The organism is Sinisalibacter aestuarii (assembly GCF_027923545.1).
Classification (GTDB): Bacteria; Pseudomonadota; Alphaproteobacteria; order Rhodobacterales; family Rhodobacteraceae; genus Sinisalibacter; species Sinisalibacter aestuarii.
Window position 1 is genome coordinate 222,742 of the sequence record NZ_BROH01000002.1, and the last position, 57,076, is coordinate 279,817.

Genomic DNA, 57,076 nt, shown 5'->3' on the forward strand with positions numbered 1-57,076 from the left:
TGTCGATCATCCGCGCGATCTCGCCCTCGGGCAGCAGCCCCTCGGCGGGGCGCATCCCGATCCCGTCATGCGAGGCGGTGAAGTTGAGATAGGCGCAGCCCAGCGGCGCGGGCGGCATGGCGCGCTGCCATTTCAGCAGATAGCTCGCCGAGCCCGACAGCATCGCATGCAGCACCAGCGGCGGCAGCGGGAAATTGTAGACCGAATGCGCCTCGTCGCGGTGACCGAAATAAGACAGGTTCTCAGCCTTGGGCACGTTCGTTTCCGTCAAGAGAACCACGCTTTCAGTGGCAAAATCGGCCAGCAGACGCAGCAATTTTACAATTGCGTGGGTTTCGGGCAGATGGATGCAGGAGGTGCCCACCCGCTTCCAGATGAAGGCCACCGCGTCGAGCCGGATGATCCGCACGCCCATGTCGATATGCAGCCGGATGATGCGCAGGATTTCCAGCAGCACCTCGGGATTGGCGAAGTTCAGATCCACCTGATCGTGGCTGAAGGTGCACCAGACATTGCGGACCCCATCGCTGGTTTCGACAGGTTGCAGCAGCGGCGTGGTGCGCGGGCGCACGACCTGCGAAAAATCCTCGTCCGGGTCGGCGGTGACGAAGAATTCGTCATAGGGCGGGTGGCCCTGGCGGAATTCGTTGAACCACGGGCTTTGCGACGAGACATGGTTGAGCACGAGATCCGACATCAGGTGAAATTCGCGCCCGATCCGCGCGACATCGCCCCAGCCGCCCAGCACCGGGTTCACCTTGCGGTAATCGGTGACGGCAAAGCCATCGTCGGAGGTGAACGGGAAGAAGGGCAGGATATGCACCCCGTTCACCACCCCGTCGAGATGGGTGACGAGAAAATCGTGCAGCAGTTCCAGCGGTTTGTTGACACCATCGGTGATCGTGTCGCCATAGGTGATGAGCACCGCATCGCGCTGCGACCACATGTTGTTGCCGGGCTTGCGCTGACGGGTGCGGCGATGGGTGCCCTCGGGCCAGAAGGCCTCGATCACCTTGGTGGCGAGAATGCCGGTATCGGGCTCGGGGTAGATCTGCGCCAGAAGCTGTTCCAGCCTCGCACCGAACGATGCCGCCTTGTTGTGAGTCATCACTCCCTCAATCGCCCCCGCCGGGCGGAAATCCTGCTGCAATATCCAGAGGATAGACCCAGGCGGCGGGAAGTCCAGCATCGCGGGCCGATTTTCGCGCGCAGCGGGTGTCAGCGCCGCCGCGAGGCCGGTTCTGCACAGAAATGAGGCTAGTTCCCGGCCAGCGCGCGGGCCGCCGCCGCCGAGCCCGGCCCGATCATCCCGTCAAGCGCGCCGGTATAAAGCCCGCGCTCCTGCAAAACCTTCTGAAAGGCCACCGCCGTATCGAAATCCCAGCGCGCCGGCGCACCCTTGCGCAGCGCCTCGAAACTGACCTCGCCGCTTTCGAGCGCACGGATATAGAGCAGCGCGGCCACGCCCGGATCCTTCTCCACGCCCTGCCCGGTTTCGTAGAGCACCGCCATTGCCGCCGTCGCTTCCGCCAGCCCGGCCCGCGAGGCCATGAGGGTGAGCCGCGCCCGTTCGCCGGGATTGTCGGGCAGGCCGGAGGCAGGATCGCCGTACAATGCGGCAAGCTCCAGCGCGGCGGTGATATTGCCCGCCTCGGCGGCGCGGGTATAGAGCGCGGCGGCGCGGGCCGGATCGGGGATGCCGAGCGCCGCATCGCGCCGCCCGGGAATGCCCTCGCCGGTCAGGTAGGTCTCGGCCAGCCGGTACTGGGCGAAGTGGTAGCCCGCCTCCGCCGCCCCTTCGAGCAGCGTCACCATGCGGGCCGGATCGCGCGGCACGCCCTTGCCGACCCGGTGCATCAGCGCCAGCGTGGTCATCCCCGGCGCATCGCCGAGCGCCACGGCGGCCTCGTAATGCGCGATGGCCTGCGGGGCATCCTCGCCGCCCGGGGCAAGGCCGAAGAGAAAGTAGTCGCCCAGCCGGGTCTCGGCCGGGCCGAAGCCATGGGCCGCCGCGCGCTCCAGCAGGGCAAAGGCGCCTGCCAGGTCGCGCCGCCCCTGGGCGATCTCGGCGGCGAGAAACAGCACATCGGCGGGCGCATCCTCGGCCCGGGCAGCGGCGGTGCAGGCTTGCGCCCCCGCGGCGAGCGCCGCGCGGCGGGACGCGGCCTGACTGGCGCCGGCGGGCACCCCCGCGCTTGCCGGCCCCGCCGTTGTCCGGCAGAGCTCGATATCGGGATCGGGGGCGGGCGCGGCCTCTGCTTCGGCCATCTCCGCCACCGGCGTGTCCGGCATGGCCTCTTCGCGCGCCGCCTCCGGCTCGGTGGCGATGGCATCGCCGTCCCCGCCATCGGCCGCGGGCCCGGGGCCGGACGCCTCGCCAGCCGTCGCCGCCAGCTCGCCCTCCTGCGAGGCGGCCTGATCCGGTTCGGTCAGTGACACATTGCCCTGGCTGGTCGCATCGCCGCTCACCGGCACCCCCGCCACGGCGGCAGGCGGCACCTCGGACGGGGCATCGTCTGCCGCCTGCCCCGATGCTGCCAAGGGCACAATCACAACCGCCGCAAAGGCGAGACCAAAGCCTTTCACCGCACACATCCCCTTTGTGTTAGCCATCCAATGGGTAGCCCGCATGGCCCACGCTGTCCATGTTAACAAGGAGATAGCGCGGCAAAACCATTGTCATCGCCGGTTTGGGAGGGCAACCTGCCCGAAAGGGGAAGAATCCCGACCGTCAGGGAGCGGACGTGACCGGCACTCCACCGAGCGATACAGCCGCGCCCTTCGTGGTCGAGCTGGATGCAGACCTGCTGCGGGGCAACCTGCGGGGCGAGCGATTCTGGTGCGCGCTGCGGAGCGACTGGCGCGCGATCCTACCCGGCAACCCGGCCCGCGAGGTGGCGGCCCGGGAGTTCGACATCGCTCACCTGCCCTATGACGACACGGTGCTGCACTCGGTGCGCGCGGCGCGGGCGGCGGGCCGGACCACGGTGCTGCGCGCGGCGGACCCGGCGCTGGCCGAAGCGGTGGCGGCGGAGCTTGGCTGCTTCGACACCACCGAGGCCGGCCCACCGATGCGCGCCACCCCGGCAAGCCGCACCCGGCCACGCCTGCCGGTCTTCGCCGAGGCGCTGCGCGCGATGCGCCCGCATCAATGGGTGAAGAACCTGCTCGTCTTCCTGCCGATGGTGGTGGGGCACCGGGTCGACCTTCCGTCGCTCGGGCAAAGCCTGCTCGCCTTTCTGAGCTTCTCGCTGATCGCCTCGGCGGTCTATCTGCTCAACGACCTGATGGACCTGCCCGCCGACCGCCGCCACAGGACCAAGCGTGAGCGCCCCTTCGCCTCTGGCCGCCTGCCGCTCAGCCTGGGCGGGCGGCTCGTGCCCGCGCTGCTCGCCGCCGGGTTCCTCATCGCGGCGCTGAACGGGCCGGCGCTGCTCGGCGTGATGGCCGTTTATGCGGTGACCACGACGGCATATTCCTTCCGGATCAAGGGCAGCCTCGGGGCCGATATCATCGTGCTCGCCACGCTTTATACGCTGCGGATCATCGCCGGATCGGCGGCCACCGCCACCGTACCCTCGATGTGGCTCCTGAGTTTCTCGATCTTCCTGTTCCTCTCGCTCGGCGCGGTGAAGCGCCTGGCCGAGCTGGTCGATCTCGAATCGCAGGATGTGCGCAAGAAGGCCGAGGGCCGCGCCTATCAGATCGAGGACCGGCCGGTGGTGGCGATGATCGCCACCTCGGCGGGGTTTCTCGCGGTGCTGGTTCTGGCGCTCTATATCGACACGAGCGAGGTGCAGTCGCAATACAATGCGCCGCAATTCCTCTGGGGGATCGGCCTTGTCCTGCTCTACTGGATCAGCCGCACGGTGCTGCTGGCCCATCGCGGACTGGTCAACCAGGACCCGGTGATCTTCGCCCTGACCGACCGGATCAGCCGGTGGACGGCGCTCGTCGCGATCGTGCTCTATATCGCGGCGGCGATGGGGTGATTCTCTCGGCCGATGCCGCGATGCGGCATTTCCGGCCCCGGGAGCCTGCGTCAGCCTGCCGCAGAATCCGCCCGAAAACAGTGAAAATCGCCCGGCTTTGGCGGATATTCGCCTAAAATTCGCCCGTTTTATCGTGGTTCGCCGGTGCCGTTATTGTGATCTTAAACTCGTCTCGTTACGAGCCGGCGGATGATGAAAAACACCACTCACATTCTCCGGGCCACGTTCGGCTCGCCCCGGCTCGCCCAACGTGCAGCCCTGTTCGCAGGCGGCGCCGCAATCGCGGCGGTCGTTTCCGTGAGCGCGAGTCACGCCGTTGTCAGCGCCCTGTTCCCGCGCCAGGCCATCTCCGCCACCCTCGCGGCCAATCAGCCGGCCACCGCCCGCGCGGTGCCGGATATCATCCTGTCATCCACGCCCGCCGATAGCGGGATCGAGGTTGCCCCGCTCGACGCCGTGCCCAGCCCCGCCGAGCCCGTGATGGCCGCGCGCGCGCCGGCGGCCTTGCCGGAGGCCGCACCGGCGGACCCGGAGGACGAGATCGTGATATCGACGAAATCCGTCACCGACATCGCCCTGCCGCAAGCGCCCGAGGCCAGTGGCGGCACGGCGCCTGACATGGCCATGGCCGAAATCGCGATGCCCGGCCGCGCCCTCGCCGCGCCGCCGATGCGCCCGGCGATGGACGAGGCGGCACAGCCGGAAGCCTATGCCGCCCTCGCCGCCGCCGATGCCGAGGCCCGCCATGGCGCCACCCTTGGCTTCACCACGCCCGAGGTGGCGCTGGACAGCATGACCACGGCCTATGCCGCGCCCGACATGCCCGCGACCCGGCCGCAACCGCGCCCCGAAATCGCTGCCCCGGTGCTGGCCGAAGCAGAGGCGAGCTTTGCCGAAACCATTCCCGGCATCCGGCCCCAACCGCGCCCGGAGGCCACCCGCGTGGCCGCCCTGCTCGCCCAGCCCAGCGCCCCCGCCGCCACGGTAGCGGAGCCGGTTCCGGCGCGGTCCGGCGGCCTCTTCTCGGGCGGTGGTTCGCGCAATTGCGGCACCACCCTCGCCCGCGCCATGCCGCGCCGCTCCGGTGGCGCCGCCGGCGGCGCAGCGTTCTTCGCCGCACTCGGCAACCTCTCGGGCACCGACCGCGACGCCCGGGTGATCCAGGAGCTGGCACGCGGCAACATGCCGAACTTCCTGCGCCGGCTGGAGCCGGTGACGTTCCGGGGCCAGGATGCGCGCGGAGCCGACGCCGAAATCGTGATCTGCGTCACCCCCGACTACCTCGCGCTCGGCTCGGACAGCGATTTCGTGCGCGTGCCGCTCGGCCTGCCCGCCGCCGCGCGTATCGCCGGGCAGTTCGACATGACGCTTCCCACGCCGCGCATGGTCGATGCGATTTACGCCCAGGCCGATGTGCACCTGTCGCCCGCACCGATGCAGGCGGGGCCGCAAATGTCGTCCACCGCCTACTTCCTGCGCCACAATGCCACGATCCAGGGCCAGCTTGGCGGGCGTGGCGGGCTGGTTGCCGGCCAGAAGAAAGACGTGGTGATGGCGAGCCGCATGGCCTCGGCCCCTGGCCGGGTGGCGATCTATGGCTGGCACCGCTCGGGCGGCAGCCCGATCCAGCCGGTGAGCACCGTGCACGGCGCGAATTACGCCGATTACAGCCACGGCATTCGGCTCGTCAGCAAGACGGCCTATCTCAATGGCCGCCCGGTGAGCCTTGACGAGCTGCTTGGCTCCAGCCGCTACGCCTCGCTGCTGAACAGCGAAGGCCCCCTGCCCGGCCCGGTCATCCGCACGGCGAGCCGCTAAGAAGGGTTCGGAAGAAAAAACCGCCGGGCGATCGCCCGGCGGTTTTCTTGTGTCAGGTGGGCACGCCTCTTCTAAACCGCGTGGCCCGCGCCGATCCGGCCGCCCCGGCCCTCAGCGCACATCCTTGAAGCAGCGAAAGCCGAGATGGTAATTGCGGTGCGACGAGGCCGAGAGCACGCGGCTGCCATGCCAGTACGGCGCACGCCAGCGAGCCCATTCCTCATGGGCGCGGATCTTGTCCCAGATGAACCACGATCCCTTCATCTCGGTCACACCCAGCGTGGTCGAGCCGCGCGAGGCCATCTGATCGGGGGCGAGCGGCAGGTTCATATGCTCAGCGGCATTGCCTTCGAGATCGTAGACGCCCAGCGCCGATTTGCAGTTCGGGAAGGCCCCCACCGGATAGGTGTTGGAGCCGCAGCCCGACCAGGAACCGCCGTTGCAGCCCGGTGACTTCGAGCTGTTCTGGGCGCAGATGCCACGCTGCCATTGCGGCCCGTAGGTCCAGTTTTTCGACGCGCCCCACTTGCCGTTATGCCAGGCGCGCATCGCCTGTTGCGAGCCGAGATCGAAGCGGTAATCGGGCTCAAGCAGCGCGCCCGCCGCCGCGCCTTCCCATTCATGGGCGTCGCCCATCCGCTTGCCCTCGGCGGCGCAGACCTGCGCGGCCTCGGAGGCGCGCACCCAGGTCACCGGGTAGGCCAGCGGCACGTTGGGGTATTCGAACATGTCGATGCAGACCTTCGCATCCTCCGGGCGCTGGGTGGCCGGATCGTAGAGCGGCGCCATGTAGCGCTCGCCGCAGATCCGCTCGAAGCGGGAATTGCGGTAGTAGGCATAGGCGTTCTGCGGCAGCCGGGCCTGCGCCTCGGCGGCTGTCATCGGGTGGCGGGTGATGGCCGGATTGCCCTGCCCCATCCAGCCCGACGCCTGAAAGATCTGGCGAATGCGCGAAATCTCGGCGGCGCTCACACCGCGCACCTGCTGCATCTGGGCGAACATCGCCTCGTTGTTCTCCGCCAGCGTCGCGGCGGTGGCGGGAAGCGCGGCCATGAGGCCGAGCGAGAGGGCGGCGGCCCTGACCAGCTTGCGCATGAATCACTCCTTCCTGAGCAGGTAGATGAAGTCGCGGTTATCCGAGAATGTCACGAAACGGGGCACCCGGCTACCGTCGAGCCACGGATCGCTCTCGGCCATCGGGCGCGACAGATGATCGGCGACCAGCCCGTCGCCGGCCTCGTTCTGGCGGTAGAGCGCCATATAGGTCAGCTCCGGCGAGTTCATGTCGAGCAACATGCCGTAATCGCACTCATAGGCCTGGAACACCCGCGCCATCGCCGAGGGCGTGACGGACGAGAAATAGGCGTAGATCAGGAATTTGCGCCCGCCGCTTTCGCGCAGGCAGGCGCCGGAGCGCAGCGTGCGCAGTTGCGCCTCCGCCGAGCCCGACCAGTTGCCGCCGCCCCAGCTTGTCACCCGCGGCCCCGGCACGCTGGCGCCTGTCCCGGGATCGCGCTCGACGACAGACACGCCGTTCTGCCGGGCATAGGCCAGGCGCGGGATCATCGCATTGTCGGCCTCCTGCCAGGTTTTCATGCCCACCTCGCCATCGACGGTCACGTAGAGCGTGGCGAGGTTTTCGATCATCCGCGAAAAGGTGACGCCGTTGGAGATGAAGCCGTAATGGTGGCCACGGTTGAACCCGGCATAATCGGAAAAGCGAAACGCCCCGTGATCGCGCTTGAAGCCGCCGGCAATGCCCGCGACCACGCGCGGGGTCAGCGCCGGAGAGAGCATTCCGTTGCGCACCAGCGGATCGGGGCGCGCAAAGCCGTCGGGGCCGGGAATGTTCCAGTCGATGCCGCTGCGCTGCGGGCGCGACGACCATTCGAGGCCCGGGTGATCGGTGCCAAGCTCGTAGCCCACATCGAACCGGCCGAGGTCGAAGGCGACGAGGTAGACATCGGCATTCTGCTCGACCCCGTCGAACCAGTTGGCTCCGTTGCGCGCCTTGAGGATCTCGGCCGAGATCAGGCCGGGCTGCATCACCGAGGCGAAAACGCCCTCCTGCCCGTCGGCCACGTACCAGCTGCCCGCTTCCATCCCGTCCGGCGCGCCCTCCACCGGCAGGCCCATCGCGGTGCGCATGAGCGGGCGGCGGTCGAGATCGGCCTGGCCCAGCGCCGCGACCACCGCGCCGGTATCGTCCTCCTCGCCGCCGAGCGCGGCGGATTCGAGGAACGCATCTTCAAAGAAGGTGCCCTTGATCAGATTGACCAGCTTGTCGCCGAAAACCACATTCTTGCGCAGAAAGTCCGACACCGCCTCGCGGTTGGTGCGCGAGCCTGAGACCTTGTTGCGCAGATAGAGCCGGCCGCCGCAGACCGGCGCATAGGGCAGCCCGCTGCCCGCCGCCGTGGCCAGATCGGAGGTTTCGCCGGCCCAGGGGCGGCATTCGCGCGCATCGCCCGCCCCCTCGATCAGCAGCGCCGGGTCGGCGCCGCCGGTCAGCGAGACAAACCATGTGGCGGCGTCGCCGTTCTCGAAATGCCAGCTTTCGGCGCGGCCCTGCCCCTCGGCGGGGCGGCGTTCGAGCAGATACCAGCGGTTGACGCCGGGATGCAGCGAGGTCAGCCGGAGCGTGCCGCCATCGGCCAGCGCCACCTCCTGGGTCGCGCGCATGGGCGAGAATTCGACAACCGAAGGCACGGTATCGCCGGCGTAAACCTGCCATTGCGCATCGAGCGTTGCCGCATCGGGCGCGGGAATGCCCTGCCCGAACACCGGCGCTGCCAGCGCCGCGGCAACCCCCACGGCGCCCACCGCCACACCCAGACGCCGGGCTAACTCAAACCCCATGACCCGCTCCAATCCTGTCTCAGCTCAAACCGCGCGGAACCGCCTCGCAATCCGGGAAAGCATCTGCTGCGCGCGGTGGCCGTAATCGCGGCCCCGCCTTGCGCAAAATCCATCCCCCGGAAACCTGTTGCCCGCCATGAATCGACTGTCTCAGCCCCCGATCATAAGGGCCCCGTCCGGCGAGCCAACCCCGCCCGGGATGAAATTTCCGTGGCTGGCCGTCAGAGCGGCGCGACGAAGAAGACCGGCGGCGTTTCGCCCAGTTCCTCGGCCCGCGCCCAGGCGCGGGCGGCGTCGAGCGCCTCGCGGATCGTCACGTCCATATCGAGATAGCGATAGGTGCCGAGACGGCCGACGAAGCTGACGCCGCGCTCGGTTTTCGCCCTGTCGACATAGGCGCTGAGCATCTCTTTTTCATCGACGAGGCGGATCGGGTAATAGGGAATGTCGTCCGGCCCGCATTCGCGCGAGAATTCACGGTAGAGCACAGAGCCTTCATGGCTTTCCCACGGGCTGAAATGCTTGTGCTCGGTGATGCGCGTATAGGGCACGCCGACCTCGCCGTAATTCATCACCGCCGTGCCCTGGTAATCGCCGTCATGGGTGAAGCGCTCAAAATCCAGCGTGCGGTAGCCGAGGCGGCCCAGCTCATAGTCGAACCAGCCATCGAGCGGGCCGGAATAGAAGACGTGATCGTAGGCGGCGGCTTCGGCGCGGGTGACCTTGCGGCCAAGCTCCACACGGATGCCCTCGTGATCGAGGATGCGCCCGATCATCGCCGTGTAGCCGTTTTCCGGCATCCCCTGAAAGCGATGAGCGAAGTAATTGTCGTCGTAATTGAAGCGCACCGGCAGGCGCTTGAGGATCGAGGCGGGCAACTCGGTGGGCGAGCAGCCCCATTGCTTCTGGGTGTAGCCCTTGAAGAACGCTTCGTAGAGATCGGGGCCGACGAAGCGCAGCGCCTGCTCCTCGAAGGTTTGCGGATCGTCTATCGAGGTATCGGCCTGCTCTTCGATGAAGGCCTTCGCCTCGTCCGGGCGCATGGCGCGGCCATAGAACTGGTTGATCGTGTGCAGGTTGATCGGCAGCGAGTAGACATGCCCGCCCACCGTGGTCTTGACCCGGTTCTTGTAGGGCATGAACCGCTCGAACCGGTTCACATATTCCCACACTTCCTCGTCGTCGGTGTGGAAGATATGGGGCCCATAGACATGCACCATCACGCCGGTATCGCCATCGCGCTCGGTGTGGCAATTGCCGCCGATATGATCGCGCGCGTCGATCACCGTGACCTTGTGGCCAAGCTCGGCCAGATGCCGCCCGATCACCGCGCCGGACAGCCCCGCGCCCACCATCAGAAGGTTCTTGCCACCCATCGCCCTGCTCCTGCCTGCCGTTCACACACGTCCCGCCCCGCCTATGCGTTCGCGCGGGGCGTGTCAAACCGCCTCGCCGGCTGCCGGGCGGTTCTGCGGGATCAGTCGCGGATCGTGTGGCCGGCGGCATCGAAGGCGTGCAGCTTGCCCGGCGCGAAGGCGAGGCCCAGCGTGGCGCCGGGCTTTACCTCGGTATCGCCCTCGACGCGCACGGTCACATGGCCCGCACCCGCGCAATCGACGATCAGATAGGTATCGGCGCCGAGATATTCGACCACGTCCACAACACCATCCATCATCCCCGCGCCGGGATCGACCGGCGTGATATGTTCGGGCCGCACGCCGATCTGCGCCGCGCCTTGCGGCAGGCCCGGCCCGGAGGCCGCATCGGCGGGAAAGACGTTCATCTTCGGGCTGCCGATGAACTGGGCGACGAACAGGTTGGCGGGGCGCTCGTACAGCTCGCGCGGGCTGCCGATCTGGGCGATCCTGCCCGCCTCAAGCACCACGATCCGGTCGGCCAGCGTCATCGCTTCCACCTGATCATGGGTGACATAGATCATCGTGGCCTGCAGCGAGCGGTGCAGCTTGGCGATCTCGTAGCGCATCTCGACGCGCAAGGCGGCATCGAGGTTCGACAGCGGCTCGTCGAACAGGAAGGCGGTGGGATCGCGCACGATCGAGCGGCCGATGGCGACGCGCTGGCGCTGGCCGCCGGACAGATCCTTGGGCCGCCGGTCGAGATAGTCGCCCAGCTTCAGCACGTCCGCAGCCCGGTCGACCTTTTCGACGATCTCGGATTTCGCCACCCCGGCTGCCTTGAGCGAGAAGCCCATATTCTCGCGCACCGACATATGCGGGTAAAGCGCGTAGGACTGAAACACCATGGTCAGCCCGCGCTGCGATGGCGCCTCGGCGGTGGCGTCGCGCCCGTCGATCAGAACCTGCCCGCGCGAGGTTTCCTCCAGCCCCGCGATCATCCGCAGAAGGGTGGACTTGCCGCAGCCAGAGGGGCCGACGAAGATGATGAACTCGCCCTCCTCGATGGCGAGATCGACGCCCTTGATCACCTGCACATCGCCGAACCATTTTTCGACCGCTCTCAGCTCGATGCTGGACATGAAATCCTCCCGCTTGTGGGTGACGCCCAGGCCAGCCAGACGGCGGCCGTCCATGTAAAATTGCGCCCGCCGGCGGGGGTGCCGTCGCGCGGGTCGAAATATTCGGCAAAGCCGCCGGTGGCGATCATCTCGCCGGTGTTCAATCGCAGCGCCTCGGCCAGATCGCCATGCCCGGCCTCGTCGAGCCCCATGGCGATAAGCCAGTTCATCATCGCCCAAACCGGCCCGCGCCAGTAGCGGCGCGGCTCATAGGCCGGGTGGCCCGGATCGGCGCTCGGCACGCCAAAGCGGGTGAGGCCACGGATACGCTCGAAATGGGCGAGCATCCGGTCATCGTGCAAGCCGCCATACCAGCTCAGGAAGGAGGCATTGGAGATCACGCCGGAATGCTGGCCGCTGCGGATATCGAGGCAGTCATAGGCTCCGATCTCCGGGTTCCACAGCCGCTCCGCCCCGGCCCCGATCGCGGCAATCCAGCCCTCGATCTCATCCGTCGGCGCGCCGAATTCCCGCGCCAAAGCCAGCAGGTCGCGATTGGCGCGCAGGAGGATGAAGGTCATCGTCGGATCGGCCACGCGGAAGGGCGAGTCCGCCTTGATATGCGCCTCGTCCCAGCCGCTCTCGCGCCCGAGCTTCACCAGGTAGAGGTAGCGGTCGTATTCATAGGAGCGCGGGCGCTCGTCCTCGACCACATGGGTGGTGTCGCGGCGGCGGTATTCTTCGACCCCCACGGGTTCGATGGCGGCAAAGGGCGCATCCCAGTCCGGGGCATTGTCACGGCCCGTCTCCCACGGGTGGCTGACGCAGATCGCCCCGCCCTCGCCGCGCCAGGTGATGAACCAGCGGTGCCAGTCGGTCAGGCGCGGGATGAGGGCACGCACATGCGCCGCGCCCAGCGCCTTGTCCTGCTCGTAGAGGCAGCGGATGAAGGTGGCGGCCACCGGCGGCTGGCTGATCCCCGACGAAGGCAACGGCCCCACCCCGCCCCAGATATCGGGACCGGGGAAGTAGGAGGGATCGACCTTATGAAACAGGATATGCGGCACCATGCCGTTGGGCCATTGGCCGGAAAACAGCGTCTCGATCTCGGCCCAGGCACGGGCCCGGTCATGCTCGGCGAAGCCCATCGCCGCGAAGATACTGTCCCAGTTCCACTGATAGGGATAGAGCCCCGCCGTGGGAACGGTGTAGCCGCCCCGGTCATTGCCCGCGAGGATCGCGCGGGCCTCATTGTCGAGTGCCAGGTTCATCCTTTGACCGACCCCGCGGTCAGGCCCTTGGTCATGAATTTCTCAAGCCCGAGGAACAGCGCCATGATCGGCACGGTGGCGATCACCGAACCCGCCATCAGGTGCTGGCGCGGGATCTCGGAGGAATTGAGCGAGGCGATGCCGCGGGTGAGGGTGAATTTCGACGGGTCGTCAAGCAGCATGAAGGCAAGCAGGAATTCGTTCCAGGCGATCATGAAGACGTAGAGCGAGACGGAGGCGAGCGCCGGCAGCGAGAGTGGCAGGGTGATTTTCCAGATCACCTGGAGGCGCGACAGCCCGTCCATCAGCCCGGCCTCTTCCACCTCGGCGGGAAGCCCCCGGAAATAGCCCTGCAGCATGTAGAGCGCCACGGGAATGGTGGTGACAGGATAGATCATCACGATCCCGGTGATGGAATTGCGCAGGCCCGTCATTGAAAAGGCGATGTAGATCGGCAGCGCCAGCACGATCATCGGCACCATGTAAATGAGCAGGATCGAGCGCGAAAAGGCCGCCTGCCCCCGAAAGCGCAGCCGCGCCACCGCATAGGCGCCGGGAATGGCGAAGGCGAGCGTGATCAGCACGGTCAGGACGGAAATGTAAAACGAGGTCCACATATATTCGCCGAAGCGGAAATCGCGGACCAACTCCACATAGGAGCGGAACAGGCCCCAGCCCTGCGACAGGTCGATGGAAAAATCGAGCGGGTTCTGGATCAGCTGAGCCTGGTTCTTCAGCGATGTCATCACCATCACGTAGAACGGGATGACCACGATGGCGGTGAAGAAGATATAGCCAAACCCCATCAGGAACCGGATCACCGCGCCTTCGAACTGGTGGCGGGTGAGCACGCCGACGGGCAGATCGCGCAAAAACAGCGCGAGCGGCCAGCCGGTGCCGATCCCGAGCGCCAGCGCCGTCAGCACGAAGGACAGCGCCGAAATGCCCGCGCCCGTCACCACCGGGCCGATGCCGACCGACATGAGCGCGCCCGCAAGGATCGCGCCAAGCGCCGACAGCGCCCAGGCCCGGGGCAGCCAGAAGGCGGCGAGCCCCAGCACCGCCCCCAGCCCGAGCGCGCCCGGCAGCCATGGCCGGAACGCCGCGCCGGTGGCGAAGGACATGGCGACCGAGACGGTCGCGGCGATCACGAACATCCACAGCGCCCCGAGCAGCGGCGCGGTGACATAGCCGAAACGCAGATATCTCACAGCCCTTCCTCCCTGCTGATGAACCTGAAGAAGAAGAAGGAAAACAGGATGAGACAGCCGAAGATCACCACCGCCACCGCCGCGCCGGCACCGATATTGGACACGGCAAAGGCCTGTTCATAGACGTTCACGGTAAGCGTGCGGGTGCCGGCATTGCCGCCGGTCAGCAGGAAGATGTCGTCGAATTTGTTGAAGGTCCAGATGAAGCGCAGCAGGAACAGCACCGAGAGGATGCCGAGCAGCATCGGCAGGCTGAGATACCAGAATTTCTGGAACGGCGAAGCGCCGTCCATATCGGCGGCCTCATACATGTCGGTGTCGATCGACTGCATCCGCGCGAGGATGAACAGGAACGACAGCGGGAAGTAGCGCCAGATCTCGAAGGCGGTCACCGTCAGCAGCGCAAGCGGGCGCTGGCCGAAGAAATTGATCGCCTGATCGGTCACGCCCATCTGCACCAGAAGCGCATTGGCCGAGCCCGAGAACGGATCGAAGAGCAGGATCCAGGCGAAAGCCACGGCGATCACCGGGGCGACATAGGGGAAGAGGTAAAGCCCGCGCAGGATGCCCTGGCCTTTGAAGGAATGGTTGAGCAGCATCGCGGCGAACAGGCCCATGACCAGCGCGCCGATGGTGCCGAACACGGTATAGAACAGGGTGACGCCGAGCACCGACCAGAATTCGTTGCCGTCGAAGATCGCGCGGAAATTGTCGAGCGTGAACTCGCCCGAGGTGAGCACCGATTGCGATCTGAAGGCGATTTCGGCGGGGGTATCGTCCACCTCCGCGCCATTGTCGAAAAACGCCTGCCCGACGATTACCGGGATCGTGAGCGTCTCGCGGTGACCGCCCTCCCAATCGCCGAAATCGCAGCGGAACGCGGCGCCGTCGAGATTGCAGCGCGGGTCGATCGCGACGGGCTCCAGCCCCGGCGTCCAGCTATCGGTGAGCACCACGCCAGTCACGCCGGCCTCGGCGCTGGAATTGCGCAGCCGGTAGCGCAGCGTGGCCTCGTCGCCCGCCGCCTCCGGGTTGCCGCGCAGATCTTCGCGCACGATGGCTTCGGGCGGGCGCAGATCGCCCAGCTCCACCGGCTTGAAGCTGATCCAGAACACCGCGATCAGCGGCAGCACCACCACCGCCGCCACGGCGAATATGGTGGGAAACAACAGGCCCCAGGCCAGCCGCGCCTCGCGGCGGGCGAGCGGCCCGGTGCCGATGGGAGGGGTGGCGTCACTCATCGCGCAAGTCCGTCGGGAAAGAAAGGGCGGGCCCGTCGGAGCCCGCCCGATGGTCTGCGATCACTCGATCTTCGACAGCTCGTCGTTCATCGCCGCCACGGCGGCGGCGGCGTCGATCTCACCGTCGAGATACTGACGCACGACGCGGTTGACGATCTGCGAGTTGATCATCTTCGAGGCCAGCGCAAGCTGCCCCTCGGCCACGCCCCAGCGCTGGGCAACGTCAAGCCCGCCGACGATCTCGTCGATCATGTCCTGTGCGTAGAGATCGCCCATCGGCGCCTTGCGGTCCACGCCCATCGGCAGCGTCGCCCAGGCCTTGGTGAAGGCTTCCGGGTCTTCCGCATTGCCGCGCCGCACCGGGAACTTGCCTTCCGGCGCGATCGAAAGCGTCTGGGTGTAGCCCTCATCCATCGAATATTTCACGAAATCCATCGCCACATCGGTATTCGCGTCGGCGGTGATGCCGAAATAGCGGATATCGGCCCAGGCCGCGCCATCGGGGTTCGACGGCCCGGCGAAGTTGGTCACGATCCCGGTTTTCGAGGCCAGCTCGGGCGAAGTCGGATCGTCGTTGATCGTCGGCGGGGCGCTGTCGCGCAGGCCCGCGAGCTCGTCGAGGATGAAGGGCGACCAGATGATCATCGCCGCGTTGCCCGAGAAGTAGAGCGAGCGCGACTGATCCCAGTACAGATCGCCCGGCGGCGAGGCATCGGCGATCTTCTTGTAGAATTCGAGCACTTCGGTGGTTTTCGCCTCATCGAGCGGCGCGAAGCCATCGGCATCGACCGGGGTCACCCCGTTGGCGAGGAAGACATGCTCCAGAACCTGGCTCATGAAGTTGTCGTCCACCTTGGTGGCGGCGACGAAGCCGAACATCTCGGGCGGATTGTTGAGCGCGTCGAGCGCCGCTTCCACTGCGGCGTAGGAGGTGGGCGGCTCCAGCCCGGCCTCTTCGAACAGATCCTTGCGGTAGATGATCATCTGCGTCCAGCCATCGACCGGCACCGAGGCATAGCCGCCATCGACGGCGGCCATTTCCAGCGCGCCGGGGGCGAAGGTATCGGCGCCGAGATCCTCGATCGCATCGGTGGCCGCGTCGATATCGAGAATACCGGCCTCGGCCCAGGGCAGCGCGTATTGCAGGGTGTGGTAGATCACGTCCGGCAGATCACCCGCCGCGAAGGCCGCGGTGGCGCGGGTGCCGAGATCGCTTTCGGTGACCGGGATCACCTCGACGGTGTTGCCCGTCGCCTCGGCGAAGGCGGCGGCCATCTCCTGCTGCTTGGCCAGCCGCTCGGGCTGCTCCTCGGTGGTCCAGAACCGGATGTTATCCGCGCTTGCCGCCGTCGCGGTCAGCGCCAGCGCCATCGCGGCGCCCGACAGCAAATGGATTTTCAGTTTCGTCATCACATCCTCCTTGGTGATACTAGGTCTCGTCCGAATGGTCCGAAGGCGCCGCCGCACGCCCGCGCAGCCGCGCGGCAAGCTCCGGCGGCGTCAGCGCGGGCGCGCCGATGGAACCGCCATCGCGGAACACCGCGGCAATGGTCGTGCGCAAGGTTTCCGGCTGATCGCCCTCGATGCGGCGGATCAGATGGCGGGCCAATGTCTGCCCCACGCCACGGAAATCCACGGCGTAGGAGGCGAGCGCCGGCAGCACCGCCGTGCCTTCCGGCAGCCCGTCATAGCCGATCACCGACAGATCGCGCCCCAGTTCCAGCCCCAGCGCGCGCGCGGCCCGGTAGGCGCCCAGCGCCAGCGTATCGGTGGCGTAGATCAATGCGGTGGGCGGCTCCGGCAGATCGAGAAGCGCGCGGGTGGCGCGGGCCGCATCGCCGGCATTGGCCATGCCCTCGACGATCAGCGCCGGGTCCGCCGCCAGCCCCGCCGCTGCCATACCGTCGAGAAAGCCCGCGCGGCGGTGATGGCAATAGGCCAGGTGCTGCATCCCGTTGACGAAGCCGATCCGCCGGTGCCCCAGCGCCACGAGCCGCGCCACCGCATCGGCCATCGCCTCTTCGCCGCGCACATCGTGCCAGGCGCAATCGGCGCCGTCGCGCACCCGGCCAAACAGCACGAAGGGCACATGCTCGCGCCGCAGAAGCGCCACACGCGGATCGTCCCACAGCGTGCGCGGCAGAACGAAGCCATCGGCCTTGCGGTCGCGCACCAGCGCGCGCATCGCGTCGAGCGCGCCGGCCTGGTTGTCGGCGGCGGCAATCGTCACCGTCCAGCCCTCGTCGCCCGCCGCCTGGCTCAGCCCGGCGAGGAAATCGGCGAGGAACAACCGGTGCGCATCGCCTTCGGGCGACAGCTCCACCACCAGCCCGAGCGCCCGCGCCCGCCCGGTGCGGATCGTCTGCGCCTGGCTCATTGGCCGGTAGCCCATGCGCTCGGCCATGCGCGCGACGCGCAGCCGGGTCGTTTCGGCGATGTCGTCATATCCGTTGAGGGCGCGCGAGACGGTGCTCTTGGTCAGCCCGAGGGCGTCGGACACGTCCGAGATCGTCACCCGGCGTGTTGGCTTTTGCGGCCTGTCGTACTGACGGTACCCGGTCACACGATTCTCCTCCGCCGTCAGCCTGACGCTCCGAAACCGGTTTCGGCAAGGATCAATTGCGGTTGTGTGCCGCATGACCGCAGACAGCCTCTGCGCGAACCGCCTGATTTTGACCTTCTGGCCAAAGAAAAAAGGGGTCCGCGCCATCTTGCGCGGACCCGAAAAAACGCCTGAGCCGGCTCAGGCCGGGTCAGACCCCGCCGGAATGCACGATTTCGTAATACAGTGCCTCGAGATCGGATTTGTGCTTCGATTCCTCGTTGGCGAGGTAGCTGAACACCTCGTGAAACGGCCCCGGCGGGGTGTTGGCGGCGAGGTCGGCATATTCCTCGATGGCAAGCTGCACCCGGGCCAGCGCGAATTGCAGAACGCCCTGATCGTCGGGGTTTTCCATCAGCTCCGGGGTTTGCACCGCGTCGGAAAACTTGCGGTCGGCCTCGGGGCGCATGATCGCGTCCTTGAGGTGGTCGCGCATGTCGTCGGACTTCGCCAGCGCCGAGATCTTGCGGATATGCTCAAGCCGCGTCAGCGCGAGGTCTTCGACGATGTAGCGGATGCTTTTCGACACTTGCGGGATCAGCTCGACATAGAAGCCATGCGCCTCGCGGTCGAACTCGGCGACAAGCTCCAGCACCTCCTCGACGGTGGTCAGTTTCGAAAGCGCCTCGCGTTTCATTTTTCCGCCTCCGCTTTGGCCATCAGCGCCACGTTCACCGAGGCCGCGATCTTGTGGCCGTCGGCCACGGCGTGGATCACGTCGGGCCCGTGCACCGCGTCGCCGCCGCCCCAGAGCCAGGGCTCGGAGGTGTGGCCGTCGGCATCCACCGCGATCCGGCCGCGGTTCCATTCCAGCGCCTCGGTCAGCTCGTCGCCGAGCAGCGAGATGTCGGCCATCTGGCCGATGGCTTCCACCACCATCTCGACCTCGTGCACCATCTCGTCGCCCTCGTCATATTGCGGGGTGAAGCGGCCCTGCTCGTCGAAGATCGAGGTGACTTTCCAGGTGCGCAGCCCCTTCACATGGCCTTTGCGCTTGCCGGACTTGAAAGTGACGATTTCCTGCGGGCCGCGCGCGTCGAGGATCTCGATGCCTTCCTCGAAGCTTTCGGTCACCTCTTCCTTGTCGGCAAGGAAATGGTCGAAATCTTCGAGCGCCGTCACGGTCACGCCCACTTCGCCGAATTTCTGCTTTTGCAGCCGGGCCATCGAGCGGGCGATGTCCATCGCCACGTTGCCGCCGCCGATCACGGCGACCTTTTTTGGCACCGGCACTTCCTCGCCGGCAGTGATGCGGCGCAACAGGTCAATCGCGGCTTCAACGCCCGGCGCATCCGAACCCGGCACGCGGGTGGAGCGACCAAGGTGCAGGCCGATGGAGAGCACGGTGGCGTCGTAATCGGCTTTGAGCTGGTCGAGGGTGATATCCGTGCCGATCCGCGTGCCGGTTTTGATCTCGACACCCTGCGCCTTGATCACGGCGATATCGCGGTCGAGCGCGTCATAGGGCAGGCGGTATTCGGGGATGCCGTAGCGCATCATGCCGCCGGGCTTGTCCTGCGCTTCGAACACCGTCACGGCATGGCCGGAGCGGGCAAGGTCATAGGCCGCCGTGAGGCCCGCGGGGCCGGCGCCGACCACGGCCACCTTTTGGCCGGTGGGCAAAACCTGCGGCGTGCCGACGATTTCCAGCCGGCGCTCTTCGCTCACATTGTCGATGATGTGGCGCTTGAGCCAGCGGATCGCGATCGGCTCGCCTTCGTATTGCGCGGCGCAGACGGTTTCGCATTTATGGGTGCAGACGCGGCCACAGACTTCCGAGAACGGGTTGGTCTCATAGAGGATCTGGGTGCCGAGATCGTAATCACCCTCGCGGATCGCGGCGATGTAGTCGGGGATGTCCATATGCGCGGGGCATGTGGCGACGCAGAGGCCGCATTCGACGCAGCGGTCGGCCTCCAGCACCGCCTGTTCGCGGCTATAGCCGGCGACGATCTCGTCGAAATTGCCGATCCGCGCTTCCGGTTCCAACTCGGCCATCTCGGGGCGGGTGAGGCCCGAAAGCATCCGGTCGCCCTGCCGCTCATAACCCTTCTCAAAGTCGTCCCACGGCATCTTGTCGACGCCGGGGATGAAGCGGAACGCGTCCGGGTCGCTGTCGACCCAGGTATATTCGTTCGACATGGTGAGCGAGCCGGTCATGCAGACATCGACGCAGAGCGCGCACCAGCAGCAGCGGCCATAGTCGATCTGCGGGCGCAAGCCGCTGTCGCCATCCTTCGGGTTGTCGACCGGGATCATGTCGATGGCAGCGTTCTGGCAGATATCCTCGCAGGAGCCGCAGCCGATGCATTTATCGGTGTCGTTCTGGTGGAAGCCGCGGTAGCGGTCGGCGGCCTCGCGCCCGATCGGGTTCTTGATCGTCACGGGGGTTTCGATCACGTGTTTCCACGCGGTGAAGGGAGAGAGAACGTCGCGCAAGCTGCCCATGTCTCTTACCTTTCGATCTCGGGCGGATAGGTGTGGAGCGACACCATGAGCGCCGCCACGTCCGCGATATTCGTGCCTGGGATGAGGTGCTCGAGGAGCGCCATCGCGTGGGTATAGCTGGGGCCACGGACGTTGACGCGGCGCGGATAGCCGGAGCCGTCGGTGACGAGGTAATAGCCGTATTCGCCGCGCGAGCTTTCGCCTTTGATATAGGTCTCGCCGCGCGGGATTTTCCAATGCAGCACGTTGGGCAGGCTGGTCATCACCTCGCCGCCCTTCGGCATCTTGGCGAGGATCTGGCGGATCAGGTCGATGGTCAGGCGCAGATCGCGGTAGCGCACGATGGAGCGCGCCCAGATGTCGCTGTCCTGCTCCACCGGCACCTCGAAGCTGAGCTGATCATAGACGAGGTAGGGGCTGTCCTTGCGCACGTCCTTCGCCACGCCGCCGGCGCGGGCATTGGGGCCGGTCACGCCGTAGCTCTCGAAGAGTTTCGGGTCGATATAGCCCACGCCCTTGGTTCGCTTCTTGAAGACGGCATTGGTGAACAGCACTTTTTCCACGTCATCGAGATAGCGTTCGGCGGTTTGCAGCACCTCTTCCATCCGGGCCTCGAAGCCCTCGGGCAGCCCCGCGCGCACGCCGCCGGGCAGGATGAACATGTGATAGATGCGCGCGCCGGTGAGTTCCTCGAACCGGTCGAGCATGAGGTCGCGCACATAGGTCATCCACTGGCCGATCACGCCGTTGCCCAGCGCCCCGGCAATGCCGCCCATCGCCATCATGTAGGAGTTGAACCGCCCCATCTCGAGAATGAGCGTGCGGATCCAGTTGGCCTCTTCGGGCACCTCGATGCCGGCAAGCTCCTCGACCGCCGCGGCATAGCAATATTCGTTGAAATCCGGCTCGGGCACGCAGACCCGGCAGACGATGGGAAAGACCTGGATGAAGGTGCGCCGCTCCATCAGCTTTTCAAAGCCGCGGTGCAGGTAGCCCACATGGGTGTAGCCCTCGACCACCTCATCGCCGTTCACGGTAAGCTCAACGCTCATATTGCCGGTGATCCCGGGGTGGTTCGGCCCGTGCCAGAGCTTGAGGAACTTGCCGGTTTCGAGGTCGATCTCGAATTTCCCGTCGGGGCCGACATCCGGGTATTGGCTGCGGTCGGGTTGGAAAGAAAACATACCTTACCCCTCCGGATACATCTTGTGCTTCATGGTCGCGCGCGGATCATGCGTCTCGCGCCCCTCGCGTTCCACGTAAGTCTGTTGCGAATAGGCCAGCGTGTCGAAGTCGCGCCGGTAGGGCGGCATGTCGGTCCAGCCTTCGAGGATGAATTCCTCATCCACCCGGGGAGAACCCGGGAAAGCGATGCCGAACATCTCGCGCAATTCGCGCTGGTAGGTGGCGGCGGTGGGCCAGATATCGTGGATCGTGTCGCCCTCGGCGTCGTTGCGGTCGATATAGAGGCGCAGGCCCAGCGTCTGGTCGGCCTCGCGGTTGTTGATCATGTAGGTGAGCTGGAACTTGCCCTCCTCGATCCAGTCGACGGCGGTGAGCAGCACGAGATGGGTGAAGCCCTCCTTGTCGCGCAGCTCCAGAAGCAGCGCGCGCAGCTCATCGCGGGTGACGTCGACAAAGGTGAGATCGGCGCGCTGGTAGGTGGCGTTGCCGAGCGTGTAGCGGGGGGTGAGTTTTTCGATCAGATCGCGCATGTCGTCACCACGAATAATCCGGCATATCCCAGTCCTTGATCACGGACTTCTGGTTTGCCTTGTACCAGTCGAAGTTTTCGGCGTATTTGTTCGCCCCTTCCGCCTCGCCCTTGCGGATGATCTTCTTCAGCTCCATGAACCCCGCCAGCAGCGCCTCGGGGCGCGGCATACAGCCGGCGATGTAGAGGTCGACTGGCAGGTATTCGTCGAGCTTCTTGATCGTGTTGTAGCTGTCCCAATACATGCCGCCGTTGATCGTGCAGGAGCCGAGGCCGACGACGAACTTGGGCTGCGGCATCTGCTCGTAGGCGCGGATCGCGCGCTTGAGGGTTTTCACCGAGAGGTAGCCCGAGATCACCAGCAGGTTGGCCTGCCGCGGCGTCGGGCGCCACTGGATGCCGTAGCGGTAGGCGTCGAACCGGGGGGTCATCAGCGGGCGCATCTCGATCGCGCCGCAGCCGGTGCCGAAGCCGAGGATCCACAGCGAATTGGCCCGCGCCCAGTTGTAAAACCCCTCGACGATGGCCGAGTAGCTCTTGCGGTGCACCTTCGGGGCTTCCTGGCAGAAGTAATCCGCCAGCGGGTCGATATCTATCACCTGCCCGTCGGGCGTGGTCACCTTGCGCGGACGCATTTCCTCGCGGAGCGGAAACTCCGTCTCGGTGTCCTTTTTGAAATTCTTGTCGAGGTCTTTCATCAGTTCACACCGTCAGGATTGCGAGGATGCCCACCGGCAGCCCCCATTTCAGGAAAAAGCGGATGCTTTGCTCGACGCGGAAGCGCGGATAGACCACGCCGATCAGCACCGAGACCATGTAGATCGCGAAGACCTTGATGGCGAATTCCGCCCAGTTGGTCGCGCCGCCGAAGAACAGGTTCATGTAGATCACCACCTTCGCCACCGGGAACAGCACCCGGTTGGTCTGCATCAGCGCGAGATAGGCCGAGTGGTATTCGGTCGGCGGGCCGATCGGGATTTCCTGCGGCGCCAGCACCACGTCGAAGGGCGAGCGCATCATCGTGCCGACGAAGGCGAACATCGCGGCAATGGTGGTGAGCGGGTTGGTGAACAGCGTCCAGTTGAAGATCGAGCCCTGCTGGGCTGCGACGATCTCGGTGATGTTCAACGTCTGGTATTGCAGCGAGATCGCGTAGACCCCGAGCGCCAGCGGCAATTCCGCCGCCGTCACCTGCGCCAGCCCCCGGCTGACGCCGATGGCCGAATGCGGATGCCCGCTCTCGCCCGCCCCCAGCGCCATGCCGAGCGTGCCGAAGAACACGAAGTAGAGCGCAAGGATCAGATCGCCGGCATAGGAGAAGTTCTGAAACATCACCGAGCCATAGATCGTCGGCACGAACAGCAAGAGGCCCACCCCGCCGGTGAGACGGAAGACCGGCCCGAGATAATACATCACGCCATGGGTGATCTTCGAGCGCAACGCGATATTCTTCGCCAGGTCGATATAGTTCTGCCAGATCGGGATGCCGTAGCGCCCGCCCACCCGCGCGCCGATCTTGCGCACCAGGGCCGTCATGATCATCCCGTAATTGATGACGATGAAGAGCGTCAGGGCCGCATAGGCGATGTGAATCCACTCGAAGGTCATGACGCGCCTCCCATGGCGATAAGGTAGGTGGCTACCACGAAGAACAGCACCTGCACCGCATAGGTCTGACCGTTGCCGGTATAGAACCGGCGGGTGAAATCGGCGGTGCTGTGCAGGCTATCGGTGATCGCGCCCCAGAAGGTGGTGACCAGCGGCATCACGAGGAAGCCCATCGCCTTGCGGTAGGGCGCGAAGAAGTTCCACGCGAAGTGTGTCGTCTGCGGCTTGAACGGGCGTTCGGCGGAGAAGACGATGTTGAACTGCTTCACCTTCTGGGCGTTGTGGTTCATCCACAGGAGCAGCGCCAGCACGGTCACGAAGACCACGCCGATCACCCCCATGATCGCCACCGGGTTCCAGTGGCCGAAGGTCGAGGTGATGGCCCTGCCCGACCAGATCAGCGGCTCGTCGCCGAAGAAGCTGCCGATATAGCCGTCGACCTTTTGCAGCGCCATGCCGGGCAGTACGGCGAAGGCGAGCAGTGCGAGCACGAAGATCATCTGCGGCACGACCAGCCAGAACGGCGCTTCCTTCAGCCGGCGGTGCTCATCCTTGAGCTGGCCGAGGAAGATCGTGTGGATCAGCCGGAACAGGTAGAGGAAGGCAATCGGGCCGGACATGAAGATCAGCACCATCGGCAGGCGCAGATCGCTCGCCATGATGGCATTGTAGAACAGCCACCGTCCGCCGAAGCCCGACAGCGGCGGCACGCCCGACATGGCGATGATCCCCACCAGCACGCTGACGAAGGTGAAGGGCATGAGCGTGATAAGCCCGCCCATCTTGTACATCAGCTTGGTATGGGTGCGCTTGTAGACGCCGCCGACGGCGAGGAAGAGCATCGACTTGTAGATGTAGTGGTTGATGACGAACATCATCGCCAGGAGCCAGCCGACATGGTTCATCAGCGCGAGGCCGAACAGGGCATAGCCGAGCTGCGAGATCGAGGAATAGGCGAGCAGACGTTTGGCGTCTTCCTGGAAGATCGCCATCAGCGCGCCGAGGAAGGCCGAGAGCGCGCCGATCCAGACCAGCACTTCGGTCAGGTCGACACCCCAGAGGTGCTGGTGGCCCATATTCATCAGCAGGATGAACAGCCCGAACAGCCCGGCTTTCAGCAGGATGCCCGACACCATCGGCGACACGTCCGTTTCCGCCTCGGCGTGCGCGCCGGGCAGCCAGATGTGGAGGCCAATCGAGGCGGTCTTGGTCATGAAGCCCACCGCGAGCAGCACGAAGACCCAGGGCGCGCTAGGCACGGCGGCCTCGGCCAGCGCCTTGAGATTGTCGAGCGCGAAGGGCTGCACCCCCATTGACGCCACGGCGAAGCCCGCGAGGATCGCAAAGGCGCCGCCGAGCGAGAACAGGATGTAGGACAGAGCATGGGGCTCGCCCATCCGCCCGCGCAGGATCAGGAAATAGGAGCCGATGGTGAGCACTTCCCAGGCGGCGAAGAACTCGAACGAGGTCTGCGCCTCGATCAGCAAAGCAAGGCCCGCATACATCAGCATGGTCGGCGGGTAGAAGCCGATCCGCCGGCCTTTTTCGTAGAACGAGGCCAGCAGGATCACCGCGCCGCCGAGGATCATCACCACCGCGAAGATCATCTGCAACGGGTCGTAGCCCGGGTAGCGCCAGACGAACCAGCCGACGAGGCCGGCAATGGCGAGGATGTTTTTTGCCCAGGCGGGGAGCGGCTCCAGCACGAGGAAGGCGAGCGCGAAGAGGATCGGCAAGGCGGTGAGCAGATTGGGATTGGCCGAGGCCGCGCCCCAGACGAAGCCCAGCGCCCAGCCCGCGGCAAGCGCCACGAGCACCACGGCGGTCTTGTCGGTGGCAAAGCCGGGGAAGGCTTCGCGCACCTCCCGCTTCAGCGCATAGCCGAACCAGCGGAACATGTAGCCCGCCTCGATCAGCGCGCCGAGCAGGATCAGGCCGAGCACCACCAACCGGTCGGACCCGGCAAGGGCATGCATCAGATCCCATTTGGCGTAGAAACCCGGAAAGGGCGGCAGGCCCACCAGCATGGCCACGAAAGAGGCGAAGGCGAAAACGAGCAGCGGGTTGGCGCGCAGCACCGCCCAGTCGTCCAGCCCCCTGCCCTTCACCAGCCCGGAAAGCCAGTAGAGCCCGGCCTTGGCCACCGCATGGGTGATCAGGATGCCGCCGGCGATATAGAGGTAGCTCTCGCCCAGAATGTCGCGCTGGCCGACCACGGCGAGCACGAAGCCGATCTGGCCGATGGAGGAATAACCGAGCAGCCGGCGGTCATTGGTCTGTTTCAGCGCCAGCACGCCGGAGCCGAGAAAGCTCAAAAGCCCCAGCACGGTGGCGAGCGGCAGCCAGTCCGGCCCGGCGGCGGCAAAGATCTTGTCGGCGGCGTAGAGCGCGGCGGTGCCGGAGGCGGCGGAAAAGATCGCGGCAAAGCCCGGATGCGCGGCTTCGTAGATATCGAGCGCCCAGCCATTCGCCGGGAAGGGTTTCAGCTCCAGCATCAGCGCGATCAGCACGAGGAAGATCGCCAGCCCCGCGCCGGTGAACATCATCGGCGTGGCGGCGATATCGTCGATATTGAGCGAGCCATTGGCGTGATAGGTGAAGATGATGCCGATCAGCAGCAGCAGCGAGATGATCTGGCTGACCACGAGGTATTTGAAGCCGGCAGCCACCGCGCGCTCGTCGTCGGAGAGCAGCACCAGTCCGCCAGTGGCGATCACGACCAGTTCGAAGAACACGAAGAGGTTGAAGATATCGCGCGTCAGCACAAGGCCCGTGAGCGCCATGGTCATCACCAGCAGCACCGCCATGGCACGCCGCCCGAGCCGCATCAGCGCGGGCCGCAGATAGAAGGCCGAGACGAGGCCGGTCACCCCGATCACGGTGGCGAGCCAGGCCTCAGCCACGCCCATGCGCAGGTTGATCGCGAAGGGCGGTTCCGCCCCGGCGGTGAGAATGTCGACCGGCGCGGCGCGGCCGGTGGTGAGCGCGACGGCCCAGTCATAGGCGACCCATGACATGAAGCCGAGGGCGGCCACGGTGATGGCGAAGGCGCTGGCCTTCTGGTCTTCTTTCAGGAGGCCGAGAAGGAAGGCCGCGCCGAGACCGGCGGCGATGATGAAGATGGCGCTTACCATTTCAGCTCCGTGAATTTCGAGATGTCGAGGCTGTGGCGGATGCGGAACAGCCGGTAGGCATAGGCCAGCATCAGGGCGGTGACGCCGAGGCCGATGACGATGGCGGTGAGCACGAGCGCCTGCGGCACCGGGTCGATCACCCGTGCGGCGGCATCGGCCACCGGCACGGCGCTATCCATGATCGGCGCGGTGCGCCCGGGCATGTAGCCGACCGAGACGAGCACCACGTTCACGCCGGTGCTGGCAATGGTGAAGCCCAGGATCATCCGCAGGATGTTGCGGTGGGTGAGCGCGCCGTAAAGCCCCATCAGGATCAGCGCGAAGCCCGTGGCCATGGCGATGGTCGGCAGCATCAGGCATCCTCCGTTTCTTCGAGGCTTTCGAGGATCGAGCTGAACTCGGCCCCCACTTTCAGCCCGATCAGGGTGTAGATCAGCGGAATCGCACCCGCCGACAAAAGCGCACCGAAAGTGCCAAGCGGCAGGATGCGGTTGTCGAGGAAGCCGCCGGCAAGCACGATCCCGGCAATGCCGATGAGCACATAGACAAGGCCCGACACGCTCTCGACCCGGCTGATCAGCGCGTGGCCGAAGCGGCGCTTCGGTTCGGCCAGAAGCAGAAGCAGGATGCCCGAGGCCAGGATCGCCCCGCCCTGGAAGCCGCCGCCGGGGGTGAGGTGGCCGTTGACGAAGACGTAAGCCCCGAACAGCATGATGATCGGCAGGAGCATTTTCGTGCCGGTCTGCAGCAGCTCGCCCGAGGGCAGGAAGCCCGAGCCGGAGCCGCCACGCGGCGCCTTCGACTGCCCCAGCACCAGCGCCACGATGGCGGCGGTGAGGAAGAGCACGGTGACCTCGCCCAGCGTGTCGAGCCCGCGATAGGTGACGATGATCGCGGTCACGATGTTCTGCGCGCCGGTCTCCCGGGCCGTGTTTTCAGCGTAATAGGCGGCGGTGCGGTTCAGTTCGGCATCGGGCGTATAGCCCGCCGCCAGCGTCCAGAACGCCACCCCGAGCAGGGCCAGAAGCACCAGCGCGACGAAGCTGCGGGTGGTGAACTTAGTCGTCATCATAGCCCTCCCGGCGGATGCGTCCGAGCACGTAGAAGAACAGGAAAGTGGTCAGGCCGGAGCCGATGGCCGCTTCGGTCATCGCCACGTCGGGCGCGGCGAGGATCAGGAAGAGCACCGAGGCGAACAGGCTCACCAGCCCGGCGGCCAGCACCGCGACGGCGGTGCTGCGGGCGCGCAGGGCCATGAGCGCGGCGCCGATCATGGCAAGGCCGAACCCGGCGGCGGCAAGGGGCGCGAGCAAGGTCATGAGGCATCTCCCTGATCGTCGGCCAGCGCGTCGGCGCGGGTTTCAGGCGCGGGCCTGATCCCGGCCCGATGCGCCGCGCGGGCCAGCACCTGGCTTGAAAGCGGGTTGGTGAACATGAGGAAAAGCAGGATCAGCATCAGCTTGATCCACCAGCCCGGCATCAGAAAGGCCGCGCCCGCCAGCACGAGAAGCGTGCCCAGCGTGGTCGCCTTGGTGCCGGCCTGGATGCGGGTGTAGCTGTCGGGCATCCGGTAAAGGCCGAGCCCGCCGAGAAACAGGAAGGCCGCGCCGGCAAGGACGATGAGCGCGCCGATCAGGGCGAAAGGTCCGGTCATTCTTCGCCCCCCTCAAGGTAGCGCGCCGCGACGATCACGCCGAGGAACGACAGCAGCGCATAGACGAGGGCGACATCGAGATAGATCGCGCGGCCTTCGACGAGCGCGACGAGCACGATCCCGGTGATGGAGATGATGGTGAGCACGTCGAAGCCGATCACCCGGTCGACCGCGTGCGGCCCGCGCAGAAACCGCAGCATCGCCAGCACGAAGGCCAGCGCCACGAGCGCGGCGGCGGCTATGAGGATGGTCTCAACCATACATCACCTCCAGGTATTTTTCGAAGCCCGACACGATCTCGCGCGTGGCTTCTTCGGGGTCGGTCGTCGTGGCCGACACCCAGTGGACATAGAGCCACTCACCCTTGAGCTCGACCGAGAGCGTGCCGGGGGTGAGGGTGATCGAATTGGCCAGCAGCAGCCGCGCGACCGGATCGGTAAGCCGGGTGCGCAGCTTCACGATCGCCGGCCTGATCGGCAGCGAGGGGCTGAGCACGATCCGCGCCATCGCGAGGTTGGCCCTGACCAGCTCCCTGAGGAAATAGCCGAGGTAGAACAGGGTCGCGATCAGCGCATCCGGGGTAAGCCGGTGGCCGGACAGGAACGAGAGCGAGCCGCCGAAGAAAACCACGATCAGCGCCGCCACCACCGCGCCCACGCCGATGGTGCCGGGCGCGACGGAGCCGTTCAGCAGCAGCCAGAACAGCAGGAGCAAGCCAAAGAGCTTCGCCGAATCCACGGATCTGGCCATCTATCGTCCTCCAGGAATAAGCCCGGGCCGTCCCTGCCCCGGCACAGCGCGAGTCGGCCGCGCGCCGCGGCGCCACCGGCCCGCGATATCACCGGCGTTCTCAGCGTATTGTCGGGATTTGAGAGCCATCAGGCAGGGTCCGCGCCTCGTTTCTTGACGCGCGTTAAATCACATATTCATGAACGGCGATTTGACCTCGAACAAACGAAACGGCTCAAATCGGGATGCGGGGTGTTATTTTTTTCCTGTGTGAAAAAAACAACAGCGGCGTGCCGGTCAGCCCTCGCCGGGGGCCGCTCCGTTCAGAACATCGGCGATTTCGCCAAACAGCCGGTGCGCTTCGAGCGCGTCCGCCTCGGGCACCACGCGCTGAACGAAACCAAGGTGAATCGCCACATATTCGCCGATCTGCGGCAGCTCGTCGCCCATCAGCATGAGATCGACCCAGCGCTCCTGCCCCAGAGCGGCGCAACGGGCGCGGTGGCCGTCGATCTCTTCGACACGCATCGGAACGGTGAGGCACATGCTGATTTCTCCGGCTTGCCGGGGGCGGCTGGCCAAGTATGCTCCGGCACATGAGCGCAAGCAAGCAGACCATCCTCGTTCTCGGACTGGGCAACATCCTGTTGACCGACGAACAGGTCGGCGTGCGGGTGGCCGAGGCCGTCGCGCGCGATCCGGCTGCGGAGGCGCTTGGCATCCGCGCCCTCGACGGCGGCACGATGGGGCTTACCCTGCTGGTCGAGATGGAAGATGCCGACGCGATGGTGGTGATCGACGCCGCCGCGCTCAACAAGGCGCCGGGCAGCGTCGAGCTGTTCGAGGGCGCCGAGATGGACCATTTCCTGCGCACCCGCGGGCGCAACCCGCACGATATCGGCCTCGATGACGTGCTCGACGGGCTGCGGCTGCGCGGCGCGGTGCCCGAAAACCGCGCGCTTGTCGGTATCCAGCCTGCCGCGCTGGGCGTGGGCGAAGAGATGACCCCGGAGGTGGCCGCCGCCGTGCCGCGCGCCGCCGGGATGGTGATCGCCCTCGTCACCCGCTGGCGTGGCTGAGGGTCTATTCACAGGTTGTAATATTCAATTTTTTGAATTGATTCAGGTCATACCGCAATAGCTAAAGCTGTCGCAATCTGCGCGGCAAATACGGCACTGCCGGTCAGGGAGGACCAGGAAATGCCCGCAGGACAGGACGGTATCGGTGCTGCGTCTGCTTTAGAGGAATTGCGCTCGCGCATCTCCACGGGCAATGCCCGCCCGGTGCTTGCCGAGATTCTCGCCGCCCTCGCCACGCTGCTCGACACCGGACAGGAAACGGTGATCGACCTTGGCGCTTTCCCCTTCGCGCCCGGCGACGAACGGCTGCTCGACGAGGTGCTCGGCACCGGCGAGGTGCAGGCCACGCTCGACGTGCTCGGCAAGAGCCATGTGCAGGAAACCGGCATTCCCGGGATCTGGCGTATCGACCATTTTGATCAGCGCGGCGAGAGCCTGTCGCGCTTTGTAGAGATTACCTTCATTCCAGAAATTCTGAAAACCCAGCGTGCCGACGCGGAAGCGGGCCTGGCGCGGCTGACGGACCGGCTGGCGGAGTTCGACGGCCGCGCCCACTGACAAGGAGGAATGCCATGGCGCAGAAACCGATGCTTCCGGAGCTTCTGAAAGCTCACGGGGTAAGCCGACGAGGGTTCCTCAAATACTGCGCCTCGCTGACCTCGCTGATGGCGCTGCCGCCGATGCTGGCGCCGAAAGTGGCCCATGCGCTCGAAAACGCGCCGCGCCCCTCGGTGATCTGGCTGAGCTTCCAGGAATGCACCGGCTGCACCGAAGCAATCACCCGCTCCAGCGCGCCGACGATCGAAGATTTGATCTTCAACGCGATCAGCCTCGACTATCACCACACCCTGCAGGCGGCCTCGGGCCATGCGGCGGAGGCGGCGCGCGAGGCGGCGATGAAGGATCACTGGGGCGAATACCTGCTGATCGTCGATGGCTCGATCCCGGTCGACAACCCGGAATATTCCTGCATTGCCGGCATCTCGAACCTCGACATGCTGAAAGAAACCGCCGAGGGCGCGGCCGCTATCGTCGCCGTCGGCACCTGCGCGGCTTTCGGGGGTATCCCCCATGCCTTCCCCAACCCGACCGGCGCGCAGGCGGTGGGCGACATCATCACGGACAAGCCGATCATCAACGTGCCCGGCTGTCCGCCGATCCCGATCGTGATGACCTCGGTGCTCGCTCACTTCCTTACCTTCGGCCTGCCCGAGCTTGACGATCTGGGCCGGCCGAAAGCCTTCTTCGGCGAAACCATCCACGACCGCTGCTACCGCCGACCGTTCTACGACAAGGGGCTGTTTGCGGAGGCGTTCGACGATGAGGGCGCGCGCGAGGGCTGGTGCCTGTACAAGCTCGGCTGCAAGGGGCCGACCACCCGCAGCGTCTGCGCCACGGTGAAGTGGAACGACGGCACATCGTTCCCGATCCAGTCGGGCCATCCCTGCCTGGGCTGCACCGAACCCGATTTCTGGGACAATGGCGGCTTTTATAAACCGCTCTCGGCCCCCGCCGGCAATTACCGCCAGCTCGGCCTTGCCGCCGCGGCGGGCGGGGTCGCGCTCGGTGTCGCGGGCGGCGCGTTGTCCAAGGCGACCAAATCCAGGGCCGCAAAGGCGCACGAAACCGTCGATGCGCATGATCTGGAGAAGAAATCATGACCAACAACCAGTATTTCGACCTCCTGATGTGGGCCCGCACAACCGGGTTCGACATCGCGCTCACGATCATGGTGGGGGGCATTCTCCTGCGGGTGATCGAGATCGTGGTGCTTGGGCGCAAAAAGGATTTCGCCAAGGCCAAGGGCAGCCCCGTCACGCAGGGGATCAAGACGATCTTCTCGCGTTCGGTGCCGCGCAAGGGCACGATGAAAGAGGCCCCCGTCACCTATATCGGCGGCTATATCTTCCATATCGGCTTCTTCGTCGCCTTCCTCTTTCTCGGCGCCCATATCGCGCTGATCAAAGACCTGATCGGCCTGAGCTGGCCCGACTTCAACAAGGCGGTGATCGAAACCGCCGTGGCGCTGGCGATCGTGGCCGCCGCCGCCCTCGCCTATACCCGCTTCACCGATCCGGTGCGCCGGCGGCTGACCGGCTGGAGCGACTGGTTCGTGCTGATCGTTTCGGTTCTGCCGCTGATCACCGGCTATATCGCGGTCAACAAGGTCTTCGGCGTCGACGGCACGTTGTGGATGGCGATCCATATCCTGTCAGCCGAATTGCTGATGGTCTCCTTCCCCTTCACCAAGCTGATGCACGCGGTCACCTTCGCGATGGCGCGCTACTACAACGGCTCGATCCAGGGCCGGAAAGGAGCTGAATCATGACCGCGACGCTTGAACGGGGCCTGAACGCGCTCCGCGAACAGATCGACGCGCCGGTGGCGAGCTTCTTCACCTCCTGCGTGAGCTGCGGCATCTGCGCCGAAGCCTGCCTGTTCTACAAGGAAACCGGCGATCCCGAATACACGCCGATCCACAAGCTGGAGCTGATGCGCCGGATGTGGTCGAACGAATATACCCTGCTCGGGCGCGCCAAGAGCCTGCTGGGGCTGGGCAAGAAGATCACCGACGACGACCTGACCAGGTGGGAAACGCTGGTCTATGACAGTTGCACGATGTGCGGCCGCTGCACGATGGTCTGCCCGGTGGGCAATGACATCACGATGATGATCCGCAAGATGCGCGAGGGCATGTCGGCCTCGGGCCACGGGCCCAAGGAGCTTGTCGGCGCCGCCGAGCGCCACACCGACGGCACCTCGCCGATGGGCGATCTGACACAGGCGCTTCTGAAGCGCGTCGAACAGGCGTCGAAGGTGACGGGCATCGAGATCGAGGTGGACAAGCCCAATGTCGACTACATGCTGATGCTGTCGTCGCACGAGATCGCGTCGGGCGAAGAGATGATCGCCTCGGTGGCGAAGATCATGAAGAAGGCGGGCCATAGCTGGACGATCTCGACCGAGGGGTTCGAGGCCACCAATGTGGGCATCCAGCTCGGCAACCGCGACGTGGCGGCCAACCTCGTCTCACGCATCGTGGACGCGGCGATCAAGCTGAAGGTCAAGACCGTGATCAGCCCCGAATGCGGCCACGCCTTCCAGGCGATCCGCTGGGAAGGGCCGAACCTGATCGGCAAGGAATATCCGTTCGAGGTCAAGCACATCATCGAGGTGCTCGACCAGTTCCGCGCCGAGGGCAAGCTCACTACAAACGGCAAGAACGGCGACCGTCTGACCTTCCACGATCCGTGCCAGGTGAACCGGCGCGGCGGCATCAACAAAGAGCCGCGCCGGCTCATGAACATGGTTGCGGAGAACTTCATCGAGACCGAAGACGCCGGCACGATGAACTGGTGCTGCTCGGGCGGCGGCGGCGTCGGCGCCAACCAGCGCGCCAACGATCTGCAGGCCAAGGCCTTCAACATCAAGAAGCGTCAGATCGAAGCGGTCGCCCCCGATGCGATCGTGACCATGTGCGCCTTCTGCCATTCGACGCTCGAAGATCAGCTTGAAGCCAACGAGATGGACGACATCGAAGTGCTCAGCCTGACCGAGATGATGGCCGAATATCTGGACGACTAACGAGAGGGGAAACGGAACATGGCACAAAGACTGGTCGTTGACCCGATCACCCGGATCGAGGGGCATTTGCGCATCGAAGCGCAGATGAACGGCAATTCCATCGCCGAAGCCTACAGCTCCGGCACGATGGTGCGCGGCATCGAGATCATCCTGAAAGGGCGCGATCCGCGCGACGCCTGGGCCTTCGCCCAGCGCATCTGCGGCGTCTGCACGCTGGTGCACGGCATCGCCAGCGTGCGCTCGGTCGAGGACGCGCTGAAGATCGAGATCCCGAAAAACGCGCAGCTCATCCGCAACCTGATGATCGCGGCGCAATATGTACATGACCACGTGATGCACTTCTACCACCTGCACGCGCTCGACTGGGTCGACGTGGTTTCGGCGCTCGACGCCGACCCGAAGGCGACGGCGGAGCTGGCGCAATCGCTGTCGAACTATCCCAGAAGCTCGCCGGGCTATTTCGCGGACGTGAAAGCCAAGCTCAAGACCTTCGTGGAACAGGGCCAGCTTGGCATCTTCGCCGGCGGCTACTGGGGCCACCCGGCCTACAAGCTGCCGCCCGAGGCGAACCTGATGGCGGTGGCGCATTACCTCGACGCGCTGGAATGGCAGCGCGACGTGGTCAAGCTGCACACGATCTTCGGCGGCAAGAACCCGCACCCGAACTTCCTCGTCGGCGGCGTGGCCAGCCCGATCGACCCCAACAGCGACGGCGCGCTCAACATGGAAGACCTCGCCGAAGTCAGCCGCGTGATCGACAAGATGGAAGCCTTCGTCAACCAGGCCTATCTGCCCGATACGCTGGCCATCGCCTCGTTCTACAAGGATTGGGGCGCGATGGGCGAAGGCGTGGGCAACTTCCTGACCTATGGCGACTTCCCCACCGGCGCAACGAACGACACTTCATCCTTCCTGGTCCCGCGCGGCGTGATCCTCGACCGTGATCTGTCGACGGTGCACGAGGTGGATCTGCACGAGGAAAGCCAGATCCAGGAATTCGTCGATCATGCCTGGTACAAGTATGAAGGCGGCGCCGGCGTCGGCCTGCACCCCTATCAGGGCGAGACCGAGTTCAACTTCACCGGGCCGCAGCCGCCCTATGACCAGCTTGATGTCGAGCAGGGCTATTCCTGGCTCAAATCGCCGCGCTGGAACGGCAAGGCGATGGAGGTGGGGCCGCTCAGCCGGATGCTGATGCTCTACGCCACCGGCAATGCGCATGCCAAGGAACTGGTGGACATGACGCTCTCCACCCTCGACGTGCCGGTGACGGCGCTGTTCTCGACGCTGGGGCGCACCGCGGCACGGACGCTGGAGACGAAAGTCTATCTCGACTGGATGCGCGGCTGGTACAACGACCTGATCGCCAACATCAAGGCGGGCGATCTCTCGACCCACAATGCCGAGAAATGGGATCCCTCCACCTGGCCGCGCCATGCGCAGGGGGCGGGCTTCATGGAAGCGCCGCGCGGCGCGCTCGGCCACTGGATCGTGATCGAGGACCAGAAGATCGCCAATTATCAGGCGGTGGTGCCGACCACATGGAATGCCGGCCCGAAAGATGCGGGCGGCGCGGCGGGGCCGTATGAGGCCGCGCTGAAAGGCCACAGACTGGCGATCCCGGACCAGCCGATCGAGATCCTGCGCACGATCCACAGCTTCGACCCCTGCATCGCCTGCGCGGTGCATATGGTGGGCGAAGACGGGGAAGACATGCTGCAGGTGAAGGTGAGCTGACCCCGCAACGGCGGCAACGGAGAGCGGCATGCACGAAATGGCCCTGGCCGAGAGCGTCGTTCAGATCGTCGAACGGCAGGCGCGCGAGGCCGGGGCCGACCGCATCACCGTGGTCTGGCTCGAAATCGGGGCGCTCAGCCATGTGATGCCCGAGGCGATACGGTTTTCGTTCGAGGCGGTATCGCAGGGCAGCATGGCACAGGGGGCGGCGCTTGAAATTCTGCGTGTGCCCGGCCGCGCCTGGTGCCATGATTGCGGCACGGAGATCGAGATCGCGGCGCTGGGCGATGCCTGCCCGTTATGCGGCGGATACAAGGTTCAGATCACCGGCGGACAGGAAATGCGGGTGAAGGAAATGGAGGTGGCGTGATGTGCACGACATGCGGATGCGGACAGGCCGATGTGAAGATCGACGGGGAAGCCCGCGCAGGCCACCACCATCATCATCACCACGATCATGACCATGGCCATGGCCACGATCATCACCACCATCATGGCCCGCTCGGCGGCGCCCATGCGCCCGGGCTGAGCGAAGCGCGGATCATCGAAATCGAGGAAAACATCCTTGCCCGGAACGATCACATCGCCGCCCATAACCGCGAGCATTTCGCCGAGGCGGGGGTGCTGGCGCTCAACCTCGTCTCCTCCCCCGGCTCGGGCAAGACCACCCTGCTCGCCCGCACCGCGCAGGACATGGCCGGCAAGGTGCCGCTGGCGGTGATCGAGGGCGATCAGCAGACCAGCAACGACGCCGAGCGCATCCGCGAAACCGGCGTGCAGGCGGTGCAGATCAACACCGGCAAGGGCTGCCACCTCGATGCCGACATGGTGCACAGCGCGCTCGGCGGGCTGACGCTGGACGAGGACGGCGTGCTCTTCATCGAGAATGTGGGCAATCTCGTCTGCCCGGCCGGCTTCGACCTGGGCGAAGCGGCCAAGGTGGTCATCCTCTCGGTCACCGAGGGCGAGGACAAGCCGATCAAGTATCCCGACATGTTCGCCGCCGCCCGGCTCATGGTGCTGAACAAGGCCGATCTGTTGCCCTATGTGCCCTTCGACGTTGAAAAATGCGTGGACTACGCCCGCCGGGTGAATCCGCAGATCGGCGTGCTCACCGTCTCGGCGCTGACCGGCGAAGGGCTCGAAGCCTGGTACGGCTGGATCGAGGCGCTGCGGGCCGAGCGCGCGGCGCTGGCGGCGAGCTAGCGGGCAGGCCCGGCCGCCGGGCGGCCCGCCCTGCCCCCGATTTGCATAAATGCTCAAAAACCGGTCGCGCGTGGCCGGTTTTGCTTTTTGTCCACCCGTCCGCCTCTGCAAACGCGCAACTTCGCGCCCATCGCATGAATTGATTTGGCGTGAATCAAGTTTTGACCTTATGGTCAATATAAAGAAGTCCGAACAGGGAAACCGACCATGCCAATCAACTCGTCCACACCGGGCATCGCCGCTGGACGCCTGCCGGTCGACCAGATCGCCGCCGGGTTCAGCGACCTCGACCCGCCGCTCAGCGACCACGAGGCGCTGGTGGCCGCAGACCGCTGCTATTTCTGCTACGACGCGCCCTGCACCACCGCCTGCCCGACCTCGATCGACATTCCGCTGTTCATCCGCCAGATCGCCACCGGCACGCCGGAAGCGGCGGCGCGCACGATCTTCGCCCAGAACGTTCTGGGCGGCATCTGCGCCCGCGTCTGCCCGACCGAAACGCTCTGCGAAGAAGCCTGCGTGCGCGAGACCGCCGAGGGCGAGCCGGTGCAGATCGGCCGGCTGCAGCGCTACGCGACCGACAAGCTGATCTTCGGCGGCGTGCAACCCTTCGCCCGCGCCGCAGAGACGGGCCGCAAGATCGCGGTGGTGGGCGCCGGGCCCGCCGGGCTTGCCTGCGCGCACCGTCTGGCGATGCACGGCCACAGCGTGACGATCTACGACGCGCGGCCCAAGGGCGGCGGGCTGAACGAATACGGCATCGCCGCCTACAAGGCGACCGACGACTTCGCCCAGGCCGAGCTGGACTGGCTGATGAAGATCGGCGGCATCACCATCGAATACGGTCGCCGCCTCGGCAATGACCTGACCCTTGCCGCCTTGCAGGAAGCGCATGATGCGGTGTTTCTGGGCATGGGGCTTGCGGGGGTGAACGCCGTGGCGCTCGAAGGCGAGCATGACGGGATCGAAAGCGCCGTCGACTGGATCGCCTCGATGCGCCAGTCCGCCGACAAGACCGATGTGCCGGTAGGCCGCAACGTGGTGGTGATCGGCGGCGGCATGACGGCGGTGGACGCCGCGGTGCAATCGAAGCTGCTCGGCGCCGAGACCGTGACCATTGCCTATCGCCGCGACCAGGCGGCGATGCCCGCCTCGGGCTACGAACAGGATCTCGCCACCTCGAAAGGCGTGCGGCTGCTGTTCAACGCCGCGCCCAAGGCGCTCGGGCCGGGCGAGATCACCCTCGCGCGGACCGCAACGAAAGGCGGCAAGCTCGCCGAAACCGGCGAAGACATCACCCTGCCCGCCGATCAGGTGCTGCTCGCCATCGGCCAGACCCTCGCGGGCGCGCCGGAGGTGCTCGCGCTCGACGGCGGCAAGATCGCCATCACCGGGCCGGGCCGCAGTTCGGTGCCCGGCATCTGGGCGGGCGGCGATTGCGCCGCCGGTGGCGAAGACCTGACCGTGACCGCCGTGGCCGAAGGCCGCGACGCGGCGGAAGACATCCATGCAAGCCTGATGGGAGGGGCGTGAAATGGCCGACCTTCGCAGCAATTTCCTCGGGATCAAATCCCCCAACCCGTTCTGGCTCGCCTCGGCTCCGCCGACCGACAAGGAGTACAATGTCCGCCGCGCCTTCGAGGCCGGATGGGGCGGCGTCGTGTGGAAGACGCTGGGCGAGGAAGGCCCGCCGGTGGTCAACGTCTCCGGTCCGCGCTACGGCGCGATCCACGGCGCCGACCGGCGGCTTCTGGGCCTCAACAATATCGAGCTGATCACCGACCGGCCGCTGGAGGTGAACCTGCGCGAGATCAAGGCGGTCAAGCGCGACTGGCCCGACCGGGCGCTGGTGGTCTCGCTGATGGTGCCCTGCGAACAGGAGCCGTGGGAGAAGATCCTGAAGGCGGTGGAAGAGACCGGGGCCGATGGCGTCGAGCTCAATTTCGGCTGCCCGCACGGCATGGCCGAGCGCGGCATGGGGTCCGCGGTGGGCCAGGTGCCGGAATATATCGAGATGGTCACCCGCTGGGTGCGCAACGCCACCAGGATGCCGGTGATCGTGAAGCTCACGCCCAATATCACCAACATCCTCTACCCCGCCGAAGCGGCGATGCGCGGCGGTGCGGATGCGGTGAGCCTGATCAATACGATCAATTCCATCACCTCGGTGGATATCGACAGTTTCTGCCCCGAACCTTCGATTGACGGCAAGGGCGCGCATGGCGGCTATTGCGGCCCGGCGGTGAAGCCGATCGCGCTCAACATGGTGGCCGAGATCGCCCGCAATGCCGAAACCGCCAACCTGCCGATCAGCGGCATCGGCGGCGTGACCACCTGGCGCGACGCGGTGGAATTCATGACGCTGGGCGCGGGCAATGTGCAGGTCTGCACGGCGGCGATGACCTATGGCTTCAAGATCGTGCAGGAGATGATCTCGGGCCTGTCGCAATACATGGACGAGAAGGGCTTCACCTCCATCGACGAGATCGTCGGCCGCGCCGTGCCGAACGTGAAGGACTGGAACGAGCTCAACCTGAACTTCGTCACCAAGGCGGTGATCGACCAGGACACGTGCATCCAGTGCGGCCGCTGCTATGCGGCCTGCGAGGATACCTCGCACCAGGCCATCGCGATGAGCGAAGATCGCATCTTCACCGTGAAGGACGAGGAATGCGTGGCCTGCAATCTCTGCGTGAATGTCTGCCCGGTGGAAGACTGCATCACCATGAAGGAACTGCCGCTCGGCGCGCTGGACGAGCGCACGGGCCGCAAGGTGGAGCCCTATCTGAACTGGCCCAACCACCCCAACAACACCCCGGCCAATTGCGGCTGGGATCCGGAACCGGCGGAATAATCATCTGCCAGGCGGCCCGGCGTCCTCCCCGCCCCGGCCGCAAACCGCCCCGTCCATGCAGCGCATGTGGCGGGGCGTTCTTTTTTTGCCCGGTAAGACCGTGCGTTGCGTCTTGCCCTCCCTGCGCATAGGCTCGCGGGGCACAGTCTGTGAGGTTGCGATGAAACGACGTATCGGGATTCTCGGCGCAGCGGCGCTGGCGCTCGCGGCCTGCGAGGGCGGCACGACGGGGCAGGCCGGGGCCACGGCAGGCTATATCCAGACGCTGCCCGAGGGTGTCCTTGCCATTGCCGCGCCCAATCAGGATCTGAGTGCCGTCAGGATCGACCCGGCGGATGGCTGCTACGTCTATCGCTATGTGGGGCCGGTCGAGACAACCTTCCTGCCGCTTCGCACGCGCGAGGGCCGCCCGATCTGCTCGCGCCCGCCGGAAACCGCCGAAGCTGCCGCCTGACGCTCTTCAGCTTCGGGCGCTCACCCCGTCTTCCGACGGGTGCAGATAGGCCCGCGCCCCGACCGAGACCTGATCGTAGAGCCCGTTGATATGGGGCATGATCATCCGCACGCAGCCCGAGCTTGCCCGCCCGCCGATGGATCTGGGGCTGGGCGTGCCGTGAATGCGCAGCAGCGTGTCGCGCTGGCCGGTGAACAGATAGAAGGCCCGCGAGCCCAGCGGATTTTGCGGGCCTGCATTCATTCCGTCTTCATACTGGGCATAAAGGTGCGGGTCGCGCTGGATCATCGCCTTGGTCGGGGTCCAGACCGGCCATTTGGTCTTGCGCCCGATCGTATAGGTGCCCGGCTCGTAGAGATTGCCCCGCGCGATGGCGACGCCATAGCGCATCGCCGTGCCATCGCCCCGGATATGATAGAGATAGCGCGCCACCGCATCGACATGGATGTCGCCGGGGGTGAGCGCCCGGTTGGTTTCCACGAGCTGCGGCAGGAACCGCCGGTGCACGCCCCAGGGATTGCTCGTCGCCGGATCGTAGTTTGCGGGTGTGACCTGGGCATCCCACATCGCCCATTTCGACCGGTCCGAGACCGGCGCGGCGAAGGCGGGGCCGGCAATCGGCGCCGAAAACAAGGCGGTCGACGTCATCACGAAGTGGCGTCTGGTCAACATGAACACTCTTCCCCGGTCTGGTGGCAAACGTCCGTAGTCCTACAGGAATTACACGCTAGCGCCGTTGGGGTCTGTTCACAAGTTCGCGGGGTCGGACGGGCGGTGCCATGCACCCGGTCATGTCGTGCAGGTAAAAAGGTTGACCACGGCGGGCACGACGACGGCGCCATCGGTTTCAAACGGCGCGAACGCCGTCGCAACGGCATCTTCGATGGCGGCCTCGTCGTCGCGCGTACCGCGATGCGCCTTCATGATCCGCGCCGCGGGCCCAACCCGGCTGGCGGCGGCGGCGCCGGGAATGCCGTTGGGGGGCGTCAGCACGATCTCGACCGGTGCCGCCGAAATGTCGAACAGTCCGGCCTCGTGCATGAGCGCGGCAACGCGAGCGGCATCCTGAAAGGCGGTTGGCCCTGGCGCGTTGGGATCGGCATTCGGCGCGGGCCCGAGGCGCGCTTCGGCTGCAATCCTGGGCAAGAGAAACCACGGGTTGATGTCCGTGCCCGCCCAGCTCACGAAGGCCATCCGCCCGCCCGGCGCCATCGCACCGGCAAGGTTGCGCAACCCCGCGACGGTATCGGAGAAAAAGCTCATCCCGATCCGTGATACCAGAACGCCAAACGGTGGACCGTCGAAGACATGGCTTTGCGCATCAGCCAGAAGGAATGCCGCGTTCCCGATGCCGAGGCGCCGGGCGCGGTCACGGGCACGATCCAGCAGCGGCGCTGAAATGTCGACACCCAGAACCTCACCGGCCGGAACGCGGTGGGCGGCTCCAAGCGTGCTCGCGCCGGTGCCGCAGCCAATGTCGAGCACCCGGTCCGATGCCTGAATTTCCGCGGCATCGAGCATCATGCCGAGCATACCCGACATGGCGGTGTCGAGCGCCTCTTCGTGCTCGATCCACTTCAACCCTGCCGCCGAAGCCCAATACTCGGCTTGCGTCCGGTTTGCCTCTGTCATGATCCCTCTCCTGTTGCGCGGGGGCAGGATACCACGATCCGGGCCGGCACAAAAAAGGCCCCGCCGGAGCGGGGCCTTTCCTGAAACAGCAAGGCGAGATTACTGCAGCGCCGCGTCGGTAACATCGAGCGTATAGGCGCCTTCCGGCTCGGTCGTGATCGCCGGGTTGTCGGGCGAAATCGCCGAGAGCAGCGTCGCCACCGTCTGCTCGTAATCGGCCGGGTCAAGCGCGCCGTTGGAACCGGCGGTGAGCTTGGCGACTTCGCCCATCATGTATTGCTGGTGCTCCAGCGTCTGGGCGCCGCTCTCGTCGTTGTCGATCACGATCTGCGCGGCTTCGTCGGGGTTCTCCTCGGCGTATTTCCAGCCCTTCATAGAGGCCCGCACGAAGCGCACCATCTTGTCGAAGAAGGCCGGGTCCTGCAGGCTCTCTTCCAGCACGTAAAGCCCGTCTTCGAGCATCCCCACGCCTTCGTCGAGGTAGTTGAAGGTGACGAGATCGTCGGCGCTGATCCCGGCATCGAGCACCTGGCCGTATTCGTTATAGGTCATCACCGAAATACAATCGGCCTGTTTTTGCAGGAGCGGATCAACGTTGAACCCCTGTTTCAGCACCGTGACGCCATCGTCGCCGCCCTCGGTCGGGATGCCCAGCTTGGCCATCCAGGCGTAGAACGGATATTCGTTGCCGAAGAACCACACGCCGAGCGTGCGGCCGGGGAAGTCGGCAGGCGACTCGACACCGCTTTCCTTCAGGCAGGTGAGCTGCAGCCCGCCCTGCTTGAACGGCTGGGCAATGTTGATCAGCGGCACACCCCGCTCGCGCGCTGCGAGGCCCGCGGCCATCCAGGTGGTGATCACATCGGCCCCACCGCCGGAAATCACCGATTCGGGCGCGATATCGGGGCCGCCCGGCTTGATCGTGACGTTCAGGTCTTCCTCGTCGTAAAAGCCCTTGTCGAGCGCCACGTAATAGCCGGCGAACTGCGCCTGCGTCACCCATTTGAGCTGCAGCGTCACGTCATCGGCGGCGAAAGCCCCGCTTACCATGAAGCCCAGCGCGGCGGCGGCTCCTGTCAGTTTCTTCATCATGGTCTGTCTCCCAGTTGGTGGCGTTATTTGGTTAGTTTCTTTGTGACGGGTGCCAGAAGGTCACCGCCCTTTCGACCATCGCGACAGCGCCGTAGAACGCCGACCCGGCGAGCGCCGCGACAGTGATTTCCGCCCAGACCATATCAAGCCCGAGCGTCCCGACCGCGGTCGAAATCCGAAATCCCATACCCTTGATCGGACTGCCGAAAAATTCAGCCACAATCGCGCCGATCAAGGCAAGCGTTGTCGCGATTTTGAGCCCGTTGAAAACCGCCGGCATCGCCGCCGGCAGGCGCAGTTTGAACAATGTTTGCCAATAGCTCGCCGACCAGGTGGCCATCAGGTCGCGCTGCATCTTGCCGGTATCGGCAAGGCCCTGCACCGTGTTGACCAGCATGGGGAAAAAGACCATCGCCACCACCACGGCGGCCTTCGACTGCCAGTCGAAGCCGAACCACATCACGAGGATCGGGGCGGTGCCCACGATCGGCAGCGCGGCGATGAAATTGCCCACCGGCAAAAGCCCGCGCTTGAGAAAGAGCGACCGGTCGATCAGCACGGCGGTGACGAAGGCCGCCCCGGTGCCGATCAGGTAGCCGGTGAGCGCCCCCTTCACCACCGTCTGCACGAAGTCGATCCAGAGCAGATCGAGCGATGCGGCGAAGCGCGTGGCGATCGCCGAGGGCGCGGGCAGGATGACCATGGGCACGTTCAGCCCCCGCACCAGCCCTTCCCAGACCACGATCACCGTCACCCCGAAGATCGCGGGCACGGCCAGGCGCACGGCCCGCGAGCCGGACCAGCGCGACTTCGCCAGCCAGTTGTTGAACAGATAGGCGGCGAGCCAGAAGGCAAGGGAGAGGATCACGAGCGTCATTGTTCCATCCCCATCCGCCTGAGCATGAGCCGTTCGATCAGCCCGACGATCCCCACCAAAGCGGCCGCCAGCAGCGCGGCGGCGAAGAGCGCCGACCAGATCTGGATCGTCTGGCCATAATAGCTCCCGCTCAGCATCCGCGCGCCAAGGCCGCGCACCGCGCCGGTGGGCAGTTCGCCGACGATGGCGCCGACCAGCGCGGCGGCGATGCCGATCTTCAGCGCCGTGAAGAAATAGGGCATCGACGAGGGCAGCCTGAGCTTCCAGAAGCTGTTGTTGCGGCTGGCATTATAGGTCTGCAGCAGGTCGAGCTGGCTGGCATTGGGGCTGCGCAGCCCTTTCACCATGCCGACCACGACCGGGAAGAACGACAGATAGGCCGAGATGATCGCCTTCGGCACCAATCCCTGTACGCCCACCGAGTTCAGCACGACGATGATCATCGGTGCGATGGCGAGGATCGGGATGGTCTGGCTGGCGATGGCCCAGGGCATCACCGCCATATCCATCGCCCGGTTGTAGACGATACCGACGGCCAGCAGGATGCCCGCCGCGGTGCCGATGGCGAAGCCCAGCAGCGTGGCCGAGAGCGTGTACCAGGCATGCAGGATCAGCGAGCGGTTCGAAAGCCCCCGGCCCGCCAGCACCATGTCGCCCGTCGAGTTCCACAGCTCCACCACCACCTGATGCGGCGCGGGAAGGCGCGGGCGATCCTGGCTCAGCGTGTCGGCGATCAGCTCGGAGGTGGTGAGCGTGGTGTCGGCGCGCGCCGCCTGATCGCGCGCCCATTGCGCATTCATCGGGATCGCGGCGGCATACCAGATCAGCACGATGGCCACGACAACGGTGAGGATCGGCAGAACCGACTTCATGTCACCCCTCCCCGGCCCGGGGCCGGCTGTATCCGCGCGTCACTCGTCATAGGCATGCCCCGCTCTCAGCCCCTCGCGCACCCGGTGGGCGATGGCCAGAAATTCCGGCGTATCGCGGATTTCCAGCGGCCGCTCGCGGGGCAGCGTCGAGTCGATCACATCGGTGATCCGGCCCGGACGCGGGCTCATCACCACGATCTTGGTCGAGAGATAGACCGCCTCGGGGATCGAATGGGTGACGAAGCCGATGGTCTTTTCGGTGCGCGCCCAGAGTGCGAGGAGCTGTTCGTTGAGGTGATCGCGCACGATCTCGTCCAGCGCGCCGAAAGGTTCGTCCATCAGCAGCAGATCGGCGTCGAAGGCCAGCGCCCGGGCGATGCTCGCACGCTGCTGCATGCCGCCCGACAATTGCCAGGGGAACTTCTTGCCGAAGCCTTCGAGGTCGACGAGCCTCAGCACCTCCTCCACCCGCTTTTCCATCTCCGCGCGCGGATAGCCCATGATCTCCAGCGGCAGCTTGATATTACGCGCGATGCTGCGCCACGGGTAAAGCCCGGCCGCCTGAAACACATAGCCATAGGCCCGGTTGCGCCGTGCCTCGTCGGGGCTCATCCCGTTCACGGTGATCGTGCCGCCGGTGGGATGCTCCAGCGCCGCGATCACCCGCAGAAAGGTGGTCTTGCCGCAGCCCGACGGGCCGATGAAGCTGACGAATTCGCCCTTGTTGATTTCCAGGTCCACGCCCTTCAGGGCATGGACCGGGCCGTCATTGGTCTGGAAGGTAAGATCCAGACCGTCGGCCTTGATGACCGGTTCCGTCGTCACGTGGGTTATACCCCCGTCGCCGGAATGCCGGTCCGCTGCACCGGCTGCGGCGCGGTCAGCGCCTTCCACTTCGACAGCGCCTTGTTGACGGTCGCGTTCGGCTCGCGGGCGACGAATTGGCCGTGGCCCTCGCGGGTGCGCACCTCGCCGTCATGGATCGCCACGTGGCCGCGCGACAGGGTGAAGCGTGGCAGGCCCTTCACCTTGTGGCCCTCGAACACGTTGTAGTCGATGCTCGATTGCTGGCCCACGGCGGAGATGGTCTTTTCCTTCTCCGGATCCCAGACCACGATATCGGCGTCGGCGCCGACCAGGATCGCGCCCTTCTGCGGGTAGCAGTTGAGGATCTTGGCGATGTTGGTCGAGGTGACGGCGACGAATTCGTTCATCGTCAGCCGCCCGGTGGCGACGCCGTTGGTCCAGAGCATCGGCATCCGGTCTTCCAGCCCGCCGGTGCCGTTCGGGATCTTGGTGAAATCGCCCACGCCGTAGCGTTTCTGCTCGGTGGTGAAGGCGCAATGATCGGTCGCCACCACGCTGAGCGAGCCCGATTGCAACCCCGCCCAGAGGCTGTCCTGATGCTTCTTGTTGCGGAACGGGGGCGACATGACGCGCCGCGCCGCATGGTCCCAGTCCTGGTTGAAATACTCGCTTTCATCGAGGGTGAGGTGCTGGATCAGCGGCTCGCCCCAGACCCGCTTGCCCTGCATCCGCGCCCGGCGGATCGCCTCGTGGCTTTCCTCGCAACTCACATGCACCACGTAGAGCGGCGCGCCGGCCATGTCGGCGATCATGATCGCGCGGTTGGTGGCCTCGCCCTCCACCTGGCTGGGGCGGCTATAGGCATGGGCTTCCGGCCCGGTATTGCCCTCGGCGAGCAGCCGGGCCGACAGTTCCGCCACCACATCGCCGTTCTCGGCATGAACCAGCGGTGTGGCCCCGAGTTCGGCCAGCCGCGAGAACGAGGCGAACAGCTCGTCATCGTTCACCATCAGCGCGCCCTTATAGGCGAGGAAGTGCTTGAAGGTGTTGATGCCCTTCTCTTTCACCACCGTTTCCATGTCGTTGAACACCTGCTCGCCCCACCAGGTCACCGCCATGTGGAAGGAGTAATCGGTGTTGGCCCGCGTCGCCTTGTTGTCCCAGCGCTTGAGCGCGTCGAGCAGGCTCTCGCCCTGGTTCGGCAGCGCGAAATCCACCACCATCGTGGTGCCGCCCGCCAGTGCCGCGCGGGTGCCGCTTTCGAAATCGTCCGAGGAATAGGTGCCCATGAAGGGCATCTCCAGATGCGTATGCGGGTCGATCCCGCCCGGCATCACGTAGCAGCCCGTCGCGTCCAGTTCCTCGTCGCCCCTCAGGCCCAGCCCGATCTCGACGATCTTGCCGCCCTCGATCAAGACGTCGGCCTTATAGGTCAGGTCGGCGGTCACGACTGTGCCGTTCTTGATGACCGTGGTGCTCATATCAGTCTCCCTGTTGGTCTTGTATTGCCCGTTTCCGGGCCCCCGGACACATTCAGCTCTCCGGGTAATCCGTTGAAAGCCCCGAAATATCCGGGGCTGCGGTTGTCGGGCACTTCCCGGCCAGAACCGCTGCAATCTGGCCAAGATAGCCGTGCAGCAGACCCGGCGCGTTGGCCTTTGAATAGGTCGGGTCGTCCATGCTCAACTCGCGTGTGTCGCGCAAGGCGATGATCGGCGCCTGTTCGGCCTGCGTCCAGCCCCCGTCTATGGCGTAATTGACGGCGATGCCGGCCGTGGTGGCTATCTGGACCGCCGCGAGACGCGGCTTGACCCGCTGGGTGCTCAGAAGGTCGGGCCATTTCTCGACCGCATCTTCAAGAATACCCGCCACCTCCGTGCAGCCCGCCGGATCGGCGGCAAAGGCAGCGGGCGGCGCACCGACCGCAAGCGCAAGCGCGATGAGGGCGGCGGCCCTCACTCCACGATCTCCGCCACTTCGAGCGCCGCATGCAGCAGCACATCGGCCCCGGCGGCGGCCCATTCCTTCGAGATATCCTCCGCCTCGTTATGCGAAAGCCCGTCGACGCAGGGGCACATGATCATCGCGGTCGGCGCCACCTGGTTGATCCAGCAGGCATCGTGGCCGGCGCCGGAGATGATATCGCGGTGCGAATAGCCCAGGCGCTCGGCGGCATTGCGCACGGCGGCCACGCAGGTCTCGTCGAACTTCACCGGGTCGAAGCCGCCGACCTTTTCGTAGTCGATCTCCAGCCCCATCTCCTTGGCGATCCTGTCGCCCTCGAAGCGCAGGCGCTGTTCCATGTCTTCGATCACCTCAAGCTCGGGGTGACGGAAATCGACGGTAAATACTGCCTTGCCGGGAATGACGTTGCGCGAGCAGGGGAACACTTCGATATGCCCTGCCGCGCCCACCGCGTTCGGCGCGTGCGAGAGCGCGATGGCATCCACCGCCTCCAGCACCCGCGCCATGCCAAGCCCGGCATTGCGGCGCATCGGCATCGGGGTGGAGCCGGTATGCGCCTCCTTGCCGGTGATTGTCACCTGCGTCCAGCTCAACCCCTGCCCGTGGGTGACCACGCCGATATCCTTGCCCTCGGCTTCGAGGATCGGCCCCTGCTCGATATGCAGCTCGAACATCGCGCGCATCTTGTCCTTGCGCGCACCCACCGGCTCATCGCCCTCCCAGCCGATCCGCTTGAGTTCGTCGCCGAAGCGCAGGCCCTCATGATCGACGCGGTCCTTCGCCCAATCCTCGGTATGGACACCGGCGAACACGCCCGAGGCCAGCATGGCCGGGGCAAAGCGCGTGCCCTCCTCGTTGGTCCAGTTCGTCACCACGATCGGATGTTTCGTCTTCACCCCGAGGTCGTTCAGCGTGCGCACCAGTTCCAGCCCGCCGAGCACGCCAAGCACGCCGTCATATTTGCCGCCGGTGGGCTGGGTATCGAGATGCGAGCCGACATAGACCGGCAGCGCCTCGGGGTCTTCGCCCGGCCGCTCGGCAAACATGTTGCCCATCGTGTCCACCCCCACAGAGCAGCCCGCCGCCTCGCACCATTGCCTGAACAGGGCGCGGCCCTCGCCATCGGCATCGGTCAGCGTCTGGCGGTTGTTGCCCCCCGCCACGCCGGGGCCGATCTTCGCCATCTCCATCAGGCTGTCCCACAGGCGGTCGGCGTTGATCTTGAGGTTTTCACCCGGGTGCGACATGACAACACTCCCCTGTTTTCACGGATTCGACGTGCGTAGTGTGGCAAACCTTGACCAATTGGGAAAATCTTTTCTTCACACCGAACCAAATCGCCCGCCGCTGCACAATCGGCAGGGCGCGGGCACCGGGCGTGGCGAAAAAACAGGCAGGCTGAAAACCGGTTTCGGGCCACCTGTTCGCGGTGCCGACCCGTCACCGAGCGCCGGGGGCGATGGCCTGCCCGCCGCAAGGATGCCACATGGCGGCGCTGACGGGCGACCGCTTTCATCGGCGGGATACGCCGAGGCCGCGCGGACAACGTGGAATTGCATGAGCGCGGCCGCCGGATCGGCGATCCCGCCTTCCCTGTGGCGGCATTGGGCGCGCCAGACGGCAGCATATCGCCGGGGTCGTTTCCAAAGGCGGATCGCGCGGCGCGGGTCCACGGTCAGGCCGGCCGGGCCTTGTTCTACAGGATATAGCGGCATGTTTTCGGGTCAGCCGCGAAAAGCAACCACATATTGTAGTTTGGGAGCCGAACACTCCGTTTCCATTCTCGCGACAGTCCCCCGGCATACCGGGCCTATTCCCGCAATTGTTTCGTATTGCAGCCTTATTGGCGCCACATTTCCCCCGGAGGTTGAACATGTCGTGTCGTGTTGTCCGCAAGAGTAAGCGGTTTTGCTACCCCTGGGACCACCGAGAGAAATCCAATGAAGATCCTCGCTGTCGATGACGAACCGCTGGTGCTGCGTTTGCTGGATGCGACGCTGAACGGCCTCGGCTACCACAACACATCGTTTGCCACGACCGCCGCACAGGCCCTGCACCTGCTCGAAAGCAGCAAAAGCCCCTATTCCTGCATCCTGCTCGATATCCGGATGCCGGGCATGGACGGGATCGAGCTGTGCCAGCAGATCCGCCGGATGCCGGCTTACAAGACCACCCCGATCATCATGCTGACCTCGCTGGCCGAGAAGGAATATATCGACGAGTCCTTCGCCAGCGGCGCGACCGACTATATGAACAAGCCCGTCGACGCGACCGAGCTTGCCGCCCGGCTGCGTGTCGCCCGGCTGATCCAGAACGAATACCAGCGCTCCGCCCATCTGGAAGAACTCAACCGCGCCCAGATCGAAGGCTTCCAGCCGATGGCGCCGTTCGACTTCGCCGAGCCGGTGCAGATCGACGATGTCTCGCGCGTGGTCAATTCGCGAGCGATGGAGAACTACCTGCGCCAGCTCGACCGGCTGGGATTGTTCAAGATCGGCGTGATCGGCTTTCAGATCCGTCATGCCGGCAGCCTGCACGCGGCGAATGCGCCCGAGGAATTCTACGGCATTCTTGCCGACGTTGCCGAGAGCATCTCGGAAAACACCCGCGAGGTGAACGCCCTGATCGCCTATCTCGGCAAGGGTTCCTTCGCCGCCGTCGTGCCGCGCGCCAGCCAGATCGACCGGCGCGACCTCGAAGCCGGGATCGCGGCAACGCTCTATGAATTCGAACTGGCCGATCTGGTGGACTCGACCTCCGACATCAAGGTATCGGTCGGCACGCAGATCAACGGCAGCGTGTTCGGCAACACGCCCGACAAGATGATTGACCTCGCGGTTCGCTCCGCGCAGGGCATGACGGAAAGCAAGCCCAAGGCGCTGGCCGCGCGGATCTGGTCGCTTGCCGGTTAAGTAGTGTATGGGAGGGGCCATGATCAATTCGCAGGAAACGGCAGCGTCGCATCTCGCCGCGGCGCTGGCAGAAATTCGGGCCCGCTTCATCAACGACCTCATTCCGCTCATCAACGAGATGGAGTACCAGCGCGTGGCGATGACCGACCCCGCGCTTGCACCCGAGGCGTTTTCGAGCCTGCAGCACGCCTCGCACAAGATCAGCGGCATGGCCGGCAGCGTCGGCTTTCCCGAACTGGGCGATCATGCCGCCAGGCTCGACGTGACCTTCACGAAGCTCCTGCGCGCACCCTATGACCATGCCGGCGTTCAGGCCGCGCTCGACCCGCTCGAAGCCTTTCTTTCACTGATGGAAGACATTCTGGACGAGGTGCTCTGAGCCCTCTTCCGGCGGCGCCTCAGGCGCTGCCGGAACGCGCCCAGATCTCGCGCAGCTGATCGGGCAGCGTCATCGGATCGAACGGCTTGATGACGATATCGGCCGCCCCCAGATCCCGCAGCTTCTGGTAATCCGCACTTGAGGCGCGCGCCGTCATGAAGATGATCGGGGTATCCGCCAGCGCATCTATTTCACGCAGGCGCACGAAGGTCTCTTCGCCGTCCAGATGGGGCATCATCACGTCGAGGATGATCAGGTCGGGATTGGCCGCCTCGGCCTTGTCGAGCGCTTCGACGCCGGAGGCGCATTGCTCCACATCGAACCGGCCGACCATCGAAAGGGACATCCGGACGATTTCGCGGATATCCGGCTCATCGTCGACGTGAAGAATGCGCTGCAAGGGTCTCATGCGGGAAAGATGCCCGCGCGGCGGCCAAAATCAAGCGAAAAAGTATACTTCGGCATAGGTTGGCGCACGGGTCTCAGGCGCTGGCCGCCATCGACCCGCGCGGTCGCGCCTCTTCGGCCAGAAGCGGCAGCGAGACGCGAAAGCAGGTGCCCTTCACAGGGCTCGTCTCAAACTCGATGGTGCCGCCCATGCGCTCGACCAGCGTCTTGACGATCGACAGGCCGAGGCCCGAGCTGTGCACCTTGCCCGGCTCGCCGCCCTTGGCCTGGGTGTACCGGTCGAACAGGATCGGCTGCAGGTCTTCCGGGATGCCATTGCCGTAGTCGCGCACATGCAGCACCGCCGTCGCCCCCTCGGCCCTGGCCCAGACTTTCACCGCGCTGCCGTCCGGCGAGAATTTGGCGGCGTTCGACATCAGGTTGGCCAGGATCTGCGCCATGGCGCCCTCATTGCCATTGATCCAGACATCCGGCTCATTGCCGGTATCGACGAACTCGATGCCAAGCTGCGCACCATAGCCGAGATTAGACGCGATCGCGCTCTCGACGGCATCCGAAAGGTTCATCGGCTGCAGCTCCGCGTTCGGAGCCCCCTCGCCCACCTTTTCGGCTTCGAGAATGTCGCGGATAAGCTCCAGCATCCGGTCGCTGTTGCGCAGCGCGATGCTGACGAGCGATTTCGCCTCCGTCGACATCGGGCCGAAGGTGCTCGCGTCGAGCAGGCCCAGCGCGCCCTTGATGCTGGTCAGCGGCGTGCGCAGTTCATGGGTGATGACCGAGACGAGGTGATTGCGTTCACGCTCCAGCTTCACGTTCTGCGACACGTCGCGGAACAGCGTGAGCACGCGCGGTTCGCCGCCGCCGACGCCGATATCGTAGGAACGCGCCTCGAAGGTGCGGCCCTGAACGGCGTTTTCGAGCATGACGGTGCCCTTGCCGTCCTGCGCGATACGTTTGCACATCACCATCATCGTCTCGCGGTCGGGCACGTAGAGCGTGTCCCACAGCGCTTTCGTCTCGGCCTGTTGCGCCGTCCAGCCGTGCTCATGCAGGGCAAATTCGTTCATGTAGACGATCTGGTAACTGCGCGGATCGTGCACGACCACGGCGTCCTGCATGTTGTTGAACGCCGAGGTAACGAGCTTTTCGTTCTTCTGGAGCTGGTCCTTGGTGATATCGACCCGCATCGAGAGATTCTTGACGTGCCGCCCGTGCTCGTCGATCAGCGGAACCACGGTTGTCTGGGTCAGTGCGGTGCTGCCATCGGCACGCAGGATCCGCGTTTCGCCCGACCAGATCTGGCCGCCGCGGGTGCCTTCGCGGATCGCATCCGAAACCGCAACATCCTCGGGATCGTAGAAATCGCGGAACGGCTGGCCGACCAGATCGGCGCGGCGATGGCCCAGCGTGCTCACGAATTTCTGGTTCACGTCGAGGATCAAGCCGTTGGTGTCGGTCACCGTCACGATCATCGATTCGTGCAGGGCCTTTTTCTGGAAGGCGATCTCAAGCTCGTGGCCACGCTCGATCTTGTCGCGAAAGGCCAGGATCTGGCGGGTGCGGATCACACCGAGCGTGGCCAGCGACAGCGAATTCAGCGTGAGTCCAAAGGCAAAAAGCCATCCAAGATCGCCAAAGCCAGACATACCCGTCCTCCATCTCAATCCAACAGGCGCATAAAGCCCCGAGAACGGCAGACGATCAGGCCGAAGTCACCGGCCCTACCGGGTTCCTGCGCGTTCACAATCCGACAATCGCGAGCCAATTGGTTCCGCATGGGGAAAAAACGTGGAAACATCATGGCGAAGCCCCGTGGCCGGCGATCAGGCCACCTGCGCTTCGCTCCAGCGCGGCAGGGTGAAGGTCACGCAAGTGCCCTTGCCCTCGACGCTGGTGGCCGAAATCGTGCCACCCTGCAGCGCCACCAGCTCCTTGGAGATCGACAACCCAAGGCCGGCCCCGCCCTGGTTGCGCGTGCTCGAAATATCGACCTGGGTGAAACGGTCGAAGATCAGCGGCAGGGCCTCCTCGGGAATGCCCACGCCGGTATCCTCGACATGGAAGACCACCAGTTCCGGCCCCGTTTCGGTGCGCACCGAGATCGTGCCGGCATCGGTGAATTTCAGCGCGTTGGAAATCAGGTTGATCAGGATCTGGCGCAGGCGGGTCTCGTCGCATTTGATATCGACCTCATCGACATCGCCGACGATGGCAATCCCCTTCTCCTTCGCCATCGGCTGCATCTGGCTGACCAGCGAGTCCACCACCTTGCGGGCCGGCACCCGGGCCACCTCGATATGCATCGTGTTGGCCTCGATCCGGGCGAGGTCGAGCATATCCTGGATCAGATGCTGCAACTGGTCGCCGGCCGCCTGGATCTTTTCGGCGAACCGTTTCACCTGCGTGATCGCGGCGAGGAAATCGGGTTCGAGCGCGGCCTGCCCCGTATCTTCCAGCCGTTCGCGGAACCGGCGGATCTCGGGGAGCGTTTCGATATTCGTCAGAAAGGCGTTGAACCCCAGAACGATGGTCATCGGCGTGCGCAGCTCATGGCTGATGACGTTGAGAAACTGGGTTTTCGCCTCATCCGCCCGCTTGGCCACCCGCAGCGCGGCATAGAGCTGCGAGACATCGGCGGCGGCGCCGACATAGCCCTTGAACCGCCCCTCGGCATCATAGACGGGTTTGCCGCTGGTGCGAAACCAGGTCTCGTCGCCGGCACGGATATTCGACCGGTAGATGAAGCCCTCGAAACGCTCGCGCGCGGCGACCTTTTCGGAGATCGTCTCGCGCCCCTCGCTGTCGCTGCCCACATCTTCGATCAGCAGATCGTCACGCATCCTGCCAACCACATCCTCAACCGGCACCCCGGTCGCGCGTTCGAAACCCGGCGAGATGTAGGTGAGGCGCCGCTCGGCATCCTGTTCCCAGAACCATTCCGAACTGACATCGCCGAAATCGGCCAGACGCCCCTCGGCCACGTCGCGCTCTTTGAGGGCAGCCCGCAGCCGGGTATTGGATTGCTGCAGCCAGCGCTCGTGCAGCATCAATTCGCTGATATCGACGCCGAAACACACCAGCCCGCCCTCGTTGGTGCGATGGCTGAACAGCTTGACCCACTGGTTCTCGCCCACGCGGATCTCGAATTCCGACGCCCCCTTGCGCATGAGCCTGAGCAGATGCTCCGAGCGCTGCCCGGTCTCCTCGCCGGTTGCCCCGGGCCATTCCCGGGCGGCGAGGACGCGCACCGCCTCTTCCAGCGTCACCCCCGGCTGAATGCGCGCGCGGTCCTGCGGGAAGGCTTCGAAGGCACGCCCGTTTTCGATTTCCAGCCTCTCGTTCGGGTCGAACAGCCAGAAACTGGCCGGCATCGCGTCGATCGCATCGCGCAGGCGCATTTCGGCGATCTCGGCCCGTTCGCGGCTGTTGACCTGGTCGGTGATATCGACCCGGATGCCGACGCGGCCGCCATCCGGCGTGGCCATCTCGCGCACCCGCAGCCAGCGGCCATCGTCGAGCTCCTGCACCAGCACGTATTCGGCGCTGCGATGAGCACGCAGGCGCTCGGTCAGCCATTCCTCCTCGCGGCCCTGGGCGGCCTTGTACTGACCGCGTTCGAGCCCGTAACGCAAAATATCTTCGAACCGCGCACCCGGCACGATGGCCGGCGCGCTCGCCCCGTAGATATCGCGGTAGCGCTGGTTGCACAGCACCAGCCTGTCTTCCCGGTCGAACAGCACGAAACCGTCGGCCAGCACATCGACGGCCGCCTGCAATTTCTCACTCGCCGACAGCGCCTCTTCGCGCTGGTTGAACAGGTAATTCGCAATCGCCAGCACGATGACCGCGGTGGCGAAGAACAGCAGGAACAGATCCCGGCTTCCCGCGCCGCCCTGCCATCCGCCGCGCGGAATCGCGGCCAGCTCCCAGCCCGCGCCGGGCACCTCGATGCGCCGGGTCAGCGCATCGGTGGCGAACAGGCCGGGATCGCCCGCCACCGGCGCCCCGCTGTCGAGGCTGCGGATCGCCATGTCGAACGAGGCGCCAAGCTCGGAGATGCCAAGACCTTCGAAGAACTTCTCGGCCGAAAAAACGACCGACATCAGCCCCCAGTATTCGGTGGCGGGGCCGGCATTGATGAAGAGCGGCTCGCGCAGGATGTATCCGTCGATCCCCTGCAGCAGGGGGATCGGGCCCTGCAGGATACTCTTGCCGCTCTCGCGCGCCGCCTCGGCCACCGCCCATTGCTCGGGGATCGCGCGCAGATCGGCGCCGACAAGATCGGCGTTGTCGCCATAGGGATAAACGAACTCGATCACCCCGCCACGGATCACCGCCACGTTCACCACCGCCTCTTCGTCGCTCAGCACGGTCGCGGCGTAGCGCGCGAAATCGGCTTGCGAAAATTCCGGCTTGAGCGCCACCGCACCGGAAAAGCCGCGCCCCACCAGCAGGATCCGGTTCATCCGCGCCATGACCGCATCGGCGAAGCCGCTCATCGCCTGCGAGGTGTCGGCCCGCTCCCGCTCATAGGCGTTGGCAAGGTCGAACCGCTCCTTGAGAATGAAGATCACCGCGAGCACGGCGACGATCGCGAGATTCACGGCAATGCGGATCGCCCGGTAGGACGTGTGGAGATGGGTCTTGTCCGTCACGACTGGCTCACAACCTTGGGGGGCACACAATCCGCTCGAATCTTAGGGGAGTTGTAGCAAACCGGACGATCCTGCCAAACAGGCAGCCTGCCCCGAGGTCGTAATTTTTACGCCTTTGGGTTGTTTTGGCACATTTCTGCCGCAGCCGGAGCATGTGCGGGCGCTCTGCGGCCTCCGCCGGCGGGCCGAACGGGGCGCCGCAGGGCGCGCGCCTACTTGATCGCCCCCGCCGTCATGCCTGCGATGAAGCGGCGCGACTGGGCGATGAAGATCACCACGATCGGCAGCGCCGCCAGAGTCAGCCCGGCATAGAGCACGCCGTAATTGATGCTGTATTCGCCGAAGAACTGCGTGAGGCCCTGCGCCAGCGTCTTCCATTCCGGCGACTGGATGAAGATCAGCGGGAAGAAGAAATCGTTCCAGATCGGCACCGCGTTGTAGATCCCCGCGATCACCAGCGCGGGCGAGATCAGCGGCGTCATGATCTGCACCATGATGCGCAGCTCGCTGGCGCCGTCGATCCGGGCGCTGTCTTCCAGCTCGGCCGGCAGCGAGCGCAGGAAGCCGGTGAGGATGAACACCGTCGCGGGCAGGCTCATCGCGGTATAGATCGCGATCAGCCCCAGCGGATTGTCGGTCAGCCCCATCGCCTTGAGCTGGATGAAGAGCGGGATGATCGCCAGCCGAAGCGGCAGCATCAGCCCCGACAGGAAAAACAGCGACACCATGATCGAGCCACGCCAGCGGTAGCGCGAGAGCGCATAGGCCGCCATCGTGCCCATGACCAGCAGGAACAGCACCGAAAATCCGGTAACGATGGCCGAGTTGATCAGGTAGCGCGGCACATCCGTCTGCGTCCAGATCACCTTGAAATTGTCGAGGTTGAACGAGCTTGGCATGCCGAAGGGCCGGGTGAAGATCTCGGCATTGGTCTTGAACCCCGAGAGCGCCATCATCAGGATCGGGTAGAGCATGATGATGGCGTTGCCGATCAGGAAGATCTGGATCAGCACCCGGTCGAGCGAGCTGTTCTTCTGTTTGGCGGTCTGCATCGCGCGCCTCCTCAGGCCAGCTCGATTTCACGCGCGGTCAGGAGCCGGGTGAAGATCAGGGATACGGTGAAGATGAACAGGAAGATCAGCACGGCAAGCGCGCTGCCGGCGCCGAAATCGCTGTCGGTCGCGCTGATCGAGCCGAAGGCGGTGCGGTAGAACAACAGCCCTAGCATATCGGTCGAATAGCCCGGCGCCCCCTCCAGCCCGTTCATCACGTAGGGGATCTCGAACCAGTTGAACGCGCCGATGAAGGTGAGCACCACGATGATCGTCACCGCCGGCGCCATCAGCGGCCAGATGATGTCGCGCGCGATGCGCCATTCGCTCGCACCGTCGAGCCGGGCGGCTTCGATGTAATCCTTCGGGATGCGGTGGATCGCGGCGAGGAAGACGAGCGTGGGGAAGCCCACCCAGTGCCAGGCGTTGACGAGGATCATCGAGGGCAGCGCCGTTTCGGGCAGGCCGAGCCAGGGCAGCGCCCAGCTATCGAGCCCGGCCGCACGCAGCAGGTTGTTGACCAGACCGAAGACCGGGTTGAGAAACAGCTTCCACTGGAAACCGATGATGACGGTCGAGAGGATCACCGGCAGGAAGAACACCACCTGATAGAAGCGGTAGCCCTTCGGTTCGCGCGCCAGCAGCATCGCCAGCACCAGCGCCAGCCCGTTCTGCACCACCATCACCGAGACGAAGACGATCACGTTGTTCTTGAAGGCGTTGAACAGGAATTTTGACTTCTGCGGCTCGAAC

At 65.3% G+C, this 57,076-nt stretch carries 54 protein-coding genes (2 of these 54 running past the window's edge); 15 read left to right on the top strand and 39 right to left on the bottom strand.

Features of this window, described 5'->3' with window-relative positions; genetic code table 11:
* Both QMG28_RS05990 and QMG28_RS05995 read right to left on the bottom strand, forming a co-directional pair.
* Positions 1–1,108: the 5' portion of an alpha-amylase family glycosyl hydrolase gene (locus QMG28_RS05990; RefSeq protein ID WP_281841305.1), read on the bottom strand. 641 nt of this gene lie to the left of the window's left edge; only the first 1,108 of its 1,749 coding nucleotides appear in the window; the start codon lies at positions 1,106–1,108; its stop codon lies beyond the left edge, outside the window.
* A gap of 149 nt (positions 1,109–1,257) precedes the next feature.
* Complete coding sequence (locus QMG28_RS05995) at positions 1,258–2,586, bottom strand: tetratricopeptide repeat protein (RefSeq protein WP_281841306.1); 1,329 nt, start codon at positions 2,584–2,586, stop codon at positions 1,258–1,260.
* Positions 2,587–2,744: 158 nt separating this feature from the next.
* Between QMG28_RS05995 and QMG28_RS06000 the strand changes: the two genes are divergently transcribed.
* Both QMG28_RS06000 and QMG28_RS06005 read left to right on the top strand, forming a co-directional pair.
* Positions 2,745–3,992 carry a UbiA family prenyltransferase gene (locus QMG28_RS06000; protein WP_281841307.1) on the top strand — a complete coding sequence of 416 codons (1,248 nt, stop codon included), beginning with the start codon at positions 2,745–2,747 and terminating at the stop codon, positions 3,990–3,992.
* 297 nt (positions 3,993–4,289) lie between these two features.
* Positions 4,290–5,810: a hypothetical protein gene (locus QMG28_RS06005; protein ID WP_281841308.1), complete on the top strand. Its 1,521-nt coding sequence runs from the start codon at positions 4,290–4,292 to the stop codon at positions 5,808–5,810.
* Between the two features lie 111 nt (positions 5,811–5,921).
* Here the strand turns inward: QMG28_RS06005 and QMG28_RS06010 are convergent, their stop codons facing one another.
* The 23 genes from QMG28_RS06010 to QMG28_RS06120 form a co-directional block, all read right to left on the bottom strand.
* Positions 5,922–6,905, bottom strand: coding sequence for an SUMF1/EgtB/PvdO family nonheme iron enzyme (locus QMG28_RS06010; RefSeq protein WP_281841309.1), 984 nt, complete (start codon positions 6,903–6,905; stop codon positions 5,922–5,924).
* Positions 6,906–6,908: 3 nt separating this feature from the next.
* Positions 6,909–8,669, bottom strand: coding sequence for a hypothetical protein (locus QMG28_RS06015; protein ID WP_281841310.1), 1,761 nt, complete (start codon positions 8,667–8,669; stop codon positions 6,909–6,911).
* A 221-nt stretch (positions 8,670–8,890) separates the two neighbouring features.
* Positions 8,891–10,045 carry a UDP-galactopyranose mutase gene (gene glf, locus QMG28_RS06020; protein WP_281841311.1) on the bottom strand — a complete coding sequence of 385 codons (1,155 nt, stop codon included), beginning with the start codon at positions 10,043–10,045 and terminating at the stop codon, positions 8,891–8,893.
* Between the two features lie 101 nt (positions 10,046–10,146).
* The gene (locus tag QMG28_RS06025) at positions 10,147–11,166 is read right to left on the bottom strand and encodes an ABC transporter ATP-binding protein (protein ID WP_281841312.1); all 1,020 of its coding nucleotides are present in this window, start codon (positions 11,164–11,166) and stop codon (positions 10,147–10,149) included.
* Positions 11,148–12,416, bottom strand: coding sequence for an amylo-alpha-1,6-glucosidase (locus QMG28_RS06030; RefSeq protein WP_281841313.1), 1,269 nt, complete (start codon positions 12,414–12,416; stop codon positions 11,148–11,150). Before QMG28_RS06030 ends, QMG28_RS06025 begins: the two co-directional genes overlap by 19 nt.
* Positions 12,413–13,627, bottom strand: a complete 1,215-nt coding sequence (locus QMG28_RS06035) for a carbohydrate ABC transporter permease (protein ID WP_281841314.1) — start codon at positions 13,625–13,627, stop codon at positions 12,413–12,415. The genes QMG28_RS06030 and QMG28_RS06035 overlap by 4 nt, the downstream gene beginning before the upstream one ends.
* Complete coding sequence (locus tag QMG28_RS06040; protein ID WP_281841315.1) at positions 13,624–14,868, bottom strand: carbohydrate ABC transporter permease; 1,245 nt, start codon at positions 14,866–14,868, stop codon at positions 13,624–13,626. The genes QMG28_RS06035 and QMG28_RS06040 overlap by 4 nt, the downstream gene beginning before the upstream one ends.
* A 60-nt stretch (positions 14,869–14,928) precedes the next feature.
* Positions 14,929–16,278: an ABC transporter substrate-binding protein gene (locus tag QMG28_RS06045; RefSeq protein WP_281841316.1), complete on the bottom strand. Its 1,350-nt coding sequence runs from the start codon at positions 16,276–16,278 to the stop codon at positions 14,929–14,931.
* Between the two features lie 19 nt (positions 16,279–16,297).
* Positions 16,298–17,431 (bottom strand): LacI family DNA-binding transcriptional regulator, encoded by a 1,134-nt coding sequence (locus tag QMG28_RS06050; RefSeq protein ID WP_281841317.1) that lies wholly within the window; start codon positions 17,429–17,431, stop codon positions 16,298–16,300.
* 190 nt (positions 17,432–17,621) lie between these two features.
* On the bottom strand, positions 17,622–18,107 hold the full coding sequence (locus QMG28_RS06055) for a ferritin family protein (protein ID WP_281841318.1): 486 nt from the start codon (positions 18,105–18,107) through the stop codon (positions 17,622–17,624).
* Positions 18,104–19,918 (bottom strand): FAD-dependent oxidoreductase, encoded by a 1,815-nt coding sequence (locus QMG28_RS06060; protein ID WP_281841319.1) that lies wholly within the window; start codon positions 19,916–19,918, stop codon positions 18,104–18,106. Before QMG28_RS06060 ends, QMG28_RS06055 begins: the two co-directional genes overlap by 4 nt.
* A 5-nt stretch (positions 19,919–19,923) precedes the next feature.
* Entirely contained in the window at positions 19,924–21,102 is a 1,179-nt protein-coding gene (locus tag QMG28_RS06065; protein ID WP_281841320.1) for an NADH-quinone oxidoreductase subunit D, read from the bottom strand.
* A gap of 3 nt (positions 21,103–21,105) precedes the next feature.
* Entirely contained in the window at positions 21,106–21,633 is a 528-nt protein-coding gene (locus tag QMG28_RS06070; RefSeq protein ID WP_281841321.1) for an NADH-quinone oxidoreductase subunit C, read from the bottom strand.
* 4 nt (positions 21,634–21,637) lie between these two features.
* A complete protein-coding gene (locus QMG28_RS06075; RefSeq protein ID WP_281841322.1) occupies positions 21,638–22,330 on the bottom strand; it encodes an NADH-quinone oxidoreductase subunit B in 693 nt (230 codons plus the stop codon).
* A 4-nt stretch (positions 22,331–22,334) separates the two neighbouring features.
* On the bottom strand, positions 22,335–23,240 hold the full coding sequence (locus QMG28_RS06080; protein ID WP_281841323.1) for a respiratory chain complex I subunit 1 family protein: 906 nt from the start codon (positions 23,238–23,240) through the stop codon (positions 22,335–22,337).
* Positions 23,237–26,374: a proton-conducting transporter transmembrane domain-containing protein gene (locus tag QMG28_RS06085; RefSeq protein ID WP_281841324.1), complete on the bottom strand. Its 3,138-nt coding sequence runs from the start codon at positions 26,372–26,374 to the stop codon at positions 23,237–23,239. Before QMG28_RS06085 ends, QMG28_RS06080 begins: the two co-directional genes overlap by 4 nt.
* Positions 26,368–26,727, bottom strand: a complete 360-nt coding sequence (locus QMG28_RS06090) for a sodium:proton antiporter (protein ID WP_281841325.1) — start codon at positions 26,725–26,727, stop codon at positions 26,368–26,370. Before QMG28_RS06090 ends, QMG28_RS06085 begins: the two co-directional genes overlap by 7 nt.
* On the bottom strand, positions 26,727–27,443 hold the full coding sequence (locus QMG28_RS06095; protein WP_281841326.1) for a Na(+)/H(+) antiporter subunit B: 717 nt from the start codon (positions 27,441–27,443) through the stop codon (positions 26,727–26,729). The genes QMG28_RS06090 and QMG28_RS06095 overlap by 1 nt, the downstream gene beginning before the upstream one ends.
* Entirely contained in the window at positions 27,433–27,693 is a 261-nt protein-coding gene (locus tag QMG28_RS06100; protein WP_281841327.1) for a Na(+)/H(+) antiporter subunit B, read from the bottom strand. The genes QMG28_RS06095 and QMG28_RS06100 overlap by 11 nt, the downstream gene beginning before the upstream one ends.
* Positions 27,690–28,028, bottom strand: a complete 339-nt coding sequence (gene mnhG / locus QMG28_RS06105; protein WP_281841328.1) for a monovalent cation/H(+) antiporter subunit G — start codon at positions 28,026–28,028, stop codon at positions 27,690–27,692. The genes QMG28_RS06100 and mnhG overlap by 4 nt, the downstream gene beginning before the upstream one ends.
* Positions 28,025–28,288: an MrpF/PhaF family protein gene (locus QMG28_RS06110; RefSeq protein WP_281841329.1), complete on the bottom strand. Its 264-nt coding sequence runs from the start codon at positions 28,286–28,288 to the stop codon at positions 28,025–28,027. Before QMG28_RS06110 ends, mnhG begins: the two co-directional genes overlap by 4 nt.
* A complete protein-coding gene (locus tag QMG28_RS06115) occupies positions 28,281–28,778 on the bottom strand; it encodes a Na+/H+ antiporter subunit E (protein ID WP_281841330.1) in 498 nt (165 codons plus the stop codon). The genes QMG28_RS06110 and QMG28_RS06115 overlap by 8 nt, the downstream gene beginning before the upstream one ends.
* A 276-nt stretch (positions 28,779–29,054) precedes the next feature.
* Entirely contained in the window at positions 29,055–29,303 is a 249-nt protein-coding gene (locus tag QMG28_RS06120; protein WP_281841331.1) for a HypC/HybG/HupF family hydrogenase formation chaperone, read from the bottom strand.
* A gap of 50 nt (positions 29,304–29,353) precedes the next feature.
* Between QMG28_RS06120 and QMG28_RS06125 the strand changes: the two genes are divergently transcribed.
* From QMG28_RS06125 to QMG28_RS06175, 11 genes are all read left to right on the top strand, one after another.
* Positions 29,354–29,836, top strand: coding sequence for a hydrogenase maturation protease (locus tag QMG28_RS06125; protein ID WP_281841332.1), 483 nt, complete (start codon positions 29,354–29,356; stop codon positions 29,834–29,836).
* A gap of 120 nt (positions 29,837–29,956) precedes the next feature.
* Entirely contained in the window at positions 29,957–30,394 is a 438-nt protein-coding gene (locus QMG28_RS06130) for a hydrogenase expression/formation C-terminal domain-containing protein (protein ID WP_281841333.1), read from the top strand.
* Positions 30,395–30,408: 14 nt separating this feature from the next.
* Positions 30,409–31,497: a hydrogenase small subunit gene (locus tag QMG28_RS06135; RefSeq protein WP_281841334.1), complete on the top strand. Its 1,089-nt coding sequence runs from the start codon at positions 30,409–30,411 to the stop codon at positions 31,495–31,497.
* Positions 31,494–32,165: a hypothetical protein gene (locus QMG28_RS06140; protein ID WP_281841335.1), complete on the top strand. Its 672-nt coding sequence runs from the start codon at positions 31,494–31,496 to the stop codon at positions 32,163–32,165. The genes QMG28_RS06135 and QMG28_RS06140 overlap by 4 nt, the downstream gene beginning before the upstream one ends.
* Entirely contained in the window at positions 32,162–33,421 is a 1,260-nt protein-coding gene (locus QMG28_RS06145) for a (Fe-S)-binding protein (protein WP_281841336.1), read from the top strand. The genes QMG28_RS06140 and QMG28_RS06145 overlap by 4 nt, the downstream gene beginning before the upstream one ends.
* Before the next feature lie 18 nt (positions 33,422–33,439).
* Positions 33,440–35,158 carry a nickel-dependent hydrogenase large subunit gene (locus QMG28_RS06150; RefSeq protein ID WP_281841337.1) on the top strand — a complete coding sequence of 573 codons (1,719 nt, stop codon included), beginning with the start codon at positions 33,440–33,442 and terminating at the stop codon, positions 35,156–35,158.
* A 28-nt stretch (positions 35,159–35,186) separates the two neighbouring features.
* The gene (hypA, locus tag QMG28_RS06155) at positions 35,187–35,528 is read left to right on the top strand and encodes a hydrogenase maturation nickel metallochaperone HypA (protein ID WP_281841338.1); all 342 of its coding nucleotides are present in this window, start codon (positions 35,187–35,189) and stop codon (positions 35,526–35,528) included.
* Complete coding sequence (gene hypB / locus QMG28_RS06160) at positions 35,528–36,364, top strand: hydrogenase nickel incorporation protein HypB (protein WP_281841339.1); 837 nt, start codon at positions 35,528–35,530, stop codon at positions 36,362–36,364. Before hypA ends, hypB begins: the two co-directional genes overlap by 1 nt.
* Before the next feature lie 207 nt (positions 36,365–36,571).
* A complete protein-coding gene (locus tag QMG28_RS06165) occupies positions 36,572–37,897 on the top strand; it encodes an NAD(P)-dependent oxidoreductase (protein ID WP_281841340.1) in 1,326 nt (441 codons plus the stop codon).
* Between the two features lies 1 nt (position 37,898).
* The gene (preA, locus tag QMG28_RS06170) at positions 37,899–39,218 is read left to right on the top strand and encodes an NAD-dependent dihydropyrimidine dehydrogenase subunit PreA (protein ID WP_281841341.1); all 1,320 of its coding nucleotides are present in this window, start codon (positions 37,899–37,901) and stop codon (positions 39,216–39,218) included.
* A gap of 160 nt (positions 39,219–39,378) precedes the next feature.
* Complete coding sequence (locus tag QMG28_RS06175; protein ID WP_281841342.1) at positions 39,379–39,672, top strand: hypothetical protein; 294 nt, start codon at positions 39,379–39,381, stop codon at positions 39,670–39,672.
* A gap of 6 nt (positions 39,673–39,678) precedes the next feature.
* Here QMG28_RS06175 and QMG28_RS06180 read toward each other — a convergent pair whose 3' ends face one another.
* From QMG28_RS06180 to QMG28_RS06220, 9 genes are all read right to left on the bottom strand, one after another.
* Positions 39,679–40,344: a L,D-transpeptidase gene (locus tag QMG28_RS06180; RefSeq protein WP_281841343.1), complete on the bottom strand. Its 666-nt coding sequence runs from the start codon at positions 40,342–40,344 to the stop codon at positions 39,679–39,681.
* A gap of 117 nt (positions 40,345–40,461) precedes the next feature.
* Positions 40,462–41,304, bottom strand: coding sequence for a class I SAM-dependent methyltransferase (locus QMG28_RS06185; RefSeq protein ID WP_281841344.1), 843 nt, complete (start codon positions 41,302–41,304; stop codon positions 40,462–40,464).
* A gap of 99 nt (positions 41,305–41,403) precedes the next feature.
* Positions 41,404–42,396 carry an ABC transporter substrate-binding protein gene (locus tag QMG28_RS06190; protein ID WP_434784427.1) on the bottom strand — a complete coding sequence of 331 codons (993 nt, stop codon included), beginning with the start codon at positions 42,394–42,396 and terminating at the stop codon, positions 41,404–41,406.
* 31 nt (positions 42,397–42,427) lie between these two features.
* Positions 42,428–43,273 (bottom strand): ABC transporter permease, encoded by an 846-nt coding sequence (locus QMG28_RS06195; RefSeq protein ID WP_281841345.1) that lies wholly within the window; start codon positions 43,271–43,273, stop codon positions 42,428–42,430.
* Entirely contained in the window at positions 43,270–44,145 is an 876-nt protein-coding gene (locus QMG28_RS06200) for an ABC transporter permease (protein ID WP_281841346.1), read from the bottom strand. Before QMG28_RS06200 ends, QMG28_RS06195 begins: the two co-directional genes overlap by 4 nt.
* 39 nt (positions 44,146–44,184) lie before the next feature.
* On the bottom strand, positions 44,185–44,970 hold the full coding sequence (locus tag QMG28_RS06205) for an ABC transporter ATP-binding protein (protein WP_434784429.1): 786 nt from the start codon (positions 44,968–44,970) through the stop codon (positions 44,185–44,187).
* A 5-nt stretch (positions 44,971–44,975) separates the two neighbouring features.
* On the bottom strand, positions 44,976–46,433 hold the full coding sequence (gene hydA / locus QMG28_RS06210; protein ID WP_281841347.1) for a dihydropyrimidinase: 1,458 nt from the start codon (positions 46,431–46,433) through the stop codon (positions 44,976–44,978).
* Positions 46,434–46,485: 52 nt separating this feature from the next.
* Complete coding sequence (locus tag QMG28_RS06215) at positions 46,486–46,911, bottom strand: hypothetical protein (protein ID WP_281841348.1); 426 nt, start codon at positions 46,909–46,911, stop codon at positions 46,486–46,488.
* Positions 46,908–48,164 (bottom strand): Zn-dependent hydrolase, encoded by a 1,257-nt coding sequence (locus tag QMG28_RS06220; protein ID WP_281841349.1) that lies wholly within the window; start codon positions 48,162–48,164, stop codon positions 46,908–46,910. The genes QMG28_RS06215 and QMG28_RS06220 overlap by 4 nt, the downstream gene beginning before the upstream one ends.
* Before the next feature lie 693 nt (positions 48,165–48,857).
* Here QMG28_RS06220 and QMG28_RS06225 point away from each other — a divergent pair.
* Complete coding sequence (locus QMG28_RS06225) at positions 48,858–49,829, top strand: response regulator (protein ID WP_281841350.1); 972 nt, start codon at positions 48,858–48,860, stop codon at positions 49,827–49,829.
* Positions 49,830–49,848: 19 nt separating this feature from the next.
* Positions 49,849–50,208: an Hpt domain-containing protein gene (locus tag QMG28_RS06230; RefSeq protein WP_281841351.1), complete on the top strand. Its 360-nt coding sequence runs from the start codon at positions 49,849–49,851 to the stop codon at positions 50,206–50,208.
* A gap of 19 nt (positions 50,209–50,227) precedes the next feature.
* Here QMG28_RS06230 and QMG28_RS06235 read toward each other — a convergent pair whose 3' ends face one another.
* The 5 genes from QMG28_RS06235 to QMG28_RS06255 all read right to left on the bottom strand — a co-directional run.
* Positions 50,228–50,617 (bottom strand): response regulator, encoded by a 390-nt coding sequence (locus QMG28_RS06235; protein WP_281841352.1) that lies wholly within the window; start codon positions 50,615–50,617, stop codon positions 50,228–50,230.
* A gap of 73 nt (positions 50,618–50,690) precedes the next feature.
* On the bottom strand, positions 50,691–52,262 hold the full coding sequence (locus QMG28_RS06240; RefSeq protein WP_281841353.1) for a sensor histidine kinase: 1,572 nt from the start codon (positions 52,260–52,262) through the stop codon (positions 50,691–50,693).
* 177 nt (positions 52,263–52,439) lie between these two features.
* Positions 52,440–55,271 carry a PAS-domain containing protein gene (locus QMG28_RS06245; RefSeq protein WP_281841354.1) on the bottom strand — a complete coding sequence of 944 codons (2,832 nt, stop codon included), beginning with the start codon at positions 55,269–55,271 and terminating at the stop codon, positions 52,440–52,442.
* Between the two features lie 212 nt (positions 55,272–55,483).
* Positions 55,484–56,323, bottom strand: a complete 840-nt coding sequence (locus QMG28_RS06250; protein WP_281841355.1) for a carbohydrate ABC transporter permease — start codon at positions 56,321–56,323, stop codon at positions 55,484–55,486.
* A gap of 11 nt (positions 56,324–56,334) precedes the next feature.
* A protein-coding gene (locus QMG28_RS06255) for a carbohydrate ABC transporter permease (protein ID WP_281841356.1) crosses the window boundary here: on the bottom strand, positions 56,335–57,076 show its 3' portion. It continues 215 nt past the right edge of the window; only the last 742 of its 957 coding nucleotides appear in the window; the start codon falls outside the window, past its right edge — the gene reads right to left on this strand; its stop codon occupies positions 56,335–56,337.

Bases quoted from the DNA above. Each gene is read 5' to 3' on its own strand.
- QMG28_RS06040 (WP_281841315.1), bottom strand. From the start codon at position 14,868: ATGAGTGACGCCACCCCTCCCATCGGCACCGGGCCGCTCGCCCGCCGC.
- QMG28_RS06230 (WP_281841351.1), top strand. From the start codon at position 49,849: ATGATCAATTCGCAGGAAACGGCAGCGTCGCATCTCGCCGCGGCGCTG.
- QMG28_RS06015 (WP_281841310.1), bottom strand. From the start codon at position 8,669: ATGGGGTTTGAGTTAGCCCGGCGTCTGGGTGTGGCGGTGGGCGCCGTG.
- hypA (WP_281841338.1), top strand. From the start codon at position 35,187: ATGCACGAAATGGCCCTGGCCGAGAGCGTCGTTCAGATCGTCGAACGG.
- QMG28_RS06065 (WP_281841320.1), bottom strand. From the start codon at position 21,102: ATGTTTTCTTTCCAACCCGACCGCAGCCAATACCCGGATGTCGGCCCC.
- QMG28_RS06225 (WP_281841350.1), top strand. From the start codon at position 48,858: ATGAAGATCCTCGCTGTCGATGACGAACCGCTGGTGCTGCGTTTGCTG.
- QMG28_RS06010 (WP_281841309.1), bottom strand. From the start codon at position 6,905: ATGCGCAAGCTGGTCAGGGCCGCCGCCCTCTCGCTCGGCCTCATGGCC.
- QMG28_RS06085 (WP_281841324.1), bottom strand. From the start codon at position 26,374: ATGGTAAGCGCCATCTTCATCATCGCCGCCGGTCTCGGCGCGGCCTTC.
- QMG28_RS06150 (WP_281841337.1), top strand. From the start codon at position 33,440: ATGGCACAAAGACTGGTCGTTGACCCGATCACCCGGATCGAGGGGCAT.
- QMG28_RS06145 (WP_281841336.1), top strand. From the start codon at position 32,162: ATGACCGCGACGCTTGAACGGGGCCTGAACGCGCTCCGCGAACAGATC.
- QMG28_RS06135 (WP_281841334.1), top strand. From the start codon at position 30,409: ATGGCGCAGAAACCGATGCTTCCGGAGCTTCTGAAAGCTCACGGGGTA.
- QMG28_RS06115 (WP_281841330.1), bottom strand. From the start codon at position 28,778: ATGGCCAGATCCGTGGATTCGGCGAAGCTCTTTGGCTTGCTCCTGCTG.
- QMG28_RS06180 (WP_281841343.1), bottom strand. From the start codon at position 40,344: ATGTTGACCAGACGCCACTTCGTGATGACGTCGACCGCCTTGTTTTCG.
- QMG28_RS06055 (WP_281841318.1), bottom strand. From the start codon at position 18,107: ATGAAACGCGAGGCGCTTTCGAAACTGACCACCGTCGAGGAGGTGCTG.
- hydA (WP_281841347.1), bottom strand. From the start codon at position 46,433: ATGAGCACCACGGTCATCAAGAACGGCACAGTCGTGACCGCCGACCTG.
- QMG28_RS06185 (WP_281841344.1), bottom strand. From the start codon at position 41,304: ATGACAGAGGCAAACCGGACGCAAGCCGAGTATTGGGCTTCGGCGGCA.
- QMG28_RS06140 (WP_281841335.1), top strand. From the start codon at position 31,494: ATGACCAACAACCAGTATTTCGACCTCCTGATGTGGGCCCGCACAACC.
- QMG28_RS06075 (WP_281841322.1), bottom strand. From the start codon at position 22,330: ATGAAAGACCTCGACAAGAATTTCAAAAAGGACACCGAGACGGAGTTT.
- QMG28_RS06060 (WP_281841319.1), bottom strand. From the start codon at position 19,918: ATGGGCAGCTTGCGCGACGTTCTCTCTCCCTTCACCGCGTGGAAACAC.
- QMG28_RS06070 (WP_281841321.1), bottom strand. From the start codon at position 21,633: ATGCGCGATCTGATCGAAAAACTCACCCCCCGCTACACGCTCGGCAAC.
- QMG28_RS06095 (WP_281841326.1), bottom strand. From the start codon at position 27,443: ATGACGACTAAGTTCACCACCCGCAGCTTCGTCGCGCTGGTGCTTCTG.
- QMG28_RS06030 (WP_281841313.1), bottom strand. From the start codon at position 12,416: ATGAACCTGGCACTCGACAATGAGGCCCGCGCGATCCTCGCGGGCAAT.
- QMG28_RS06165 (WP_281841340.1), top strand. From the start codon at position 36,572: ATGCCAATCAACTCGTCCACACCGGGCATCGCCGCTGGACGCCTGCCG.
- QMG28_RS06080 (WP_281841323.1), bottom strand. From the start codon at position 23,240: ATGACCTTCGAGTGGATTCACATCGCCTATGCGGCCCTGACGCTCTTC.
- QMG28_RS06025 (WP_281841312.1), bottom strand. From the start codon at position 11,166: ATGTCCAGCATCGAGCTGAGAGCGGTCGAAAAATGGTTCGGCGATGTG.
- QMG28_RS06045 (WP_281841316.1), bottom strand. From the start codon at position 16,278: ATGACGAAACTGAAAATCCATTTGCTGTCGGGCGCCGCGATGGCGCTG.
- QMG28_RS06130 (WP_281841333.1), top strand. From the start codon at position 29,957: ATGCCCGCAGGACAGGACGGTATCGGTGCTGCGTCTGCTTTAGAGGAA.
- QMG28_RS06200 (WP_281841346.1), bottom strand. From the start codon at position 44,145: ATGAAGTCGGTTCTGCCGATCCTCACCGTTGTCGTGGCCATCGTGCTG.
- mnhG (WP_281841328.1), bottom strand. From the start codon at position 28,028: ATGACCGGACCTTTCGCCCTGATCGGCGCGCTCATCGTCCTTGCCGGC.
- QMG28_RS06220 (WP_281841349.1), bottom strand. From the start codon at position 48,164: ATGTCGCACCCGGGTGAAAACCTCAAGATCAACGCCGACCGCCTGTGG.
- QMG28_RS06110 (WP_281841329.1), bottom strand. From the start codon at position 28,288: ATGGTTGAGACCATCCTCATAGCCGCCGCCGCGCTCGTGGCGCTGGCC.
- QMG28_RS06120 (WP_281841331.1), bottom strand. From the start codon at position 29,303: ATGTGCCTCACCGTTCCGATGCGTGTCGAAGAGATCGACGGCCACCGC.
- QMG28_RS06190 (WP_434784427.1), bottom strand. From the start codon at position 42,396: ATGATGAAGAAACTGACAGGAGCCGCCGCCGCGCTGGGCTTCATGGTA.
- QMG28_RS06100 (WP_281841327.1), bottom strand. From the start codon at position 27,693: ATGACCTTGCTCGCGCCCCTTGCCGCCGCCGGGTTCGGCCTTGCCATG.
- QMG28_RS06240 (WP_281841353.1), bottom strand. From the start codon at position 52,262: ATGTCTGGCTTTGGCGATCTTGGATGGCTTTTTGCCTTTGGACTCACG.
- preA (WP_281841341.1), top strand. From the start codon at position 37,899: ATGGCCGACCTTCGCAGCAATTTCCTCGGGATCAAATCCCCCAACCCG.
- QMG28_RS06250 (WP_281841355.1), bottom strand. From the start codon at position 56,323: ATGCAGACCGCCAAACAGAAGAACAGCTCGCTCGACCGGGTGCTGATC.
- QMG28_RS06125 (WP_281841332.1), top strand. From the start codon at position 29,354: ATGAGCGCAAGCAAGCAGACCATCCTCGTTCTCGGACTGGGCAACATC.
- QMG28_RS06175 (WP_281841342.1), top strand. From the start codon at position 39,379: ATGAAACGACGTATCGGGATTCTCGGCGCAGCGGCGCTGGCGCTCGCG.
- hypB (WP_281841339.1), top strand. From the start codon at position 35,528: ATGTGCACGACATGCGGATGCGGACAGGCCGATGTGAAGATCGACGGG.
- QMG28_RS06195 (WP_281841345.1), bottom strand. From the start codon at position 43,273: ATGACGCTCGTGATCCTCTCCCTTGCCTTCTGGCTCGCCGCCTATCTG.
- glf (WP_281841311.1), bottom strand. From the start codon at position 10,045: ATGGGTGGCAAGAACCTTCTGATGGTGGGCGCGGGGCTGTCCGGCGCG.
- QMG28_RS06090 (WP_281841325.1), bottom strand. From the start codon at position 26,727: ATGCTGCCGACCATCGCCATGGCCACGGGCTTCGCGCTGATCCTGATG.
- QMG28_RS06235 (WP_281841352.1), bottom strand. From the start codon at position 50,617: ATGAGACCCTTGCAGCGCATTCTTCACGTCGACGATGAGCCGGATATC.